Here is a 41,418-nt window from a genome sequence, read left to right on the forward strand (position 1 = left end):
CACTTCAATCGTTGCATATCGAACATCTTCGATAGAAGATATTCCAGCCTGCCTTAAACGAGTTTCAAGTTTATCGATGGTTAATCTGATTTTTTTTAGATTTTTTATAATTGGTTTACCATTCTCGATAACCATGACTGCTTTTCCCGAAAAAATTGTTTCCAGAATATCTGACTTAAGCGAAAGATATTCAGCAAATATCATCAATAATGTTAGTAAAGAAGCTACGGCAAAAGTAATGAGCAAGCCTTTTCCAGATACAGGTTGAATTAGCAGTGATCCAAATCCTATCATCACAATAGTTTGAGATATTGTCATTTGAGATATAGATTTTCTCCCGCCAATTCTTAAGATAAAGGTCCCAACGAAAATATAAGAACAGCTTGCCAAATCCAACTTAATTCCATACTTTTAGCTCCTCAAAAGTGTTGACCGTATACCCTATGGTTAGATAGATTCTCCTAAATCAAGGGAATCTATTACTAAAGAAGAAACAGTGTACCTAAATAACTTTGGTGTCCATATAAATTAGTTTGAACTAAAATATAAAAAGTTGGATATCAAACTAAAGAAATGAAAAAAATAGTTATATATTTGAAAAGTGTAAATAAAGGAGTAGAAAAATGAATGTGATCGAAATTAATAATTTAACCAAGAATTATGGCAAGGAACGAGGAATTATTGATGTCAGTTTTAATGTTGAAGAAAAAGAGATCTTTGGCTTTATTGGGCCTAATGGTGCAGGGAAGTCAACGACCCTTCGTACTTTATTAGCCCTGATTTATCCCACAAGTGGAAGCGCTAAAATATTTGGGAAGGACTGTATAAAGTATGGACCAGAAATTAAAAAGGAAATAGGTTACCTGCCATCGGAGGTTTTCTACTATGACAAAATGAAAGTAATCGATCTTTTAAAATACTCCGCCAGTTTCTACAAAAAAGATTGCAGTAAAAGAATAAGTGAGTTGGCCGATGCCATGGATCTAAATCTCAACAAAAAGATTGATGACTTGTCCTTTGGCAATAAAAAGAAAGTCGGAATTGTCCAAGGGCTTCTTCATGAGCCCAAACTGATTATCCTTGATGAACCCACCAGTGGCTTAGATCCATTAATGCAACAAAAATTCTTTGAATTATTACAGGAGGAAAATAAAAAAGGCGCTACAATCCTTTTCTCATCTCATATTTTAGGTGAAGTTCAGAGAATGTGTAATCGTGTTGCAATTATTAAAGAAGGTAGAATCATACAGCTTGAAAAGATCAGCGCCTTACAAGAAAACAACTATAAGAAAATCAGAGTTCAAACAACTGTAAAGCTAGATGAGAATTACTTTAATATTGACGGTGTAAGTAATTTAGTGGTAAGTCAAAATATGATCAGCTTTTTATTTAAAGGAAATATTAATTCGATCATGAAAAAGATCTCAGAGATAGAAATCATTAATGTTTGGGTTGAAGAGCCCGATCTTGAAGAAATCTTTCTTCACTTCTATGAAAAAGGGGCCTAAATGCGATGAATATGTTTCTACATGAATTAAAGGCTTATAAGAAGTCCACAATTACTTGGACACTCACCTTAGTTGGGTTGATTATTCTTTTCCTTTCAATGTTTCCCACAATTTCTGAGGAAGCGGAAGCGTTCAAAAAATTAATGGAAGGCTTTCCAGAGGAAATAAGATTGGCTTTAGGGCTTTCTGTGGAAAATATAGGTTCAATTTTAGGGTTTTATTCTTATGTTTTCTTGTATATTTCTCTTTTCGGAGCAATTCAGGCAATGATTTTAGGAGTGTCAATCCTATCTAAAGAAGTACGTGAGAAAACTGCCGATTTCCTTTTGACGAAGCCTGTTACACGTACACAAATTGTAACATCCAAGCTTTTGGCTGCCTTCACCTCCTTGCTTATCACAAATGTATTTTACTTAGGAGCCGCAACAATGATGGCCTCTCTGGTAGAAACCAAAGAGTACAGCACAAAAATATTCTTCCTGCTTTCTCTGACCCTGTTTTTTTTGCAACTTTTTTTTCTAGCCTTGGGCATTCTAGTTTCTTTATCAGTTCCCAAGATCAAATCAGTTCTTTCAATCTCTTTGGGTACTGTATTCGCCTTCTTTATCATTGGAGCATTGGTATCTACAACGGGCGATGAAGCTATACGTTATCTTACTCCTTTTAAATATTTTGATTTCGCCTATATCATGCAAAATTCCAGTTATGAGTCTTCCTTTATGATGGTAACTATAGCCTTTATCGTAATTGCTATTACAGCCAGTTATCTGATTTATTCCAAGAGAGATATCCACGCAGTTTAGAGAAAGGGGATACACCTGCTGAGAATTAGTGGTTTTCTGATGTGTGCCATTTCATCTTTATAGGGGGGAAGCTTTATGAATGTCTTCAAGAGAGAAATGAGGGATAATAGAAAAGCCCTGATTATATGGAGTATTGGTGTAATCTTAATGATTGCAAGCAGTATGGGCAAATATGCAGGCTTATCAGCCTCGGGTCAATCTATCAATGACTTACTGGCAGAAATGCCACAATCCTTAAAGGCTGTAATGGGGATGGGAACCTTCGATTTAACAACGGCTATTGGTTATTTCGGAGTGCTTTTTATTTACTTGGCCATGATGGCCACGATTCATTCTGCTATGTTGGGAGCCAATATAATTTCCAAGGAAGAACGAGATAAAACAGCAGAATTTTTATTTTCGAAACCTATTTCCAGAAATAAAATTATAAGCTCAAAACTATTAGCGTCCTTTGTCAATATACTAATCCTTAATCTTGTAACGTTTGTTTCCTCAATTCTTATGGTGGAAAAATATAGCAAAGGGGAAGCGGTCATTGGGGACATAACCAGACTAATGTTTGGAATGTTTATCTTACAGCTAATATTTCTGTTTATAGGGACCGTCATTGCAGCTGTCAGTAAGCATCCAAAGACTGCTCCGACCCTTGCTACAGGAATACTTTTAATCACGTTTATGTTGTCTATTGGAATAGATCTGAATACTGGGTTGGAAAAACTTAAATACCTTACACCATTTAAATATTTTGATGCGAAAAACTTGATATCCGTTCGAGGCTTTGAGCCTGTTTATATGATTTTGTCTGTTCTGATTATTGCAGTACTGTTGAGTGCCACATATGTATTTTATAAACATAGAGATTTAAATGTCTGACTCCCGCCAAAGAGGAAGAAGATTAATGGTCGAGACCAAAATACAATGAATGAAAAACTGCCAGAACGTTAATACAATAAATTTAACGCCTGGCAGTTTTACTCTGCTGCATATTAAAAACAGAATAATACAATTTGTTATTTTTGGAAGGAATGTTAGCATTTATGTTGAATCTTAAGAGTTATAGCAGTATTGCGACTGATAACAATGGGGATGTCATAACCATTTTGACGCGGAGGTTTATAGAGTGAAGAATAAAAAACCCAGTTGTTTTGAAATATTATCACCTAATATCCCAAATGAGTTAGATATCCTATCACTCGATAAGACGATCCAATCAGAGGATTCTTTTAAACGAGGGATTATTAGTAATTGTTCAATTGAAAATCAAATTGCTGAACATGTGTCCTTTAAGCAAATGACTTTTAAAAACGTTAATTTTATCGAAGTATCATTTAAGTACCTTGATTTAACAGATGTTAGATTTGAAAACTGTGATTTATCAAATATGGATCTAAGCGAGTCTGTCCTACATAAAGTAGAGATGGTCAACTGTAAGATGGTCGGAACGAATATGACCGAATCTGCTCTACGTAATGTACTGTTTGATAACTGTAATGGAAGTTATGCTTTATTTCGGTTTTTGGATTGTAAACAAGTTAGTTTCAATAAGAGTACGTTCTGCAATGCTGATTTCTACAAAGCTAAGTTTTTAAAAGTGGGGTTTGACGAATCTAATTTACAGCAAACTGGCATGTCAGGAGCGAAGCTAAAAGGAATTGATTTAAGTAGTTGTAAAATAGATGGATTAGGGGTAACCGTCGAGGACCTAGAGGGATGTATAGTTTCCTCTGAACAAGTAATATCTTTCTCGAATCTTTTAGGGCTGAAAATTAAGAGCTAATTACCGATTACTGCGAAACGTTTGATTTATACCACGAATACTGTGGATTAAGCGTATCATCGTCAATTAAGGAAAGTGACCAAAACGATAACGTTTTCGGACTTGTTTTTAGGGGGATGCTTTAGTATAGTCTCAGGGGAATAAGAGAGTTTTTTAAAATCTATCTCTGTAATCCGAGGAATTGATATAGAGGTTTTTTATTTTCTTACTATTGAAATGGGGTTTTAATTATATATGGACAATATTATCAAATATATTCCAGATGGAGTATGTTCAAAAAGAATAAGCTTTTCTATTATCGATGGTAAACTTAATAATGTAAAGTTTGTTCAGGGATGCCCTGGAAATGCACAGGGAATAGCCAAACTCGTGGAGGGAATGGATGCAACAGACGTCGCGAAAAGATTAAAAGGGATTAAGTGTCAGAATGGAACATCATGTCCGGACCAACTGGCAATTGCAATAGAGAGTTCTTTAAAATAATAGAATGCTCTGGATTATCCCACGATCATAGAAGGATATCAAGGAAAGATGTGGAAGGATTAAGGAACAGTTTCATCTTGGCCTTGGTTAAATCGATTTTTGAGGATGGTTTTCGTGGAGTTTGTAGCTGAACTAAAACAGTTTTCGGTTTTACAAAGTGATCAAATAATATCATTTAGAAATTATATTCACAAAAAATATCCTGCAGCCAGTATACAGCAACGATCTATAATACTAGCTGATACAATTGATAAAGTGATTGATAAGTATATACAAGACTTCAATAAAGGAATCAGAGATCAGGTGAAATATGAAGTTCTTCAACGGGCGGTATTAACTGGCAATTACAATATTGATGGGTCAGATATATTTCGTGCATGTCTATTTATAAAAGAAACAGGAGAGAATTTTAATGCGTCGCTCACTAATTGGCTGAATAAAAATTGTTGCAATCCAATCGAAGAAAAACATATTGACCTATTGCTATCAAAGGTTGCTAATTCTTACAATGAGTACTTAGATTATGAATTAGAACATATAATCGGTAAATCTACCCTCAAGCTGGAAGATGATTACTGTATTAATCCGACCATTGTGATAGATAATTCCTATTTTAGTGGTTTTATTGTTGAGAGAGTTCGTGCAACGTATGGATATTTAAAAGGAAGGGCAATTGGAGAGTATATTCCTTATCAAGTTTTAGTTACCACTTTAATGTTGATTGCACTGTTGAACTCAAGTCAATTGGTTCAGAGGCAAGATAATATCGGTAACGGAATTAACCCTCAGATAAGATTTGCTGGGCTACCAAATTTTGAGGCTTTCCCTGCTCAAGAGAATACTCATCAACAAAAAAGTGTTGATGAGCAACTAACATATGCACTGCAATACAGGCAAGTTGATGAGAAGAGTTTAATTGAGTTCTTATCTAGAAAGGGGTCCTTGCTTTGCGAGGAACCGTATTTTTCTTCAATAATTCAAGCCTCCCATGAATATGATATTAATCCATTACTGCTATTTGCAATTACAGGTCAGGAGCAAGCTTATGTTCCTAAAAATGTTATAAATGCTAAACTGATCGCAAATAACCCATTTAATGTCTATGGCAGTTGGCAAGTTTACAATACTGATATACTGGATTCGGCCCGAACTGCAGCAAATTTAGTAGAAAATCTTAGCAAAAATAGACCACCTTCGATAGACCCAATTGTTTGGATAAATACAAAATACGCTGAAGATAAGATGTGGCACGTTGGAGTTGCAAAACTATTGAAGGAGCTAAATAAAGAGGTAATAGTTGAGAGACCCGTTTTAGGTAGGGATACAATCAGAGCCGATTATTAGTCTACTCATAGGAAGACGCTAGAAATAGTGTTTTTTTATTTGTGCGCAGTTTGAGTGGACCGGCTTTATCCTGAGCAGGCTCTAAATAAGCTTGGGTATCTAAGGTCTTTTTGCATTATGACAGCCTGGTTTAGCGCAGTGAATACCTCTGAAATTCAGAGTAGTGTGATTTAGCTTTTCTGTAAGGATAAACTCCTGCATGGCATAAATTGAATCGTTACTGATGACATGTTCAATTGCACAAGCGTCTCTGTTTGCAATAACGGCGTCGACTTTTAAAATCTTTGTAAAAAACTCCTGGATAACTTGATGCTTTTTTGATGTGAACTCGGCATGCTCACGTCCGGAAGGAGTAAGAAATATTTCTTTATATCTTTCATTTATGATCAACCCCTTTTCTGAAAGGGTTGACATGGCACTGTTGGCGCTTGCCTTTGTTACACTTAATCGTTCAGCAATATCGGATATTCTTGCTCCATTTCCGTCGCTGGACAGCTCATATATCGCTTCTAAATAGTTTTCCATGGTAAATGTTAACTTTTCCATTAAACATTCTCCTTTAACTTAACAATAATATGAATTATTTTTTATATCAACTTCAAGTTGCGATACCTCATCGCAGTTAGGGGAATCTAACTATATAGAATTGATACAATTTCCTAGAAAATGATTATAAAATCAATATTTATGTAAAATTTATTTAACAGTTCCTATTATGTTTGCATCGGCTTGAGCAATATAAGAAAAAGTGGATATTGTTAATTCACTGTAAGATTTGATGTAATCTGAAGAAAGCTCAATGCATATGAAAGTGGTGAATATCTGGTGTGTGTCTGTGTACATGCACTCGTGCTTTATGGGTGTGGCGGTGACTGTGATCTCCTTTTACAGGCTCATCATGTTCATGGTTATGATGCCAGTCTTTATGGTAGTGTCGGTGCTCATGAGTAACTGAAGTGTGCTCGTGTAAATGCTTATGCTGTTCACAGGAAGCAAAATAGGTCCCGGCAATCATGATGAACAGGGCAATCAGAAAGGAAAGGGTCGGAATTTCCTGGAAAATAAGAAAAGACAAACCGACCCCGACAAAGGGAGCAATGGCATAATAAGTGCTTGTTCTTGCTGCACCTAGTTCTCTCTGGGCAGAGACATAAAAGAAAATACTGAGTCCATAAGAGAAAAAGCCTAGGACAAGTGCGGCTAAGAGATAAGTGATACTAACAGTGTATTCTCTTAGGGATATGGCAATTAAAATGGAACCGAAACCAGAGCCAAAACCTTTGATGATGACGACTTGCATAGGATTTTTAATGGAAAGTCTTCTCGTGCAATTGTTTTCAAAGCCCCAGCACATACAAGCGAGCAAGACGTACACAGCACCGAGAGAAAAGGAAAAGTTGATTAAATCTTCAACAGATAAGATTAGGCTGGAGAAAGTAATGAGGCCGATGGCAATCCATAACCGTTTGCCGATAGCTTCTTTAAAAATAAACAAAGAAATAAGGGAAGTTGCTACAATTTCGAAATTATTAAGGAGGGCTACATTGGCCGCAGTGGTCATTGTTAATCCCAACATTAAACAAATGGGGGCTGCGATGTCTAAAGCAATCATGCCCAAGACAAAGGGTAAGTCGCTTCTCGTTATTTTTGCTTCTTTTTGGTCCTTGGATTTTATCTTCCATATAAAATTAAGCAAGGAAATTCCTATACCTGCACCCAGATAGAGTAAGGCTGCCATCAAGGTTGGCGGTATTTCCACAAGTAATATTTTGGAAAACGGTGAACTAATGCCAAATAGAAGTGCCGCCAAAATGGCCGAAAATATAGCAGTTTCGTTTTTTGGTTTCAAAGTGACCATCTCCCTGGAACTATTCCATGTTAATATGTGGAAATAGTTATCTGTAATTATTCCCGATGGATAATTACAGTATAGCGTTAATAATTATTAATTTCAATTTTCAGTTCAACCGTGCATAGACAGTGTTATAGCAGGTGTAAAATTTCGCTTGGCAACAGTCATTGCTCGGAGATTGGGTTGAGAGACAACTTATTTGCATAGTTTTGAAATATAGGGCGTCCATGGAAGTAAAGGCAGTAAGTTCGGCGAAATATGTAAGTGCAAGTTGCTGTTACCCATTTTGCTTAGCAATGCCATTGAGATCGGCAAGCGACTGAAGGAGGCCAAGGACCTGCTCCCCCATGGAGAATGGGGAAAATGGCTGGTTGAATCGGTGAGCTATTCCCAGCGCACAGCCAACAGACTGATGCGGCTTTTTGAAGAATATGGAGATAAACTGTTTGCTTCCGGCGCTGACGGCGGCAGCTCAAATTCGCCAGTACTGGCGAATTTGACCTACCACCAGGCCTTAACCAACACAACAAAGGGCCTATGCGTCGGGAATACTCTCCTTATCAGTACTGAAATATCCTTATTAGAATTATTGTTTTTCTAACCTTCCACAGGATTAATATGCTATACTTAAGTTAGAATACCCTAACTTAAGTATAGCAAGTAAAGTTATTGAAAGAACAGGAGAAAACAAATGATTATTAAGCAAGATCAATCGCCTAACTGTTGCAGCGATAGCTGCTGCCACAACCATTCTTCCGATTCTGAAAAAGACTGCGCTCATTCTCACGACCCTCTGACAATCACTAATGAGGAAATAGACGTTTTGATGGATCTTGTACAGTGCAGTTACTTAGCGGTCAGCCGCTTTGTTATGAGTAGCAGTAAAGAGGACGAAGCTAGATTTGTTTCTCTCGAACCAGTGTATATAAATGCTTTTGACGACAGCATGGAAACTGTGAAAGAGATTGGAACGGTTTTGTCAGAGCTTGAGAAAAAGCGGCTTATCTCTCTGGACTACGATATTCCCCTGGAGGACTATGACTACACACTGCATTCAAACTCGGTTCTTTTTGCATACTTCACAGAAACAGTTAATGAGGGGAAGAAAAACCCGAGCTTTCTTTGCGACACAGCAGAAATTGAGCTTGGCAGCATAGCGCTCACTGAGTTGGGAGAGAAAGTCTCAGCGCAGATTAGGCATGAATATAACTCTGCCAATAAAGCAATTAAACCATTGGTGTGATTTTAGTGATATGAATGACGTTTCTATGCATTTTATAACAAGAACAAAATGACAATACATGAAGAAATACTGAATGATTATTATTATCTAACTCTTGGATTCATACTGACGGCCATAATTACTACGCTATATTTTATACTCAATATTGGTAATGATTAATACCTCACTCACTCACTATCGTGAGCAAGGGGGCTTAGAGGCGGGAGACTTTGGTTACAAGTTAAAAAACCACATACTTAGATATTGACTTTCATTATCAATTACGGTAAAATCAAGGTACAGCAAATCAGCATCAAAACGATTTGTGATAAGGCAGATAAGCAAGCAACTAATTAACATAATCAAATTATCAAGGAGATGAGCATGATGTCTTTAGCGAGAGGAAAGTTAAATACGCCTTATACAGTGAATCGCGTTAATACAGATCACGAAGATATTCGTGAGTTCTTATTTACGCTGGGTTGTTATCCAGGTGAAAAAGTAACTATTATTTCAAAATTGGCATCTAACTACATTATTAATATCAAAGATGCAAGGTACAGTATAGACGAGGATTTAGCAAACGCCATTTTGGTATAAATTATTTTATTTATCATTACCTTAGGGTAATGATAAATAAAAGTTAGATGAAACTAACTATAGGGTAGTGCTGAATAAAAGTTAGATCAGACTAACTATTTGAGGAGGAAATCATGAAAATAGCTTTAGCAGGAAATCCCAATAGCGGAAAAACGACATTGTTTAATGCTATTACGGGTAAGATCGAGCATGTAGGAAACTGGGCCGGGGTTACCGTGGAGAAGAAAGAAGGGGATGTTAAGCAGAGTCTTAACCCAAGGAACGAAGACTTAATTGTGGTGGACTTACCCGGCGCATACTCCATGTCACCATACACAAGTGAAGAGTCGATAACCAGAGACTTTGTACAAAACGAAAATCCTGATGTTATTCTAAACATAGTTGATTCTACAAATTTAAGCAGAAGTTTGTTCTTTACTACACAATTACTTGAACTAGGGATACCTGTCGTTGTTGCACTTAATAAGAGCGATTTGACAGATAAGAAGGGCAATACAATAGATATTCCGGCATTGAGTGATGCACTTAAATGCCCCGTTATTCAAACCATTTCGACGAAAACAGCAAATAACGGTTTGCTTGAACTGTTGAATGCTGTAATAACGCTTGGTAAGTCAAACAAAAAGCAAAATTCCCCTAATATTGGAGGGGTAAAAAAAGCTTTAACAAAAGAAGAATTTGAAAAAGTTGATAAAAAACGATATGCCTTTGTAAACAATATTGTTACGGAAGTCGAGAGAAGAAAGGTAAGCTCGGAAAAGCAAACCATGCAAGATCGGGTTGATAGGATAATCGCTCACAAATGGCTGGGGATTCCGATCTTTGCAGTAATAATCTGGCTGGTATTCTCGATCTCCCAGTCCTGGGTTGGACCACTATTTGCAGATATTTTTGTCGGGTGGATAGACTTGTTGTACGAAGGTGTAGCCTCACTACTAGGAGAAAACGTAAACCCTGTTGTTGGTGCCTTGCTTCTTGATGGTATCATTGGCGGTGTCGGTGCTGTCATTGGATTTTTACCCCTAATTATGGTGTTGTTTTTTTGCTTAGCCCTATTGGAAGACAGCGGATATATGGCTCGTGTAGCTATTGTCTTAGATAGATTCTTTAAAAAAGTTGGATTATCAGGCAGATCTATCATACCTATGATTATTGGTACCGGTTGTGGGATACCTGGAGTTATGGCAACAAGAACCATTAAAAACGAAAGACAAAGACGCACTACTGCGATGTTAACCCCATTTATGCCTTGTGGAGCAAAACTTCCAATAATTGCACTTTTTGCCGGTGTCTTTTTTAACGACAATAGTTGGGTTGGAACTTCAATGTACTTCCTTGGGATTGTAGTAATAATTATAAGTGCACTAATTATTAGAAAAATTACAGGAGATTATTCAAGGTCATATTTCATAATGGAGCTTCCTGAATATAGATGGCCAAGTATAAAGCGAGCTTCTATATCCGTGTTAATGAGAGCAAAAGGATTCATTATCAAAGCAGGTACAATTATTCTTGTTTGCAACGCTGTAGTACAAATATTACAAACGTTCGACTGGCAACTCCAAGTAGTTGCAGAGACCGCGCCGGAGACAAGTATATTGGCAAGCATTGCATCACCCTTAGCGATATTATTTATACCGCTTGGCTTTGGCCTGTGGCAGTTTGCAGCTGCAGCAGTAACAGGATTTATCGCAAAGGAAAATGTAGTCGGAACGTTAGCTGTTTGCTTTAGCATAACGAACTTTATCGATGTCGAAGAATTAGCACTTGTTGGCGGCAGTGCAGAAGTGAGTACGATATTTGGTATTAGTGCAGTAGCCGCACTTGCTTATCTGGTATTTAATCTCTTTACACCTCCATGCTTTGCGGCGATAGGTGCCATGAGGTCTGAAATGGAATCCCCTAAGTGGCTTTGGGGTGCCGTTGGTTTCCAACTGTGTATGGGTTATGTATTGGCTTTCCTTGTATATCAGATAGGTACTTTAATAACTACTGGTACATTTGGCACAGGATTTATCGGGGGGCTAATCGCTGTGGCTATTATAGTAGCGAGTGTTGGTTACTTTATGAGAAAAGGCAGTAAGGGCACACAAATATCTGCCGAAATGAAGTCGGTGAAAGTATGAGCACAGTTGATTTTATAGTTATCGCAATAATAGCCGCCCTCATTGCACTTGCAATATATAAAATTGTCATGGATAAGAAAAAAGGTGTAAAGTGTTCTGGATGCAGCGGGTGCTCCGGATGCTCGGATAAGCACCTACAGGAATAGTAGCCAGCCGGCCTTCTCCAATATGGGTAAATTATTGGAGAAGGTTTTTTTGTCGATTGGAAATCAGTATTGAAAAGCTTATTCACTGCCGATAGAAATTAAGAAAAGCACAACCGTATAATGTTAAAAGGGGAGCCAATACTTGCTCGATGCATTGACAGCCATGGGATTATTTGAAAAAGCCGGGGAGCTCTATCAGAATACTGCGCTGTCTAACAAATACCTTGTAAAAGGGCGAGAACTGTTTATTGGCGAACATCTTATCATTTCCAACAGAACTACTGGTTTTATCGATCTTGACATTGTAAAACTCGTCAAGGAAGGTCCGAACAGCGGGTATGAGGACACGCAAGGACTCGAAGCGTATGACATGTCTGAATGGAGCATTATAATTGAAAAGGTCAATAGAATTGCCTTTTATAAAAGGCGTTTTTTTAGACTACTAAGTTAGATAAGACTAACTTAGTTAAGCGCAAAATTGGAGGAGTAGGCTTATTATACTACTCAACTAGCAAAGAAAATAAATGATAACAATTATCATTTACATTACGCAGTAAATATAGTAAAATTAAGAGTAACAACAATATAGGGTCATGCATTTGCTTCGTACCATGCAATTAAAAGGCTCTTTGAACGGCCTTTTATCAAGAGAGTAATGGAGGTACATAACCGAATCATAGGCAAGAGCTCAGTCTTGGGAAACAAAGACAAATTAATAGCAGGAATTTTTTTGCGCTTAGTTGATAATGGTTATCAAATAAAACATGATTAAATGATAAGAAAGGGCGGTTGTTAATGAAAGAGTCAGTCAAAGATTATTGGAGCGACACATGCAATAGAAAAGCAATGGCAGAGGCTGCAAACAAACAAGTCAGGGAGGCATATGCTAATGCGCGGATAAAAGAGGTAGGTCAAGCTAAAAAGAAAGATGATTTAAAGGTGACTGGTGCAGATAAACCGTTTGTTTTGATTTCATCTGATGACTTCTGGGGCGACGGGCAGTGGCTTAGATATTGGGAGGAAAGAATGAAAGCTTTTGATTTAGAACTGTAGCCAAATTAAAAATGGAGCAAAAGGATGCCTACTAAACAGTTATTGGAATGTAACCAGAACAAATAGATTTTTGCACTTCAATAGTAGTATCTTAACTAAGACAATAAAAGAGTGAAAGAGGGCGTGAATGTCTTGACAGCTTTAATAATGGATAACGGTGTTAAGTTTACTCAAATTACAGATTTCAAATTAGTTGATATGTTTATTAAAAGTTTACTAAGTTTAGTAGAACGAATGGGTATCAAAGGAACTGTCATAGTTGACTTTTCTCAAGTAAGTGTGAATAGGGAATCTGTTGAAAGATCTATTCGTGGCAGTAAGCTAAATTGTGATGGTAATCTGCCTTGCTTAATCACCAGATATTAATGTTAGGTCCAACAACTTGATATTTAGCACAATTTGATTCAAATGATGTTGCAGATTATGAAAGGAGATAGAAAGATGAATTCTCCTCACAATTGATCGAAAAGAAATCCTATCACAAAAGGATTTCTTTTTTTAGTTCTCAAGTGTACTTGATAAATCAAAGTAAATAGCATATACTAAAAACAGACTAAGGTCGGTTTATGGAGGTACAAAAGAAATGGTCAAAACAGCAATCAAATATAAGTCTAAAAAAAATGAGCTTGTTGAGATCGCAGAAAAATTATTCTTAGAAAAAGGATATGAAGAAACAAGTATTGAGGATATTTTAAAAGCTTCTGGACTTTCAAAGGGCGGCTTTTATCATTACTTTAAATCAAAAGAAGAAGTGTTGGCGGAAAGTATCAATAATTTTGCAGAAAGTTTACTCAAAGAGCTTGAGCCCATCATTGAGGACCAAGGACTTAATGCTTTGGAAAAACTAAACCGGTTTATGGAAAAAAAGATAGCTTTCCAGAAGCCCAGAAAAGAACTAATAAAATACCTATTTATGGTAATGAAATCAGATTTTTCGTTCTATAAATATTGTCTAATAATCGCACAAAAGTATGTTGATCCATTTACCCGAATTATTGAGCAAGGGGCTAAAGAAGGTATTTTCAAGGTTGAATTTCCTCGGGAAACTGCAGATATCTTGTTAAGAGCTGTGACCTCTGTCCCACAAAGTATATCCTTCAGAGAATATATCGAGGACAAAACCAAATCATTAAAGTATAAAGCTTCAATGGAAGCGATAATAGCTAGGGCTCTCGGTATAGACTGCAAGGAAATACGAATATTTTGAGGATGAATCGATGTAGATAATAAGTTAAGGAGGTGGCTCTTATGGCAAATATGGTGAAAAATTTCAAAGAATTGACACCTGAGCTTCAAGCCTTGGCAGGCGGAAAAGGCTGCATGCTAGCCAGAATGTATAAGAAGGGCTATCCTGTGCCGGAGGGTTTTGTTGTTTTACCATCAGCATTCCAGGAGGAAAAGCTAAATAATGGAGCATGGAACGAGATCCGAGCTTCCTTGGATGCAGTAAGAAAGAATAACATAGAAGCGCTTTTTGCAGTAAGGTCATCTGCCTTAAGTGAAGATTCCGTTCAAGCATCTTTTGCAGGTGAGTTTGAAACGGTTCTCAATGTAGAAACGGATAAGGAGATACAAGAAGCGATATATACGGTTTTCAGATCTAGAGAGTCTGAGAGAGTAAGGGCATACAGCTCTGTTCAAGGGATAGAACAGGCACATCAGATCGCCGTGGTAGTTCAGTTGATGGTAAAGTCTGAACTTTCCGGGGTTTTATTTACTGCTGATCCTATAACAGGCAGTTACACAAGTATGATAGGTAATTATGTCCATGGATTGGGGGAACAGCTCGTATCTGGGGAAGCCAATGCTTATGAATTCAAATTGATTAGACCAAAAGGGAAATATGACGGTCCAGATGCGTTTCAGAAATATGCCTCAAAGCTTTATCAGTATGCAGCAAGGCTCGAGAAAGAACTGAATAGTCCTCAGGATATTGAGTGGGCTGTGGCCGATGGGAAACTATACTTGTTGCAAGCGAGACCTATCACCACATTGACAGGGGGTAATTTGGACACCTATGAAATGAATTATTCCTTTATGGGAGATGAACTTTGGATCAATACCAATGTGGCGGAGGCAATACCTGATGTTTATTCTCCATTTACCTGGAGTATTGGAAGACAATTGGATGAGTCTCTTAATTTTATTCCCGGATACTATATATTTTCAGGCAATATCTGCGGAAGACCCTATATGAACATCAGCAGAAGGGTATCAATGATAACGTCTATGCTTGGCAAGTATTCTAAAGGTGCATTAAAGCTAATCACCGATATGTATGGAGAATTACCTGATGGTATGAGCATGCCACTTCGCCCATTTTCACGGTTAGAGGTGCTTAAAGTAATGTTGCCAGTTGTGGTAAGCGCATCAAAAAGTACACTGGAAGCTTCTAAAAATTTGTCCCAATCCCTTAAGCAGACACCTGAACGATGCAGTAAGTTGAGGGAAGGTATTACAAGAGTAAAGACAAAGGAAGACCTATTGTCTTTATGGAAGGAAGAGCTCCAGCCCTATTTCCTAAAAGCATGGTCACGTGCTGGGGCTTCTGCTCTTAAAATGACGAATATCACTACATTGGATAAAAAGCTTACAGAATTAGTAGGAACAGAAGACTCTAACATCATTCTTTCCAATCTGAGGGGAAACTCTGAGTTGGCAAGCCTCGGGCCGGTTATAGGCATTTCCAAGGTCATTAAGGGACAAATGAGCAGGGAGGAATACTTGAGGAACTATGGCCATCGGGGAGCACATGAGTATGAAATGTCGATACCCGATCCCATGGAGGATACAGAGTGGCTGGAAAAACAGATTGAGGAATCTATTAGGTCGAATATAGATGTTGAGGGACTTCTAAAGAAGCAGCATACGCAATATGAAGCTGCTAAGATGAGATTTGAGGAAAATTATCCCAATAAAGTGAGGTGGCTTGAGAAACAACTTAAAAAAGCTTCCGAAGGCGCTCGTCTCAGAGAAGAAGGACGTTCAGAGTTTGTTAGGATATTTAGGGTAGTTCGTGCTTTCGCTCTTAAGGCAGGAGAACTTACGGGTATAGGGAATGATATATTTTTCCTCTATATTGATGAAGTGGAAGATCTGCTTTCTGGAAGAGCTTCGAAAGTTACCCATATTCCCGCGAGAAAAGTAAATTTCGAGAAATATAAAGTAATGCCGCCCTTTCCGTCCATTATACGAGGACGCTTTAACCCTATTGAATGGGCGAAGGATCCCAATCGAAGAATGGACTATTATGACGCTTCAATGCCAATTGTCAGTGCAGATAATTCCAAAACCCTTTCAGGGTATGCTGGAGCAGCCGGCAGAATAGAAGGAATTGTACGCATCTTATTTAATTCAGAAGAGGGGGATAAGCTTTTACCGGGTGAAATACTCGTTGCAGTAACCACAAATATAGGGTGGACACCTCTTTTCCCTAAAGCCGCAGCAATTATTACAGATATCGGGGCACCGCTGTCCCATGCTGCTATTGTCGCCAGAGAACTAGGTATTCCTGCAGTAGTAGGATGCGGCAACGCCACTACAAGGCTTAAGACCGGAGACCGGGTTATCGTTGACGGCGGGCATGGAGTTGTGCATATCTTAGATTAATGTCTGCTTTATTGCATGGAGTGTTATGGGGGGATATTTTTGATTTGTATTGCCAGCACGTTTGGACGGGCTGGCATTTTTTGTATTCGTTGGAATTAGATTGTCAAGAGAGTTTCTTGACCACTCTGGTCATTTGCTATATAATAAAAATTGACCAGAGTGGTCAATTGCCGTTGGTAGTTACAAAGAAATGAGGTGGTTATCATTTATTCGAAATTTAATAGTTTAAAACTGGAGAAACGAGAACGTATTATTAATGCAGCGCTTAAAGAGTTTGTCCGAAATGGGTATGAAAAGGCTTCGACAAACGAGATTATCAAAGAAGCAGAAATATCAAAAGGATCATTATTTAACTATTTTAATAGTAAAAGGGAATTGTATTTGTTCTTGCTTGATTATGTGGTTGAGGTTATTGATAAAATCTACGCTGAAGTGGATTGGAGTGAAAGAGATCTTTTTATAAGAATGAAAGAAATAGGATTAATTAAGTTAAAAATTATGAAGAAATATCCGCACGCATTCAATTTTCTTAAGACTGCAGCCCATGAGGATGCATCAGAAGTGAAATCTGAAGTCGCTAAAATAGGTAAGTATCTCGTTGAAAGCGGTACCGAAAGAGGGTATAAAAATATAGACTTGACAAAATTTCGTGAGGATATTGATATTCAAAAAACGATGAATATTATTGTTTGGACGATATTAAGTTTTGCAGAGCAACAAAGGGATAAAGTGAATTCCTTTGAAGATATCGATATGGAAGTGCTTAAGGAATGGGATGGTTATTTTGACATAATGAAACGGTGTTTTTATAAGAAGGAGGAACAATAATATGTTTATTAATATTTCAAACCTAAAGAAGAGCTACACATCGGGTGTGGTTATCACTGAAGTTTTAAAGGGAATCGAGATGAAGATAGACAAGGGGGAAATCGGTGTCATCCTCGGGCCATCAGGTTCAGGGAAATCCACACTGATGAATATTATTGGTGGGATTGATCGCGGTGACAGCGGGCGGGTCATTGTTGATGGGATCGAGGTAAACAATTTAAATGACGACAAGCTGACCGATTATAGACGTGAGCACATAGGTGTCGTCTTTCAGTTCTATAACCTCGTGCCCAACCTTACCGTTGGGGAAAACATTGAAGTCGTTTCCAACATCAGCAAATCCCCTCTAAACACTGACGATGTTTTAGCGGCGGTCGAAATGCAGGATAAAAAACACCGTTTTCCAAGGGAGTTGAGCGGTGGTGAGCAACAAAGAGTTTCCCTTGCCAGAGCCATTGTCAAAAATCCGAAGCTGTTACTTTGCGACGAGCCAACGGGTGCCCTTGATTATCAGACGTCTCGCAGCATATTGAGGCTTTTGGAGCTGGTGAACAAAAAATTCGGTACAACCATATTGATGATCACGCACAATGCTGCGATTGCCGCTATGGCGAACAGGGTATTTAAGCTGCGCAGCGGACAAATCGTAGAAGACGTGGTTAATCAGGGGATTGTTCCTGCGGAAAGGATTGAATGGTAATGGTCATTAATAAGAGAGTCAAGCGTATTTTGCTCGAAAATAAAGCACAGTATATAGGGTCAATTGTGCTGATAATTTTAAGCTGCTTTGTGTTCACCTTAATGAGCCAGTTTGCAGGTAATTTTGAGCGACTGGCCAGTGAATTTCAGGACGGATATGTGCAGGAAGATGCTGCATTCAGAGTAGACCAAAGCATTGACAACTTGCAGGAGCTTGAGTCAGCAGCCAACGCGGTGATCGAAGAAGGTAAAACTTTCGACTATAAGACTTCAGAAGGGAAAACCCTGCGCATCTTCAGCCAAAATGACAGGGTCAACATCCCGGCAATCGTCGAGGGTAAAGAATTAAGTGGAAGCGGCGGTATACTCATCAACCCGGCTTTTGCTGCTGAAAACAACTATAAAATCGGCGATGAACTGAGGATATTGGATAAATCCTTTACAATTGCAGGTATTATGGCGCTGCCGAATTATATCTATCCCTTGCAATCAGAAGAGATGATGATGCCGCTGCCAGGCTTTGGCATAGCAGTCATTAGCAAGGCGGATTTTGCCTCCTTTAATCAAGGGAGCAATTTCTACGCAGTGAAGTATAACGATGCTGATCATAATCCTCGCGCCCAATCAGCTGAGTTCAGAGGACTGCTTGAGAGCCGAGGCATTAATATTCTACAATGGACAAACGTCGAAGATAATAAGCGGGTCAATATCGTTGATGCAGAGGTTGATATCCTCAATCTTGTGAGTAAGGGTGTACCGACTGGAATTTTGTTGTTGGCCATTATTTTGATCGGCAACCTTATTGGGCGAATGATCAATCGCGAATCAACGATCATTGGTGCATTATATGCCTTAGGTTATAGAAGAAAGGAGCTCTATCGCCATTATTTGATATTTCCGCTCTTGATAGCCATTATCGGAGGGGTAATCGGGACCATTCTCGGTACATTCCCGGTACGTTTCATGGTCTCTTTTATGTTTACTGCCTTTAATATGCCTCTGACTGGAATTGAGTACAATCCGATCAGTATGATCATCAGCCTGCTTTTGCCGATTATCCTTCTCGGCTGTAGTAGCTACTATGTCATACGAAAAGAGTTAAAACATTCGCCCGTAGAGCTGATGAAAGGTAAGAAAGAAAAGAATAAGGTCAATTTTTTGGAGCGGGTGCTCAAGCTTGAAAAACTCAAATTCCCTAAAAGGTTCAAAATCAGGGAACAGTTGAGAAGTTTGTCCCGGCTCGCTTTCCTACTCTTTGGTGTTGCCGTAGCGACAATGCTTTTGCTTTGGGGTTTTACTCTCAAAAGTGGTTTTGATGACCTTCTTACAGGAGGCAGTGTATACACTTTTGAGTACGAGTATAAGTTCGATAAGCTGCGCTATGAGCCGCTTCCGGCGGGCGCCGAACCCTTATCAGCATCGTTGTTCGTGTCGGAGCCTGAGGATAAAAGAGATTTTTATGTCACTGGCGTCAAGCCAGATGCAGCGCTGGTTACGCTTGTAGATGAATCCGGCACCCATTTGACTACTAATCAAGTCATTATAACAAAGCCTCTGGCTAATCAGCTGGAATCAAAGCAGGGTGATACCGTAAACATCGTCAGAAAGCTGGATGGGCGCATATTTTCGGTGAAGATCGATGCAATAGCAGATACCTATGAGGGAAAATTTATCTTCATGCCGCTGGCGGATTTTAATCAGAAATTCGAGATGCCGGAAGGAAGCTATATCGGTGCATTTAGTAATGTGCTACTGAATATCCCTGGAAATCAGTCATACAGTGTAGTGTCTTTGGACGAGAAGTTAGCTGCCATTAGAGAGGTTATGGCGCCTATGCAGTCGATGATTAGTGGCCTGGCGACGATGGCGTTTATCATCGGAATGATTGTTATCTATCTTGTGACTTCGATGATCGTTGAGGAGAACAAAGGCACCATTTCCCTGATGAAGATTTTTGGTTACCGAAAGAAGGAAATCAATTCATTGATTCTGAATAGCTCGACGATCGTTGTTGTGATTGGATATATTATTGGCATACCGTTGACTCTTTCAGCAATAGGGGTATTGGTTCAATCAATGGAAAATAGCGTTGGCTTGTCGTTGCCGCCGCTGAAGATCAATCTGCTATATATTCTAATTGGGTTTATTGTTGTGATGATTTCCTATGAGTTGTCGAAGCTGATGTGCAGGAAAAAAGTCAATGCTGTTTCTATGAGTGACGCTTTGAAATCAGGAATGGAATAGAAAAGTACTCTCAGCTACTATACCAATAGAACAATTTCGGGTAGTCCTGTCCGCGGGAGTAGTGGAAGGCCGGACCTGGGTAGTGTTATCTTGAAATCAGTATTTTGAACAGCACTCGTGTTTTTGCTTGGAACTTGAACCTTTGTTGTGTTTAATTGACTATGGATGTGTTTGGTTGTATTATTGTACTGGAGGTGACCTCATGAAGAAATTGTTTACGGCTCAAGAATTGGCGGAGATGCTTAATTTGTCGGTAGAAACGATCTGGAGGTATACCCGGCAAAAAAAGATCCCCACGATTGAACTGGGAGAGAAACAATACCGGTATGAAAAAGAAGCCGTACTAGCTGCTTTGGCTGGAGGAAACCTATCTGTTAAAGAAGAAGGTCATGTATACGCCAAGCAGGGTGATTATACCTATGAGGATTATTTGAAGCTTCCAAAAGAGCTTGGCTATCGGTTTGAGATCCTAGAAGGATTTCTGGTAAAAGAGCCATCGCCTTCGATACATCATCAGCGATTATCGCGAGAACTGGGACGTCGGTTAATGACTTTCTTTGATAATTATGATCCAGAGGGAGAACTCTTTTTTGCTCCCTTGGATGTTACTTTGACCATCAGTAATGTAGTACAACCGGATATATTATTTATCTCCGGTGCCCGCAGGGAAATTATGCGTCAAGAACGTATCGACGGTCCTTGTGATTTGGTGTTGGAAATTATGTCCCCGACAAATCGCCGGAAAGATCGCTTACGGAAGATGGAAATATATCGTAAGGCAGGGATCCCTCACTATTGGCTTGTGGATCCTGAGGAGAGCACATTGGAAACTTTTAGGCTTAAGGATGGAAGTTACACCCTGGTATTTGCAGGGGGACCGGGCGACAAATTCACACATCCTGATTTTCCGGGGTTGGCCTTGGATCTGGACAGGGTATTTTACAGACCTGTATTCGAGTGATTTTCCTCAGACTTCTTACCTATTACAGCAGGGCCTCTCGAGCAAAGCCTCGAGAGGCCTTTTTTAGAGATGGTTTTCAATTTTACCTCAAACCCCAATAAGCATATCGATCGGCATGTTTTTATTGGGGACTTTACTTATTCAGATTGACTGATATTATTAAAACAAGTATTTAAGAGGTATTGAAGGAGCTTCCAGATGTCAGATCAAAACCGCGTTAAGCCCCAGCGATTGTATGTGAGGTTGTGGAGCAGGGTTTATCAGTTATTATTTTTGGCTTATACAACAGTTCTCATCTGGGAGCTGTTTCTTGGGAAATATCGTTCTCATGGTGGACCTAGACGCTATAACTTAACTCCTCTGAAAACAATCGCGAGCTATATTGAAAACTATGAGAGTTTTGGAGTCAGTATCGTCCTAATCAATCTGGCAGGCAATATTGTGGCTTTTATGCCGTTGGGATTTTTACTGCCTCTTGTTTTCAAAAGAACGAGGCGATTGATCGCTATAATAGGAATCGCCCTGCTCACCAGTATTACGGCTGAAATCTGCCAATATATATTTAATGTCGGAGGCTTGGATATCGATGATGTACTGCTTAATACGATTGGTGGGGTATTGGGTTACTTAGTTTACCAGGCTTCAAAGAAAATGTTGCCTTATCTTAACTGATGGATTTATGAGTAAGAAAGAAAAGAAAATCCGGGGTGTTGCTTTATCACTTAACTAATTCAGCCAAAGTATTCATGAGTTCCCTGATTTGTTCGCCGAAGGCGGTGCTTTGATTAATTACTTGATCAGAAGCCGGAGCTTATTGTGAAAAAGTAAACAAGGAGGAACGTAATGACTTATTTGAAAAAACTACTTGTAATCTTACTGGTAACATTCTTCGCAGTCACAACCATCTCCAGCACAGCGGCAGCCCAACCGAAGACTCTCTATCAAACTAGTTCCCAACATACCATCACAGATGGAGCAACTTTGGAACATATTTCACGGTTTACAGCAGAGGGTTGGTTAAATATCAAAGTTTTACGTATGGATACCACAAATCCTAATATCAAAATAGATACCTTGGCTAATAACCAGACCACGGATCAACTTTCTACAATACTTGCCTTAGCGGAGGAAAATGGTGCAGTTGCTGCCGTGAATGCCAGTTTCTTCAATCCGATGGATAAAGGTACCGGATATCCTGACGGACCCATTGTACGAGCAGGAGACCTCTTAGCCACATCTGGATGGTACAATCAAAACAGTGATGAAATGGCTTCGCTCTCTCTCGATAACGCAGGTCAGATACTCTTTAACTACTGGAAAAACACCCTTACCTTAACCGGATACAACAATGCTTCATTTGCGGTGTCTCAGTACAACCAGCCTAGCCGTCAGCAATATAATGATATTACCGTGTTGGATAATAAATGGGGACCTGCCACTCTCGGCACCTCTGAAAAGTATCCTGATTTAGTGGAAATCCTTGTATCCCAGGGACAGGTGATAGAAATTCGACAAGCTTTGCCGGCAGCAACCATGCCTGCCAAAGGTTATGTTGTGATTTCCCGGGGAGAACAAGCTGTCGAACTTCTGGAAACCTTCAAGCCGGGAGATTCAGCAACATTCACCGTTACCTCCAACCCAGACTGGTCTGATCTGCAAATGTCTGCAACCGGGTCCTCCATGCTGGTCAAGGACGGTCAGATTCCCGAGACCTTTTCTTTTAGCACTGTCAGTTTTAATAATAAGAACCCTCGAACCTTGGCCGGAAGCTCAGAGGATGGAAAACTACTAATTTTAGTCACGGTGGATGGCAGACAGGATAACAGCGTCGGTCTCACCCAGACCGAGTCCGCGCAACTCATGCTGGAATTGGGAGCCTACAATGCTCTGATTTTTGATGGCGGCGGATCTACTACCATGGCAGCTAGAAAGTCGGGAACTTCCACCTTAGATATTGTCAATATACCTTCTGAGGGTTCTTTGCGTTCTGTTGCGAACGGTATCGGAGTTTTTTCTCAGGCCCCCTCCGGTCCGCTAGCTAAGCTGATCTTGGAAACTGAGGACGCTAATGTTTTTGTTCATACTTCGAGAAAATTTACACTTAGGGGAGTGGACAGTTTTGCTAATCCGGCAGAGGTTAATCCTCAACAGATAGAATGGAGTGTGAGCGGGGTTGAAGGGAGATTTATAGATGATCAATTTCAGCCCACTTCTGCAGGCAAGGGTAAGATAATTGCCAAAGTAGGAGAATTAACAGCGGAGTTGGATATCCTTTCCTTAAGTGCTCCCGTCAAGCTTAGACCTAGTCCAGCTAAGTTAGAGATACCTCTTGGACAGAGCCAAACCCTTCAGGTAACAGGCTACGACCAACAGGGCTTCAAAGCGATAATTCAGCCGGAAGATGTTCAGTGGGCAGTAAGCGGAGAAATTGAAGATTTTAAAGAGGGAATTCTTAAAGCCAATGCAGTTGGTGCAGGATATATCGAGGCAAGCGTCGGGGATGTTCATGCCTATATTGTTGTATCGATCTATGCAGATTCTACCAATACAATCTATTCCTTTGAAGATGACCAGGCTTTCTTCCAAGCCAACCCGCAGATAGCCCGAGGTACTTTTCAGCTTTCCACAGATCAGATTCATGGAGGAAATACTTCAGGAGAATTAGTCTATGACTTTTATGAGAGGCAAAGTTCAAGTGAAGCTTCGTTAGTTTTCACGGAAGCAGGGCTTGCGCTTGATTCTGACACTTCCCACTTAGCCGTCTGGCTATACAATACGCATAAAAGTTCAAACCGGGTCCTCGGTGAAGTCCTAGATGACACAGGGGAAAAACATCAGTTTGTAATTGCTGCCAAACTAGATTGGACAGGTTGGAAGAGAATGGAGGTTTCCCTGGAAAAAATCCAGCCAACCAATTTAGTGAGACTCTATGTGCAAAATATTGATCCTGCTGAGGGCTGGGGGAAGATTTATTTTGACGACCTTACGGCAAAGGTGGTAAAACATCCGGTAATGGACCAAAGCCAAACCCCTCAGGATACAATCCCCCTAGATGAGGCCAACAGGACAACAAATTACATTTCAGGTCGCGAAAGTTTTAAGTTTTCAGTTTTTGGCAGTAGGCAGGAAAGCTATAATACTATGGAAGAGCAACTGTTGAACAAAATGACAAAGTATATAAATAAAAAATTGGACATGGCGGTTTATACTGGAAGCCAAGCTCCATCCGCTGTCAGAAATATAGAAAAACCTGTCCTAATTACTGAGACTGGATATAGAACTCATAATTATAAGAACAGTAGCTTCATTCAGTTAGATATCAGCAAAGGTGGACTTCGGAGAAGCGACCCTGAACAATGGCTATGGTTGTTCAAGGAGTTAGACGCCATGACTGGCAGCAATGCTTTTATCGTCATGTCAGGTGCTCCGGCTACTTTCATTAATGCCAAAGAAGGTGATTTGCTCAAGGATACTTTGGCCGAATATCGGAAGAAAACCGGAAAAAATGTCTGGGTCTTGTTTCAGGGAAATGTAAATCAAAGTGAACTGGATAGGGGAGTTCGGTATATTTCCTGTGCTGGTTTTAGTATTCCTGACTTTTCTCCAGAAAAGCCGACTGCAGCAAAATTTCTTGAGGTGACGGTAATGGGTAATGAGATAACCTATGAATTTAAAAATCTTTTGGGAGAGAGCACATCCCAATAGGTCATTGCTGTGAGGAGAGTTTTTCATTGAGTATGGAAGGAAGTTGGTCGGACTTCCCTCCATGGGATCACTTCTGAGTTACAATGAATAATATAGACTACATAACCAATATAGTCATTATTTCAGAGTAGCCTGACATGCCGCTGCCGCTGCACCAACAGATGATGAAAATGGGTCCTTTGGGTCGGGCGGCTTCGCCCACATCCGCTCACCCAGCATTCCGAGGCTCGCCCACTCGCCGGCGCGGGGCTCCGCTTCCCCGCGCCAGCTTTGTGGGCTTTTACCGCCTCTCCATGCAATGGGTTCACTCCTGTGGATCGAAGCCGCCTTCCTTTTGAGTCTATGAATTCTTGAGAATGTTTTTTAGGCGTTTTTCAGAGTATAGACATAGTGAAAAGGCTTAGGAGTGCTCATTAATGCATTCCTAAGCCTTTTTGTGTATAGATGATATTCTTCAAAGATCGTGCTAGCTGTTAACCTTGTCCATCCAGCCGAATTCATCAGGGACGCTGCCATACTGAACTCCTGTGACAAAGTCAAATAATTTTTTCGAGAATTCACCGGTTTGATTATTGTTGATCTTGATTTTTTGCCCTTTCCAAGAAAGCTCACCGACAGGGGATATGACGGCAGCTGTACCAGTGCCGAATACCTCTTCAAGCTCTCCTTTGGCATGGGCTTCATACACTTCTTCAATAGAAATCTGACGTTCTGTTGCTTTCAAGCCCCAATTCTGGGCTAATTCCAGCACGGTATGACGAGTGATTCCGCCTAATATACTACCGCTTAGCTCTGGGGTGATGATTTCACCCTTAATCTTAAAGAAGATGTTCATCGTTCCTACTTCTTCAACATATTTGCGGTGGACTGCATCCAACCATAAGACCTGGTCAAAACCTTCGTTATGGGCTTCGGCTTGAGCGGATAGGCTCATGGCATAATTGGCTGGAGTTTTGGCTTGTCCGAGTCCGCCTTTAGTAGCACGAACATACTTATCTTCTACTTTGATGCTTACCGGATTAAAACCATTATCATAATAGGCGCCAACAGGAGAGAGAATAATAAACAGTTTATAAGTACTTGCTACCTTTACCCCAATGTAGCCATCGGTAGAAATGATGAATGGTCTTATATAGAGCGAGGTGCCCAGTGTGCCGGGGATCCAGTCTTTTTCTAATTCCAATAGCTTAAATAAGCCCGCTTGAACTTCCTCAACGTCAATTGGGGGTATGCAAAGATGACCAGCTGATCGATTGAAGCGATTTAGATATTGCTTTGTTCTAAATACTGCGATCTGATTGTTTGCGGCTCTAAAGGCCTTCATCCCTTCAAAAATTGCTTGCCCATAATGAAAAACAATGGTTGCAGGAACGAAGGCAAACTCACCATATGGAATGATCCGTGGAGAATGCCATCCTTTGCCGGTCTCATAATCCATGACAAACATATGGTCTGTGAAAATTTTTCCGAAACCAAGCTTGTCATCAGTGGGTAATACTCCCGGTTTGTCTACTTTATTTACGATAATATCCGTCATAACAATTGCCTCCAAAACTCTTTTAGGTATCTTATAAATCATAATCCTTGTAAGACAGTTGTTCAATACTAAAGATAAAAAATGTTCGACTATTGACCATGTATACTGTGTACATGTTGCCTAGATAATATGCTTTATATACTGTTAGCTGGGGTATTATACTTTTTGGGTAAAGGTTATGGAGATTTTCATGCGGGATAACGATTGATTGTGATATCGGGATCATTAAGCCATACTAATAAATAACAATAAGTTATCAATCTCTATTGACAGATTTAGGTTAACAAGATACAATTTCCTAAACACAAAACCTTTGAACAAGAGAAGTACGAAAAGTTGGGTGTATCCAGAGAGTTGCAGGCGGTGGGATTGCAACAGCATAGATTTTTCTGAATGGGCTTGTGAGGGCAGCTTGAAACTGCGATGCAGGAGTAGACGCTGACGGGAACCCCGTCCGTTATCAGTGGGGTGCATATGATAGTATGCAAAATGAGTGGGCGATTCTATGAATCGTCAATCAGGGTGGTATCGCAGAAGTTTAAAAGCTTTTGTCCCTTTAAGGGGCAGAAGCTTTTTTATTTTACCCTAAAACTCAATGAGATTAAGAAAGGAGTTCTCATCATGGTATTAAGAGGTGATATCAGATGGTCTTTGTACTAAAGCAGAATGTTTCGCAGGAAAAAATTAGCCAATTTGTTCAGAGGATTGAAGCTGAAGGATATTCCACCTTTATAAGCACGGGAACTGAGCATACTGTAGTCTGCCTGATTGGAAACACTGCAAAAATCGATGTTGACTTTATCGTTCAAACAAACGAAATTGTAGAATACGGTAAGCGTGTGACTGAGCCTTATAAAGCTGTTAATCGAACAGTCCATCCAGATGATACTCTTGTTAAAGTAGGAGATATAACCATAGGAGAGGGCTTTTTTCAAGTGATTTCTGGCCCCTGCTCAGTAGAGAGTGAGGAGCAAGTTGTTCAAATCGCCAGATCTGTCAAGGCCAGTGGTGCAACTTTATTGCGAGGAGGTGCATTTAAGCCGCGTACATCACCTTACGCATTCCAAGGACTGCAGGACATGGGGATAAAATTTCTTCTTTCCGCTAAGAAAGAAACTGGGTTGCCAATTGTTACTGAGATTATGAATCAAACCCAATTGCCACTCTTTGAGGAAGTTGATGTAATTCAGATCGGTGCACGCAACATGCAAAATTTTGATCTGCTCAGGGAAGTTGGACGATGCAAAAAACCGATTCTTCTAAAAAGAGGTTTATGTAATACCATTGAAGAGTTTTTAATGAGTGCAGAATATATTATGTCTGAAGGAAACACGCAGATCATATTATGTGAAAGAGGAATTCGTACTTTCGAAACTATGACAAGAAATACGTTGGATCTTTCGGCTGTTCCATTATTAAAACAAAAATCACATCTGCCAGTGATTGTAGATCCAAGCCATGCTGCCGGAATCCGCAGTTTAGTTGCTCCTTTATCCAAGGCTGCCATTGCGGTTGGAGCAGATGGTCTGATGATTGAGACCCATAATAACCCTGCAGAGGCTTTAAGTGATGGTGCTCAATCACTGGATCTGCCGCAGTTCTCAACTCTTATGAATGATTTAAAGCGGAGAGTATCTTTTGAGGGCAAGATCAATAACTAAACCGTTCTAAAAATGCATATAGAGAATAAACCGATGAAGCGGAGATAACGTTATAACGTGCACTTACAGAGAGCGGGGGGAGCTGGAAACCCTGCAGAACGCAGTATAGCAAATGGACCGTTGAGGGCGCAATGAAACGGGTTTACCGGAGTATCCTGCGACGTAACACAGACGTTAACTTGTGGGGAATATGTTGGTATTCTTATGAGAGTGCAGGAATAAAAATTCTGCAAAGCAAGGTGGTACCGCGAGTGAATTAAGCACTCGTCCTTGACAATAATGTCAACGGGCGAGTGTTTTTTTTACTACCCAGAAAGTATAAGCTTTCGTTGCATACTGCAAGAAGGGGCTAATACGTGCGAAGACAGTGTCTTCGTCTGGAAGCATAAGTGCAACAATGGCGACCGCCTTCGCCTTGAAGGCTTGGTATTAGCCAAGTTTTCTAGTAATTCTTCTCGCCGTTGTTGACTATCGCCTGCCACTAGAAGAAAGGAGTGAATCATATGTTAAGACCAAGCTTAGATGAAGCTAGAAAGATTGCCCAAGGGTATACGATACTACCCGTTAGCAGAGAGATTTACGCAGATATTAAAACGCCTATAGCCTTACTGAAAGCAATTGATTCTATCAGCCACCGATATTATCTTCTGGAAAGTGTGGAGGGTGGCGAAGCTTGGGGCAGATACTCGTTTTTAGGGTTTGATCCCGTCACCCAAGTGACATGTAAGGATAATAGAATTGAGATCAATAATGGTACGCTTTTTAAGCTTGAGGGGCAAAATCCAACAGCAGTGGTCAGAGAAATCTTGTCTCAGTATAAAACCCCGCATTTTGATTTTCTCCCTCCCTTCACAGGAGGATTTGTTGGCTATTTTGCTTACGATTTCATCAAATATTTCGAAAAGACACTTCAACCAAAAAGCATAGACATCGATAACTTTAATGATATGGAATTAATGCTTTTCGACAAGGTGATTGCCTATGATCACTTAAAACAAAAGATCATTATCATTATCAATGTAAAAACTGAAGCTTTAGAAGAAGGCTACCGGAAAGCCAGCTTCGAAATCGATAATATCATCAAGTTAATAAAGCAAAACATTTCGGAGGCAGTTAGCAAGCCCGTCTTAAAGTCTGAGATTCAGTCGGACATTTCAAAAAGCAAATATGAAGAAATGGTTAGAAAGGCAAAGGAACATATCTTCAATGGGGATATTTTTCAAGTGGTACTATCGAGGCGTTTTACAGCTAAAATGGAAGGCAGTTTGATGGACACTTACCGGGTTTTAAGGACGACAAATCCTTCGCCGTATATGTTCTTTATAAAGACCAAAGATGTTGAGATCGCAGGGACATCACCTGAAACTCTGGTAAAGTTGCAAAATGGCCGATTAGCAACCTTCCCGCTTGCCGGAACCAGGCCGAGAGGAACTACGGACGCAGAGGATAAGCAGATCGAGCAGGAATTAATGCAGGATGAAAAAGAGCTGAGCGAACATAACATGCTGGTAGACCTGGGAAGAAATGACCTGGGCAGGATCAGTAAATTTGGCAGTGTGAAAGTGAAAGATTATCTTAAAGTTTTACGTTTTTCCCATGTGATGCACATTGCTTCAGAGGTGAACAGTGAGATAAGAGAGGATAAAGATGCCTTGGATGCGATTATGTCAGTATTGCCGGCGGGGACTCTTTCAGGAGCACCTAAGATCCGTGCTTGCGAAATAATCGAAGATTTGGAGAATGCTCGCAGAGGAATCTATGGCGGTGCAGTTGGGTATATCGATTTCTCTGGGAATATGGACACTTGTATCGCCATTAGAATGGCCGTCAAAAAGAATGATAACGTATATGTTCAGGCAGGGGCGGGTATCGTTGCTGACAGTGTTCCTGAAAGTGAATACCTGGAGTGTGAAAATAAGGCGATGGCAGTCATACGTGCCTTGATGCTTTCTCAGGAGGTGATGGACTAATGATTTTACTGATCGACAACTATGACAGCTTCTCATATAATCTTTATCAACTCATTGGGGAAATAAACGAGGATATTAAAGTGATGCGCAATGACGAGTTGAGTGTTTCTGAAATTGAAGCTCTGCAACCTACTCATATTGTTATTTCTCCAGGACCAGGTTTTCCCGCCGATGCTGGAGTTTGTGAGCAGACTATATTAAAGCTCAAAGAATCAACCCCAATCTTGGGGGTCTGTCTTGGACATCAAGCGATCTGTGAGGCCTTTGGGGCAAAAATTGTTCATGCCAAAAAAATGATGCATGGTAAAAAGAGCAGTATCCATATTGCTAACGGCAATGAGATTTTTAAAGGGTTGCCGCCGATCATCGAAGCAGCCAGATATCACTCATTGATTGCTGAAAAACAAGGCATCCCCGATGAACTACTGGTGATTGCCGAGGATCAAAGCGGGGAAATTATGGGTGTGAAACATCGAGATTATGAGGTGTATGGGGTTCAGTTTCATCCAGAATCTATACTCACACCGAAAGGAAAAATGATCATTGCAAACTTTCTAGGGTTAGGAGGTGCAAGTAAATGATCATGAATGCGATTTATAAAATAGTCAATGGACAAGATCTTGATCTCAATACAACGAAGGCCGTTATGGAGCAAATCATGAATGGAGAGGCTACCAATGCCCAAATCGGATCATTTCTGACGGCGATGAGAATGAAAGGAGAAAGCATCGAGGAAATAACGGCTTGCGCTATGGTCATGCGCGAAAAGTGCACGAAACTAAAAACGGGAATGGATGTTCTGGATATTGTTGGGACAGGCGGAGATGAAGCGAATACCTTCAACATTTCCACAATAAGTGCTCTAGTCGTGTCTGCAGCAGGTGTACCCGTAGCCAAGCATGGGAACAGATCTGTCTCGAGCAAATGCGGAAGCGCTGATCTGCTTGAAGCTTTGGGAGTGAAAATCGATATTAACGCGGAAAAAAGCGAACAAATTCTGCGTAAGATCGGTTTGTGCTTCATGTTTGCGCCAACCTACCATGCCTCAATGAAATATGCCGCGCCGGTCAGAAGAGAACTGGCTGTCCGTACGATCTTCAATATTTTAGGTCCACTGGCGAATCCAGCCGGAGCAAACACCCAACTTTTGGGGGTTTACGATGAAAATTTAGTGGAGCCTCTGGCTAGGGTACTATCGAATCTGGGAGTAAGGCGTGCCATGGTGGTACATGGACATGATGGCTTAGACGAGGTTACGTTATGCAGCACGACGACTGTTTGCGAGGTCTTTGAAGGCAAGTTAAATAGTTTCTTTCTTGATCCTGAACAGTTAGGTTTTAAAAAGTGTACACCGGAAGAACTGGTAGGCGGGAATCCTGATGAAAATGCCAGGATTGCTTTAGATATACTGAATGGAGAGAAGGGACCTAAGCGTGATATCGTCTTGCTAAACACTGCGGTCTGTCTATATATGTTCCATAGCCATACAACCCTTCGGGATTGCGTAAGGTTAGCGGGAGAAATCATTGACAGTGGGAAGGCGAAAGCCCAACTGGAAAGATTTATTGCCCTATCGAATGAGGTAGAATTATGATACTGGATCAGATAGCCCTTTATACAACAGGAAGAGTAGATGCATTAAAAAAGGGAAAATCATTCAATAAGATAGAAAAAGAAGCGCTGGCTATCAAAAATGAAAAACCTTTCGCTTTCGAAAAGGCGTTATCAAATAATGAGATGGCTTTTATCTGTGAGGTGAAGAAGGCATCTCCTTCTAAGGGGATAATCAGTGAATCTTTTCCATACCTAAAAATCGCTCAGGAATATGAAAGCGCGGGTGCGAATGCAATCTCCGTACTGACGGAACCGAAATTCTTCCTGGGCAGTGACAGCTACTTGAGCGAAATAAAGGCTCAAGTGAACATCCCTGTTCTGCGGAAGGATTTCATCATTGACAGCTATCAGATTTACGAGTCTAAAATTATTGGCGCGGATGCTGTACTGCTTATCTGCAGTTTGTTGGACACAAACAGACTAAGTGAATATATCCAGATAGCCGACAGTCTGGGACTGTCAGCACTTGTGGAAACACATACTGAAGAGGAAATTAACTCTGCCCTGAAGGCCGGTGCTAGGCTTATTGGTATCAATAATAGGAACTTAAAAACCTTTGAAGTTGACTTAAATACGACTGCCTCGTTAAGACATCTGGTGCCAAAGGAGGTGCTGCTTGTCTCTGAAAGCGGCATCCAGAAAACTGAGGATATTATGAGGCTACGTAAAAGCGATGTCGATGCGGTGCTGATCGGAGAGGCCTTTATGAGAAATGAAGATAAGGCTGCTGTCATGAAAAACCTGCGAGGGAAACGAGGCGAAGACGCATGACCAAAATAAAGCTATGCGGTTTGAGCAGAGAGTGTGATATTGAGGCGGTTAATGAAGCACATCCAGACTATGTGGGCTTTGTCTTTGCCGATAGTAAACGTCGAATTACGCCACAGGATGCTTTCGGGTTAAAAGAACTACTGGATGATAAAATTCAGACTGTCGGGGTTTTTGTGGATGAGACAATGGAACAAATCTTAGATATCTGTTCTATTGGTATTGTTGATTTTATTCAACTCCACGGACAGGAAAATGCAACTTATATCGAAAGGCTCCAGAAGGAAAGCGGAAAGCCCGTCATCAAGGCGGTCAGAGTGCGTTCAAGGGAAGATATCAAAGCAGCCGAGAGGTTGAACTGTAACTATCTCTTGCTAGATGCCTTTTCTGACAAGAGTGCAGGCGGAACAGGGGAAACCTTCGATTGGAAGGTTGTTGACACAGTTCAAAAACCCTTTTTCTTGGCAGGCGGACTAAACAGCAGAAATATATTACAGGCGATGAGTGCGGTCAAGCCGTTTGGCGTAGACATAAGCAGTGGAGTTGAAACCGATGGATTTAAGGATAGGGGTAAAATACTAGAAATAGTGAGATTGATTAGGAGTGTATAAAATAAGCAAAGCACGCCGACATTCCTCGGCGTGCTTATTGGCTGTGGCTAATTTTGCTTTATTTGAAATATCGGTCAAGTAATCCTTTAAAGGCTCTACCGTGACGAGCTTCATCCTTACACATTTCATGAACTGTATCATGAATTGCATCTAAATTGAGTTTCTTTGCTAAAGTAGCCAGGTCCTTTTTCCCTTGAGTCGCACCACATTCAGCGTCCACCCTTAGTTGCAGGTTTTTCTTGGTGTCTGCATCAACGACTTCTCCTAAAAGTTCAGCAAACTTCGCTGCATGTTCTGCTTCTTCCCATGCAAAACGTTTGTAAGCTTCGGCGACTTCAGGATAACCCTCCCGATCCGCTTGACGGCTCATCGCTAGGTACATACCAACTTCTGTACATTCACCTGTGAAATTAGCTCTTAATCCTTCGATGACTTCTGGGTCAACCCCTTGAGCGATTCCTACTTTATGCTCATCAGCCCACTCTAAAACCCCTTCAACTTTCTCTGAAAACTTACCCTTCGGTGCTTTACATTGGGGGCAATTATCGGGAGCCTCATTTCCTTCATGAATGTAACCACAGATAGCGCAAACAAATTTTTTCATTAAAATCCTCTCCTCTTTAGACGTTATTATTTATGGGGCATTAGGCGTTATTTACATTTCTTATTATATTATAATTATTCTAAAAGTCAACATATTTTTAAAAATATTTTTCCAAGCCCTTATTAACCTCACTTGATGATACTTTGAGTGACGGTCTTTCTTACTGCAGATTGGCTGAGAAATATTGTTCGAAAACTGCAATCATAAAGAAGTAGATCCCAGCTATGCTGGGATCTACTTCTTTATGGGATTTCAAACGAGTTTTCTTAGTCACTTGCTCTGCCTCTATCAATGCCGAAGAGTTTCTTAAAGTGTTGCGCTATCTAAAAGGGAATGCGATGAAATTGCAGGTAGAAACGAGTGGCAGGAATAGCTATATTCTGAAAAAGATTCTCGAGGAAGGGCTGGCGGATGAGGTCATCATGAATGTTGTGGGACCAGCGACACTTTATAGCCAGATCTTAGGGAAGGCAGTGGACGTAGAGGATATCCAAAAGAGTATGGCCTTGGTAGCTCAGTTTCCAAGTTATCAATATCAGACGACAGTTACTCCAGTTATTCGTCAAGGAGGGGAGGCGCCCGTGATCAGCTACCTTACAACCGCTGAAATTGCTGAAACTGCTCAGTTCATTGAAGAGGGAACAGGAAGTAAGAAAAATCCTTATCTAATTCGGTTGTTTAAGCCGGCAGAGTCGAAAAACGAACTTTTAAAGTCAATTGAACCACTCGTTTCGCTCTTTCCATACAGGACGGCTGCAAGAGCCTACCAAGTTTTTACCGATTTGGAAAGAACTTAATAATAAATCCAAAGACCTGTAGGTACTTGCAGGGAGGGATAACTAAATCTAGAAATCAGAAAGCCGGATAATCCGGCTTTTTGATTGTCAGTTAATAGTGTTATACAATATAATGGGAACTTTCCTATTAGCTCATGCATCTCAAACTTTCTTAATCTCGCTAATATTTATATCCGCTCCACAGTTTGGACAAAGGTAATGATAGCCAGGGATACTCATCTCGATCGACTCGATATCATTGTCGCTAAAGTCATTAATCTTGTCTATACCGAATTCCTTTAGCGTTACCGAGTCCCACTCAATCCCACTATGGACAGTATTACAGTAGGGACATTTATAATTCATGACTAACACTCACTTTCTTACATTCAATCCTATTCTAAGTCGTCTCTTAATCAATATTTACGGCTAGCTTTCTCATTATACTGCGAGCTTGTCGGTACTTCTCGTAGACTTCATTTGAAGGCAGTTCATCTCCATAAATCCGCCAACCTTGAGTTCTTTTATAGGGAAGGGGCAGAAGTCCCATGAAACCCAAGACATCCTTCAAGGGATATCCTAAAAAAACTCCGACCTCATGAGGAAATTTAAGCGATATTATCCTGTGCTTGAGAAGACTCAGATAGGCGTCCAGCGAGTATTGCTTAGGATAGTTCATAGTCATTAAAAATTCTTGAACAGGTTTTTGTCGCAATACGAAGTCTAACTTCTCCCTTTGATAAAAAATCACTTGCAGCCGCCCGTTCAATTCTCGGATTTTCTTGATCTGCAGAGCTTTTTGTTGAGTAAATAATTTTACAAATTCGATCCATTCCACTTCATTCGCTAAGGACACATTTAAGAGCACAGATGGTTTTATGCCCAAGACCAGAGGGGCAAGACTCTCAACTAGAAAGAGACTTTTCTCATGATAGGTTTTATCTTTCGCCCAAGTTATGAGTTTCCCCAAATGCTTAGTATTAAGCGGATCGAACTGTTCTTGCACGATTAACTCCTTATATAAATTTAGTCGTTATACTCTATATACTCTACGGTCAAATATTATTTTATTCTCTAAATTAGATTTAACATTTTATACAGGAACTTTTGATTGTTCATTAGTTACAAATCTTTAACAGGGTACTTGTAATCTATCACGACATACATAAAAATTTATTAAAATTTTCAGCAATTGAAGGTATATCCATTGACAAACACGAAGTTTAAATTTAGCAAAATAATCTTCCTCGGATTATTTCTTATTAAGATGTATGATAATAAGATTAAGAGAAGCTTTGTTAAGTTCGCTAGATGACTACTGACACAATATATTATTTCGAGTTATTTGATTCAAACAATAATGAACTTTAAAGGGGCGCTATTCATGGAACGTATCTTAATCAAGACCCATCAATTGACTAAACGGTATGGTCCCGTTTCGGTGGTCAAAGGTCTTAACCTAGAGGTTAAGGGCGGAGAAATATTCGGATTTCTGGGACCGAACGGTGCGGGTAAAACTACCACTATTAAAATGTTAACCGGCCTGCTCGATCCCAGTGAAGGAGAGGCTTTTATTTGCGACTATGATATTAGCAAACAGCCTACTAAAGCCAAGGCGCTGATGGCCTATGTGCCTGATCAGCCTAAATTATACGGTAAGCTGTCAGCACGGGAATTTTTATATCTTATTTCTGCTCTTTATCGGGTTCCTAAAGATGTCATGAAGGAAAGGGCGGAACAACTTCTGGGCATGTTTGGACTTAGAGACCGAGCTGATGAATTATTAGAAGGATATTCTCACGGTATGCGTCAAAAGGTAGTGTTAGCATCAGCACTCATCCATCAGCCGAAAGTAATCCTTCTCGATGAGCCTACTGTCGGCCTAGACCCCGCAAGTGCCCGCTTGTTAAAGGATGTCTTACAGGAGTTGGCGCGGCAGGGGGCAGCAGTTTTTGTTTCTACGCATATTCTTGAAATTGCTGAAAGAATGTGTCATCGTGTGGCAATTCTTAAGGATGGTCAGCTGATTGCTCAGGGGAGTCCCGAAGAACTTCGCCAAAAGGTTGGACATGGCGGGGAAAGCTTGGAAGATATCTTCTTGGAGTTAACTGGAGGTAATGAAAATGCTGATCTAATTAAAAGTCTGGAGGAGGGATAAATCATGAAAATAATATTACCTCCTCCTTTAAGCGATCCGCCACAAAGTCATTCTTTTGTACAAGACTTTATGCTGCTGCTTAAAAACCAAATGCGCGTGAGCTGGAATAAGATGCGTCATAGGCCAGTGGGCACACTGATTGGGATGGTTGTCCTTTTGCTTGGATTGCTCGCCATCCTAGGTTCTTTGGGTTATTTTGCTTATGGAGCCTTAAAGACAATGCCCCCTCAAACTGCCAAAGGGTTTCTATCATTGTTATTTATGGTTGGATTAGTCAGCCAAATTTTCTTTGGAATTACTGCCGCATTTGCTGCTCTTTATATGTCCGATGATTTAGAACTTCTATTCATGGCACCAGTCCCCATCAAGGTCGTTTTCGCAGTAAAGTCCCTGGCAGTTATCGGAAGTAACTTATTAACAGCAATATTGTTTGCTTTCTTACCGGGAGTCTTTTATGGCTTACTCTTTCAAGCGGGGGCCTCATTTTACATCCTGGTTTTCTTGGTAGGTATTGGGTTGTGGGCAATGGGTACAGCAATAGCTGAACTAATTAATCTAATAATCATGCGCATTGTACCCCCGCATCGAAGTAAAGAGGCCGTAGGCTTTATTGGAGCTTTGGCAGGGATTTTAATTGCGCTTGTATTTCAAATTCCTAATCTGTTGTTCAACAACCAGAGTGAGATCAACATAGGTGCTTGGATAGCCGGGCAGGAGCAAATGCTTGGCGCAATGGACTTTTTCCCTTGGGGCTGGGGTTCGCTTGCTTTAGTTGCAGGGATTTCGGGAAACTTCCTTGTCGGACTGGGATGGAGCTTGTTGATACTCTTAGCGGGTGCATTTCTTTTTATGATGGCATTTAATCTTGTCGAGCGGGGATTTCGCCGAGGATTCATTTCGCTTAGCCAAGGAGAAGGCGGCAGGCGTCGTAAAAAACGAATTGTCCCAGCGAGTGGGGAAGAGCATCACCAGCAGGAGTTGACTTCCTATTTAGTGTTAAAAGAAGAAGTTAGCGGTACTGCCTCTCCCTGGTTGGGAATGTGGGCGGTAGCCAAGAAAGATTTGCTTTCCATGAAACGTGACACTCGGGAATGGTTCGGTTATTTGGTTCCCTTAATCATCATGCTTTTCTTTGTCGCCCAATTTCTATTTTCCAAAGCAGAATCCAGCAGAGCTTCCTTAATAACGGTTTTGATTATGTACACTATTATGTTCAGCGGTAATTTGGCTTTACAATCTTTTGGCAGGGAGGGTGAATCCGACTGGCTTCTAAATAGTGTTCCACTTGCCGGATGGCCGGTGGTATGGGGGAAATTAGTGGCTGCTATTCTACCAACGTTGTTGTTAATGGAAGCCTTGTTAGTCGGCACTGCTTTAGCAATAGGTGTCTCCACAACACTAACTTTGGCACTGGCATTTGGAGCTGTGTTCCTTTCCCTGGGGTCAAGCGCCATCGGGCTCTTTTATTCCATTAATAACTGCCGCTATAATCCAGACTCTCCACAACAGCGTATTTCCCCTGGGGCGACCTTGTTTATGTATCTGATTAACTTATTCTTTACACTCTTATTGGCATTAGGTTTAACGTATATTTTTCTGCCTGATGAGCTAGTCGCGATTCTTCGGGATCTGCCGCCCGTAACCTTTGAAGGCGGTTTTTTGTCAGGCATAATTTATGCGTTATATCTCTTGAGCAGGCCGTTACTTTGGTCGACAACTTTGCGAATTTTACTGGGAATAGTCGTAACTGGTGGAGTATGGGCGTTGATGTTTTTTGGATTCATGGCTGCTACAGTTCGCCAGAGCAGGAAAGGCTTTCGGGTTGAACTCGTCACAGGCGGAAAGAAAAAGCGAAGTAAAAAACGTTTGTCTCAAGAAAAGCCTTGATAATTTAAGGAGGGGTCAATGTTGGACATAGCAGCCATGTCAATAGTGCTTAGTCATAACAAGGTTCAGGAACAGGCGGGTCTGGCCGTCATGAAAATGGCAATGGATGTTGCTGCGAATCAAAGTGAATCAATAATGGCTCTGGAAGGTATGAATGCTAGGGCCATGGAGACGTCTGTTCAGCCTTTCTTAGGAGCTATTCTAGATATTCAAGCCTAAAAGGACAAGAGAAGGGAACAAAGAGACAGGTGCCTGTTTTCAGATTGAAACAGCCTGTCTCTTTGTTAATTCCAAATTAAGAACATAAAAAAAACAAATTTGATAATACTAAACTTTGGGAATAAATTTGAGGGGGTTAATGATGAATAACAACACTGAAGGACAACAAGCTCAGCAAAGTGCACAACAGTTCGAACAACAAGCTCAACAGGCTCAACAGGGTGAACAAAAAGCCGAAAACTTCAATTCCCAAAATTCCGATCAAAGTACACAGCAAGGCCAATCCCAACAATTTCAAAATATGCAGCAAGGTCAAGCTCAACAGTTGCAGTCTGCACAACAGCAAAATCAAAATATGACGCAAGAAGAGATGAATCAGAGACAACAAGCTTTTCAGCAAAGTCAAAATCAACAAGGTCAGAGTTTTAAATGATTTTTAGTGTTAAAAGTCCGCCTAGTGCGGACTTTTTTATTAGTCGAACTCCCATGTCGCTGGTGGGGGACCACTGATGAATGGCTGATGAATGGAACCATTAAGTCCATCTATTTTACCCCTTGATATTCTGATTACAATGTAATACAATACCAAGAATGTCTTTACGAATTAATACTAAAAGAAGCAACTTGTGTTATCTTATAATTAAGATAGAAAACTGATTGATGGGGTAGAAGAGTTTGAAATCAATTATGCTTGGAATATTAGCATCGTTCTTTTTTGCAGTGACATTTGTCTTAAACCGTTCTATGGATTTGTCCGGCGGAAGTTGGATCTGGAGTGCAGTTCTAAGATATGCCTTTATGCTACCGCCCCTGCTTGTCCTTGTTTTGGCAAGGAGAAATCTAAAACCTCTCTTAATAGATATGCGCCAAAGACCTTTGATTTGGCTTGTATGGAGTACGATTGGCTTCGGGATTTTTTATGCACCTCTTTGCTTGGCGGCTGATTATGGACCGGCCTGGTTAGTGGCAAGCATGTGGCAGATTACGATCGTAGCTGGTTCTTTACTTGTTCCATTTTTTTATACTGCAATTCAAACAGAAACGGGGTTAAAGAAAGTCCGCTCATCTATACCTGTGAAAGGCCTTGCCATTTCATTGATCATTCTATTGGGTATTGGTCTGATGCAACTGCAACAGGCTCAGGTTCTTACGGCTAAAGAGATAATATTTGGAATTTTGCCCGTTTTAGTTGCGGCATTTGCTTATCCCTTAGGTAATCGTAAGATGATGGACGAGTGTGCAGGACGATTCGACACCTATCAAAGAGTCCTTGGAATGACGCTTGCGAGTCTGCCTTTTTGGCTCGTATTATCGGTAATAGGGGTAGTGAAAGTCGGACTTCCGAGCGGTAATCAGACGGTGCAATCGGTTATTGTCGCACTTTCGTCTGGTGTCATCGCAACGATTCTTTTCTTTTCGGCAACTGATATGACCAAGGGAAATGTCCACAAGCTTGCTGCAGTGGAAGCAACACAGTCAGGGGAAGTAATCTTTGCCCTTTTAGGTGAATTACTAATTCTTCATGGACCGTTTCCGACAATGTGGTCGATCGCAGGAATGCTTCTTATCGTTCTGGGCATGATCTTACATAGTTTCCTCGGTCAAGGGGAGAAAAGCTGATTGCCCTTTACGAAAGTTTACAGCAGTGGAGAAAAGGACTCATCGAAGCTACTAATAAATACTTTAAGGGGAGCGTATTACAATGCCTGAGAGGCGCGATATTCCTTTGAATGTATTAGCTTGTCAACGTCATATTTCTATTACGATAATATGCAAGTACAAGTCCGAAGGAAGAAGCAGAGATAAAATGAGATATGCCAGCAAATAAAGCACGGTTTTCTAAATGGGGTAACTTAAATCCAATCGCTGCTCCATATAAGAAAAACCATATAAATATGCTGAAAATCCACCCTTTAAATATGAGGTGATTATTGTCTCGTATTAGAATATAAAAGAGAATGCCAATAAATCCGGAAAAGAAGATTTGCGCTGATTGAGCAAAAATCCCTTCGCCAGTCCCTGACGCTAATTTACCAAGTAAAATAATAGAAGCCCAATCAAATAATCTTTCGTTATGGAAGCCACTATAATATATAAGCCAATCAATAATATTCATCACAATTGCACCAAATACTCCTCCGATAAAACCTTGTACAACTCTATCTCTCAAAATGGCATACCTCCTTAACGTGAGATATTATAGCCTGTATTAGAATTAATATTCAATGGAAAGTAAATTGTTAAATAACGGCTATACTCAGCACTCGGTTGAGGGGTTAATTCCTACTCTTTGCTAAATAAGAGCCCATAATAAAGGAATAAGGGAATAATCCGTTAATCTTCGGTAAAAGTAAAGGTAACTGAAGTTAATTATAATTATCTTATTTGCTTCATCAAGGATATTGGCCCTCGAAACTACTCTCAATATTAAGTTATTTATATTTTTAGTATAAACTATAGAATGGGGAGCGATTTCATGTCACTAGGTAACGCTAAAAGAACTGCTAATAAAGAAAAACGAAGAGAACTAAGGGAACAATTATCCCCAGAGAAAGAGGTTTCTAAAGACCGAAAACTATAATGGTCTAGGAAAACTCGACAAGATTTCTTGAAAAGATAATGAACCTGATATAATAAAACCACTAAAGAAAGC

Annotated in this window: 41 protein-coding genes, 1 pseudogene and 1 other annotated feature (1 of these 43 cut by a window edge); of the genes and pseudogenes, 34 read left to right on the forward strand and 8 right to left on the reverse strand. The window is 40.3% G+C overall.

From position 1 onward, the window contains the following. Window positions 1-396: the 5' portion of a DUF421 domain-containing protein gene (locus M8E35_RS18435; RefSeq protein WP_252471046.1), read on the reverse strand. It extends 21 nt beyond the left edge of the window; only the first 396 of its 417 coding nucleotides appear in the window; its start codon is at window positions 394-396; the stop codon falls past the left edge of the window. A gap of 227 nt (window positions 397-623) precedes the next feature. Between M8E35_RS18435 and M8E35_RS18440 the strand changes: the two genes are divergently transcribed. The 6 genes from M8E35_RS18440 to M8E35_RS18465 all read left to right on the forward strand — a co-directional run bounded on the left by M8E35_RS18440 (window position 624) and on the right by M8E35_RS18465 (window position 5,915). Next, a complete protein-coding gene (locus tag M8E35_RS18440) occupies window positions 624-1,508 on the forward strand; it encodes an ABC transporter ATP-binding protein (RefSeq protein WP_252471048.1) in 885 nt (294 codons plus the stop codon). 5 nt (window positions 1,509-1,513) lie between these two features. Continuing rightward, window positions 1,514-2,311 carry an ABC transporter permease subunit gene (locus tag M8E35_RS18445; protein ID WP_252471050.1) on the forward strand — a complete coding sequence of 266 codons (798 nt, stop codon included), beginning with the start codon at window positions 1,514-1,516 and terminating at the stop codon, window positions 2,309-2,311. 75 nt (window positions 2,312-2,386) lie between these two features. Next, window positions 2,387-3,184 carry an ABC transporter permease subunit gene (locus tag M8E35_RS18450; RefSeq protein ID WP_252471052.1) on the forward strand — a complete coding sequence of 266 codons (798 nt, stop codon included), beginning with the start codon at window positions 2,387-2,389 and terminating at the stop codon, window positions 3,182-3,184. Window positions 3,185-3,431: 247 nt separating this feature from the next. Continuing rightward, window positions 3,432-4,088 carry a pentapeptide repeat-containing protein gene (locus M8E35_RS18455; RefSeq protein ID WP_252471054.1) on the forward strand — a complete coding sequence of 219 codons (657 nt, stop codon included), beginning with the start codon at window positions 3,432-3,434 and terminating at the stop codon, window positions 4,086-4,088. A 234-nt stretch (window positions 4,089-4,322) separates the two neighbouring features. Further along, complete coding sequence (locus tag M8E35_RS18460) at window positions 4,323-4,571, forward strand: TIGR03905 family TSCPD domain-containing protein (protein ID WP_252471056.1); 249 nt, start codon at window positions 4,323-4,325, stop codon at window positions 4,569-4,571. A 114-nt stretch (window positions 4,572-4,685) separates the two neighbouring features. Continuing rightward, entirely contained in the window at window positions 4,686-5,915 is a 1,230-nt protein-coding gene (locus M8E35_RS18465) for a hypothetical protein (protein ID WP_252471058.1), read from the forward strand. Between the two features lie 99 nt (window positions 5,916-6,014). On the opposite strand, the gene M8E35_RS18470 is transcribed toward M8E35_RS18465, so the two are convergent. Together M8E35_RS18470 and M8E35_RS18475 are read right to left on the reverse strand one after the other, a co-directional pair. Then, window positions 6,015-6,461 (reverse strand): metal-dependent transcriptional regulator, encoded by a 447-nt coding sequence (locus tag M8E35_RS18470; protein ID WP_252471060.1) that lies wholly within the window; start codon window positions 6,459-6,461, stop codon window positions 6,015-6,017. Between the two features lie 250 nt (window positions 6,462-6,711). Continuing rightward, window positions 6,712-7,764 (reverse strand): DMT family transporter, encoded by a 1,053-nt coding sequence (locus M8E35_RS18475; RefSeq protein ID WP_252471062.1) that lies wholly within the window; start codon window positions 7,762-7,764, stop codon window positions 6,712-6,714. Window positions 7,765-8,023: 259 nt separating this feature from the next. Here M8E35_RS18475 and M8E35_RS18480 point away from each other — a divergent pair. The 16 genes and pseudogenes from M8E35_RS18480 to M8E35_RS18555 all read left to right on the forward strand — a co-directional run. Then, window positions 8,024-8,284, forward strand: a pseudogene (locus M8E35_RS18480) (DUF3102 domain-containing protein); the annotation flags it as partial. Window positions 8,285-8,458: 174 nt separating this feature from the next. After that, the gene (locus tag M8E35_RS18485; protein WP_252471064.1) at window positions 8,459-9,010 is read left to right on the forward strand and encodes a hypothetical protein; all 552 of its coding nucleotides are present in this window, start codon (window positions 8,459-8,461) and stop codon (window positions 9,008-9,010) included. Window positions 9,011-9,373: 363 nt separating this feature from the next. Further along, window positions 9,374-9,589 (forward strand): FeoA family protein, encoded by a 216-nt coding sequence (locus M8E35_RS18490; RefSeq protein WP_252471066.1) that lies wholly within the window; start codon window positions 9,374-9,376, stop codon window positions 9,587-9,589. Window positions 9,590-9,702: 113 nt separating this feature from the next. Further along, the gene (feoB, locus tag M8E35_RS18495) at window positions 9,703-11,715 is read left to right on the forward strand and encodes a ferrous iron transport protein B (protein ID WP_252471068.1); all 2,013 of its coding nucleotides are present in this window, start codon (window positions 9,703-9,705) and stop codon (window positions 11,713-11,715) included. After that, a complete protein-coding gene (locus tag M8E35_RS18500) occupies window positions 11,712-11,861 on the forward strand; it encodes a FeoB-associated Cys-rich membrane protein (RefSeq protein ID WP_252471071.1) in 150 nt (49 codons plus the stop codon). Before feoB ends, M8E35_RS18500 begins: the two co-directional genes overlap by 4 nt. A 142-nt stretch (window positions 11,862-12,003) precedes the next feature. Continuing rightward, window positions 12,004-12,312 carry a dimerization domain-containing protein gene (locus M8E35_RS18505; RefSeq protein ID WP_252471073.1) on the forward strand — a complete coding sequence of 103 codons (309 nt, stop codon included), beginning with the start codon at window positions 12,004-12,006 and terminating at the stop codon, window positions 12,310-12,312. 344 nt (window positions 12,313-12,656) lie between these two features. After that, on the forward strand, window positions 12,657-12,914 hold the full coding sequence (locus M8E35_RS18510; protein ID WP_252471075.1) for an NADPH-dependent FMN reductase family protein: 258 nt from the start codon (window positions 12,657-12,659) through the stop codon (window positions 12,912-12,914). Between the two features lie 132 nt (window positions 12,915-13,046). Beyond that, window positions 13,047-13,280, forward strand: coding sequence for a hypothetical protein (locus M8E35_RS18515; RefSeq protein ID WP_252471077.1), 234 nt, complete (start codon window positions 13,047-13,049; stop codon window positions 13,278-13,280). 217 nt (window positions 13,281-13,497) lie between these two features. Next, entirely contained in the window at window positions 13,498-14,121 is a 624-nt protein-coding gene (locus tag M8E35_RS18520) for a TetR/AcrR family transcriptional regulator (RefSeq protein WP_252471079.1), read from the forward strand. A gap of 41 nt (window positions 14,122-14,162) precedes the next feature. After that, complete coding sequence (locus M8E35_RS18525) at window positions 14,163-16,523, forward strand: PEP/pyruvate-binding domain-containing protein (protein WP_252471081.1); 2,361 nt, start codon at window positions 14,163-14,165, stop codon at window positions 16,521-16,523. Between the two features lie 195 nt (window positions 16,524-16,718). Continuing rightward, window positions 16,719-17,351, forward strand: coding sequence for a TetR/AcrR family transcriptional regulator (locus M8E35_RS18530; RefSeq protein WP_252471083.1), 633 nt, complete (start codon window positions 16,719-16,721; stop codon window positions 17,349-17,351). 1 nt (window position 17,352) lies between these two features. Beyond that, window positions 17,353-18,051 (forward strand): ABC transporter ATP-binding protein, encoded by a 699-nt coding sequence (locus M8E35_RS18535; protein WP_252471085.1) that lies wholly within the window; start codon window positions 17,353-17,355, stop codon window positions 18,049-18,051. Beyond that, window positions 18,051-20,294: an ABC transporter permease gene (locus M8E35_RS18540; protein WP_252471087.1), complete on the forward strand. Its 2,244-nt coding sequence runs from the start codon at window positions 18,051-18,053 to the stop codon at window positions 20,292-20,294. The genes M8E35_RS18535 and M8E35_RS18540 overlap by 1 nt, the downstream gene beginning before the upstream one ends. Window positions 20,295-20,496: 202 nt before the next feature. Further along, complete coding sequence (locus M8E35_RS18545) at window positions 20,497-21,255, forward strand: Uma2 family endonuclease (RefSeq protein ID WP_252471089.1); 759 nt, start codon at window positions 20,497-20,499, stop codon at window positions 21,253-21,255. 198 nt (window positions 21,256-21,453) lie between these two features. Continuing rightward, the gene (locus M8E35_RS18550; protein WP_252471091.1) at window positions 21,454-21,927 is read left to right on the forward strand and encodes a VanZ family protein; all 474 of its coding nucleotides are present in this window, start codon (window positions 21,454-21,456) and stop codon (window positions 21,925-21,927) included. A gap of 171 nt (window positions 21,928-22,098) precedes the next feature. Continuing rightward, on the forward strand, window positions 22,099-24,960 hold the full coding sequence (locus M8E35_RS18555) for a phosphodiester glycosidase family protein (protein WP_252471093.1): 2,862 nt from the start codon (window positions 22,099-22,101) through the stop codon (window positions 24,958-24,960). A 466-nt stretch (window positions 24,961-25,426) separates the two neighbouring features. Here the strand turns inward: M8E35_RS18555 and M8E35_RS18560 are convergent, their stop codons facing one another. Then, window positions 25,427-26,497: a branched-chain amino acid aminotransferase gene (locus M8E35_RS18560; RefSeq protein ID WP_252471095.1), complete on the reverse strand. Its 1,071-nt coding sequence runs from the start codon at window positions 26,495-26,497 to the stop codon at window positions 25,427-25,429. A 304-nt stretch (window positions 26,498-26,801) separates the two neighbouring features. Beyond that, window positions 26,802-27,056 (forward strand) — a binding site (T-box leader). A gap of 85 nt (window positions 27,057-27,141) precedes the next feature. Between M8E35_RS18560 and aroF the strand changes: the two genes are divergently transcribed. The 6 genes from aroF to M8E35_RS18590 all read left to right on the forward strand — a co-directional run bounded on the left by aroF (window position 27,142) and on the right by M8E35_RS18590 (window position 33,121). Further along, window positions 27,142-28,158 (forward strand): 3-deoxy-7-phosphoheptulonate synthase, encoded by a 1,017-nt coding sequence (aroF, locus tag M8E35_RS18565; protein ID WP_252471097.1) that lies wholly within the window; start codon window positions 27,142-27,144, stop codon window positions 28,156-28,158. Between the two features lie 503 nt (window positions 28,159-28,661). After that, the gene (trpE, locus tag M8E35_RS18570; RefSeq protein WP_252471099.1) at window positions 28,662-30,128 is read left to right on the forward strand and encodes an anthranilate synthase component I; all 1,467 of its coding nucleotides are present in this window, start codon (window positions 28,662-28,664) and stop codon (window positions 30,126-30,128) included. Next, entirely contained in the window at window positions 30,128-30,709 is a 582-nt protein-coding gene (locus tag M8E35_RS18575) for an anthranilate synthase component II (RefSeq protein ID WP_252471100.1), read from the forward strand. Before trpE ends, M8E35_RS18575 begins: the two co-directional genes overlap by 1 nt. Next, window positions 30,706-31,722, forward strand: coding sequence for an anthranilate phosphoribosyltransferase (gene trpD, locus M8E35_RS18580; protein ID WP_252471103.1), 1,017 nt, complete (start codon window positions 30,706-30,708; stop codon window positions 31,720-31,722). Before M8E35_RS18575 ends, trpD begins: the two co-directional genes overlap by 4 nt. Next, window positions 31,719-32,513, forward strand: a complete 795-nt coding sequence (gene trpC / locus M8E35_RS18585) for an indole-3-glycerol phosphate synthase TrpC (protein ID WP_252471105.1) — start codon at window positions 31,719-31,721, stop codon at window positions 32,511-32,513. Before trpD ends, trpC begins: the two co-directional genes overlap by 4 nt. After that, on the forward strand, window positions 32,510-33,121 hold the full coding sequence (locus tag M8E35_RS18590) for a phosphoribosylanthranilate isomerase (protein WP_252471107.1): 612 nt from the start codon (window positions 32,510-32,512) through the stop codon (window positions 33,119-33,121). The genes trpC and M8E35_RS18590 overlap by 4 nt, the downstream gene beginning before the upstream one ends. 58 nt (window positions 33,122-33,179) lie before the next feature. Here M8E35_RS18590 and M8E35_RS18595 read toward each other — a convergent pair whose 3' ends face one another. Next, entirely contained in the window at window positions 33,180-33,725 is a 546-nt protein-coding gene (locus M8E35_RS18595) for an NADH peroxidase (RefSeq protein ID WP_252471109.1), read from the reverse strand. 224 nt (window positions 33,726-33,949) lie between these two features. On the opposite strand from M8E35_RS18595, the gene M8E35_RS18600 reads away from it, so the two are divergent. Further along, window positions 33,950-34,522 carry a hypothetical protein gene (locus M8E35_RS18600; protein WP_252471111.1) on the forward strand — a complete coding sequence of 191 codons (573 nt, stop codon included), beginning with the start codon at window positions 33,950-33,952 and terminating at the stop codon, window positions 34,520-34,522. Window positions 34,523-34,663: 141 nt separating this feature from the next. On the opposite strand, the gene M8E35_RS18605 is transcribed toward M8E35_RS18600, so the two are convergent. Both M8E35_RS18605 and M8E35_RS18610 read right to left on the reverse strand, forming a co-directional pair. After that, window positions 34,664-34,867, reverse strand: a complete 204-nt coding sequence (locus M8E35_RS18605) for a hypothetical protein (RefSeq protein WP_252471113.1) — start codon at window positions 34,865-34,867, stop codon at window positions 34,664-34,666. 46 nt (window positions 34,868-34,913) lie between these two features. After that, on the reverse strand, window positions 34,914-35,507 hold the full coding sequence (locus tag M8E35_RS18610; protein ID WP_252471115.1) for a DUF3793 family protein: 594 nt from the start codon (window positions 35,505-35,507) through the stop codon (window positions 34,914-34,916). Window positions 35,508-35,885: 378 nt separating this feature from the next. Here M8E35_RS18610 and M8E35_RS18615 point away from each other — a divergent pair, with 378 nt between their 5' ends. The 5 genes from M8E35_RS18615 to M8E35_RS18635 all read left to right on the forward strand — a co-directional run bounded on the left by M8E35_RS18615 (window position 35,886) and on the right by M8E35_RS18635 (window position 40,385). Continuing rightward, a complete protein-coding gene (locus M8E35_RS18615; RefSeq protein WP_229246651.1) occupies window positions 35,886-36,659 on the forward strand; it encodes an ABC transporter ATP-binding protein in 774 nt (257 codons plus the stop codon). Window positions 36,660-36,662: 3 nt separating this feature from the next. Continuing rightward, complete coding sequence (locus tag M8E35_RS18620) at window positions 36,663-38,546, forward strand: putative ABC transporter permease subunit (protein ID WP_252471117.1); 1,884 nt, start codon at window positions 36,663-36,665, stop codon at window positions 38,544-38,546. A gap of 18 nt (window positions 38,547-38,564) precedes the next feature. Beyond that, on the forward strand, window positions 38,565-38,765 hold the full coding sequence (locus M8E35_RS18625; RefSeq protein ID WP_252471119.1) for a YjfB family protein: 201 nt from the start codon (window positions 38,565-38,567) through the stop codon (window positions 38,763-38,765). Between the two features lie 142 nt (window positions 38,766-38,907). Further along, complete coding sequence (locus M8E35_RS18630) at window positions 38,908-39,198, forward strand: hypothetical protein (protein ID WP_252471121.1); 291 nt, start codon at window positions 38,908-38,910, stop codon at window positions 39,196-39,198. Between the two features lie 254 nt (window positions 39,199-39,452). Beyond that, the gene (locus tag M8E35_RS18635; protein WP_252471131.1) at window positions 39,453-40,385 is read left to right on the forward strand and encodes a DMT family transporter; all 933 of its coding nucleotides are present in this window, start codon (window positions 39,453-39,455) and stop codon (window positions 40,383-40,385) included. Window positions 40,386-40,500: 115 nt separating this feature from the next. Here the strand turns inward: M8E35_RS18635 and M8E35_RS18640 are convergent, their stop codons facing one another. Continuing rightward, window positions 40,501-40,935, reverse strand: coding sequence for a hypothetical protein (locus tag M8E35_RS18640; protein WP_252471123.1), 435 nt, complete (start codon window positions 40,933-40,935; stop codon window positions 40,501-40,503). Window positions 40,936-41,418 lie beyond the last annotated feature (483 nt).

This window comes from Desulfosporosinus nitroreducens, assembly GCF_023897015.1.
Lineage (GTDB): Bacteria > Bacillota > Desulfitobacteriia > Desulfitobacteriales > Desulfitobacteriaceae > Desulfosporosinus > Desulfosporosinus nitroreducens.

What these genes read in the sequence shown, in the direction of transcription:
- M8E35_RS18630 (WP_252471121.1), top strand. Translation starts at nt 38,908, where the DNA reads ATGAATAACAACACTGAAGGACAACAAGCTCAGCAAAGTGCACAACAG.
- M8E35_RS18550 (WP_252471091.1), top strand. Translation starts at nt 21,454, where the DNA reads ATGTCAGATCAAAACCGCGTTAAGCCCCAGCGATTGTATGTGAGGTTG.
- trpC (WP_252471105.1), top strand. Translation starts at nt 31,719, where the DNA reads ATGATACTGGATCAGATAGCCCTTTATACAACAGGAAGAGTAGATGCA.
- M8E35_RS18555 (WP_252471093.1), top strand. Translation starts at nt 22,099, where the DNA reads ATGACTTATTTGAAAAAACTACTTGTAATCTTACTGGTAACATTCTTC.
- M8E35_RS18510 (WP_252471075.1), top strand. Translation starts at nt 12,657, where the DNA reads ATGAAAGAGTCAGTCAAAGATTATTGGAGCGACACATGCAATAGAAAA.
- M8E35_RS18535 (WP_252471085.1), top strand. Translation starts at nt 17,353, where the DNA reads ATGTTTATTAATATTTCAAACCTAAAGAAGAGCTACACATCGGGTGTG.
- M8E35_RS18490 (WP_252471066.1), top strand. Translation starts at nt 9,374, where the DNA reads ATGATGTCTTTAGCGAGAGGAAAGTTAAATACGCCTTATACAGTGAAT.
- M8E35_RS18520 (WP_252471079.1), top strand. Translation starts at nt 13,498, where the DNA reads ATGGTCAAAACAGCAATCAAATATAAGTCTAAAAAAAATGAGCTTGTT.
- M8E35_RS18600 (WP_252471111.1), top strand. Translation starts at nt 33,950, where the DNA reads ATGCTGGGATCTACTTCTTTATGGGATTTCAAACGAGTTTTCTTAGTC.
- M8E35_RS18460 (WP_252471056.1), top strand. Translation starts at nt 4,323, where the DNA reads ATGGACAATATTATCAAATATATTCCAGATGGAGTATGTTCAAAAAGA.
- M8E35_RS18485 (WP_252471064.1), top strand. Translation starts at nt 8,459, where the DNA reads ATGATTATTAAGCAAGATCAATCGCCTAACTGTTGCAGCGATAGCTGC.
- M8E35_RS18625 (WP_252471119.1), top strand. Translation starts at nt 38,565, where the DNA reads ATGTTGGACATAGCAGCCATGTCAATAGTGCTTAGTCATAACAAGGTT.
- M8E35_RS18575 (WP_252471100.1), top strand. Translation starts at nt 30,128, where the DNA reads ATGATTTTACTGATCGACAACTATGACAGCTTCTCATATAATCTTTAT.
- M8E35_RS18590 (WP_252471107.1), top strand. Translation starts at nt 32,510, where the DNA reads ATGACCAAAATAAAGCTATGCGGTTTGAGCAGAGAGTGTGATATTGAG.
- M8E35_RS18605 (WP_252471113.1), bottom strand. Translation starts at nt 34,867, where the DNA reads ATGAATTATAAATGTCCCTACTGTAATACTGTCCATAGTGGGATTGAG.
- M8E35_RS18615 (WP_229246651.1), top strand. Translation starts at nt 35,886, where the DNA reads ATGGAACGTATCTTAATCAAGACCCATCAATTGACTAAACGGTATGGT.
- M8E35_RS18545 (WP_252471089.1), top strand. Translation starts at nt 20,497, where the DNA reads ATGAAGAAATTGTTTACGGCTCAAGAATTGGCGGAGATGCTTAATTTG.
- M8E35_RS18525 (WP_252471081.1), top strand. Translation starts at nt 14,163, where the DNA reads ATGGCAAATATGGTGAAAAATTTCAAAGAATTGACACCTGAGCTTCAA.
- M8E35_RS18560 (WP_252471095.1), bottom strand. Translation starts at nt 26,497, where the DNA reads ATGACGGATATTATCGTAAATAAAGTAGACAAACCGGGAGTATTACCC.
- M8E35_RS18620 (WP_252471117.1), top strand. Translation starts at nt 36,663, where the DNA reads ATGAAAATAATATTACCTCCTCCTTTAAGCGATCCGCCACAAAGTCAT.
- M8E35_RS18595 (WP_252471109.1), bottom strand. Translation starts at nt 33,725, where the DNA reads ATGAAAAAATTTGTTTGCGCTATCTGTGGTTACATTCATGAAGGAAAT.
- M8E35_RS18445 (WP_252471050.1), top strand. Translation starts at nt 1,514, where the DNA reads ATGAATATGTTTCTACATGAATTAAAGGCTTATAAGAAGTCCACAATT.
- M8E35_RS18635 (WP_252471131.1), top strand. Translation starts at nt 39,453, where the DNA reads ATGCTTGGAATATTAGCATCGTTCTTTTTTGCAGTGACATTTGTCTTA.
- feoB (WP_252471068.1), top strand. Translation starts at nt 9,703, where the DNA reads ATGAAAATAGCTTTAGCAGGAAATCCCAATAGCGGAAAAACGACATTG.
- aroF (WP_252471097.1), top strand. Translation starts at nt 27,142, where the DNA reads ATGGTCTTTGTACTAAAGCAGAATGTTTCGCAGGAAAAAATTAGCCAA.
- M8E35_RS18500 (WP_252471071.1), top strand. Translation starts at nt 11,712, where the DNA reads ATGAGCACAGTTGATTTTATAGTTATCGCAATAATAGCCGCCCTCATT.
- M8E35_RS18450 (WP_252471052.1), top strand. Translation starts at nt 2,387, where the DNA reads ATGAATGTCTTCAAGAGAGAAATGAGGGATAATAGAAAAGCCCTGATT.
- M8E35_RS18540 (WP_252471087.1), top strand. Translation starts at nt 18,051, where the DNA reads ATGGTCATTAATAAGAGAGTCAAGCGTATTTTGCTCGAAAATAAAGCA.
- trpD (WP_252471103.1), top strand. Translation starts at nt 30,706, where the DNA reads ATGATCATGAATGCGATTTATAAAATAGTCAATGGACAAGATCTTGAT.
- trpE (WP_252471099.1), top strand. Translation starts at nt 28,662, where the DNA reads ATGTTAAGACCAAGCTTAGATGAAGCTAGAAAGATTGCCCAAGGGTAT.
- M8E35_RS18440 (WP_252471048.1), top strand. Translation starts at nt 624, where the DNA reads ATGAATGTGATCGAAATTAATAATTTAACCAAGAATTATGGCAAGGAA.
- M8E35_RS18470 (WP_252471060.1), bottom strand. Translation starts at nt 6,461, where the DNA reads ATGGAAAAGTTAACATTTACCATGGAAAACTATTTAGAAGCGATATAT.